Annotated in this window: 57 protein-coding genes and 1 pseudogene (1 of these 58 running past the window's edge); 29 read left to right on the top strand and 29 right to left on the bottom strand. The window is 40.4% G+C overall.

Annotation, left to right across the window (positions count from 1 at the left end; translation table 11 throughout):
• The 3 genes from fusA to rpsL all read right to left on the bottom strand — a co-directional run.
• A protein-coding gene (gene fusA, locus E0709_RS10450; protein WP_132302703.1) for an elongation factor G crosses the window boundary here: on the bottom strand, positions 1 to 396 show its 5' end (the start). Its footprint begins 1,707 nt before the window's first position; the window shows 396 of its 2,103 coding nt (coding positions 1–396); it begins with the start codon at positions 394 to 396; its stop codon lies beyond the left edge, outside the window.
• 111 nt (positions 397 to 507) lie between these two features.
• Positions 508 to 978 (bottom strand): 30S ribosomal protein S7, encoded by a 471-nt coding sequence (gene rpsG / locus E0709_RS10445; RefSeq protein WP_132302704.1) that lies wholly within the window; start codon positions 976 to 978, stop codon positions 508 to 510.
• A 136-nt stretch (positions 979 to 1,114) separates the two neighbouring features.
• Positions 1,115 to 1,489, bottom strand: a complete 375-nt coding sequence (gene rpsL, locus E0709_RS10440; protein ID WP_013745731.1) for a 30S ribosomal protein S12 — start codon at positions 1,487 to 1,489, stop codon at positions 1,115 to 1,117.
• A gap of 264 nt (positions 1,490 to 1,753) precedes the next feature.
• On the opposite strand from rpsL, the gene E0709_RS10435 reads away from it, so the two are divergent.
• Positions 1,754 to 2,008, top strand: a complete 255-nt coding sequence (locus E0709_RS10435) for a DinI-like family protein (RefSeq protein WP_132302705.1) — start codon at positions 1,754 to 1,756, stop codon at positions 2,006 to 2,008.
• Between the two features lie 81 nt (positions 2,009 to 2,089).
• Here the strand turns inward: E0709_RS10435 and E0709_RS10430 are convergent, their stop codons facing one another.
• From E0709_RS10430 to E0709_RS10410, 5 genes and pseudogenes are all read right to left on the bottom strand, one after another.
• The gene (locus E0709_RS10430) at positions 2,090 to 2,386 is read right to left on the bottom strand and encodes a YfcZ/YiiS family protein (RefSeq protein WP_132302706.1); all 297 of its coding nucleotides are present in this window, start codon (positions 2,384 to 2,386) and stop codon (positions 2,090 to 2,092) included.
• Positions 2,387 to 2,533: 147 nt separating this feature from the next.
• On the bottom strand, positions 2,534 to 4,201 hold the full coding sequence (locus E0709_RS10425; protein ID WP_132302707.1) for a fructose-specific PTS transporter subunit EIIC: 1,668 nt from the start codon (positions 4,199 to 4,201) through the stop codon (positions 2,534 to 2,536).
• 3 nt (positions 4,202 to 4,204) lie between these two features.
• Positions 4,205 to 5,149, bottom strand: coding sequence for a 1-phosphofructokinase (gene fruK, locus E0709_RS10420; protein ID WP_132302708.1), 945 nt, complete (start codon positions 5,147 to 5,149; stop codon positions 4,205 to 4,207).
• A gap of 5 nt (positions 5,150 to 5,154) precedes the next feature.
• Positions 5,155 to 6,273, bottom strand: a pseudogene (fruB, locus tag E0709_RS10415) (fused PTS fructose transporter subunit IIA/HPr protein); the annotation flags it as partial.
• Between the two features lie 57 nt (positions 6,274 to 6,330).
• On the bottom strand, positions 6,331 to 6,843 hold the full coding sequence (locus tag E0709_RS10410; RefSeq protein ID WP_132302710.1) for a hypothetical protein: 513 nt from the start codon (positions 6,841 to 6,843) through the stop codon (positions 6,331 to 6,333).
• A gap of 181 nt (positions 6,844 to 7,024) precedes the next feature.
• Between E0709_RS10410 and ftsB the strand changes: the two genes are divergently transcribed.
• From ftsB to E0709_RS10335, 15 genes are all read left to right on the top strand, one after another.
• Positions 7,025 to 7,303 (top strand): cell division protein FtsB, encoded by a 279-nt coding sequence (gene ftsB / locus E0709_RS10405; protein WP_132302711.1) that lies wholly within the window; start codon positions 7,025 to 7,027, stop codon positions 7,301 to 7,303.
• Between the two features lie 9 nt (positions 7,304 to 7,312).
• A complete protein-coding gene (ispD, locus tag E0709_RS10400) occupies positions 7,313 to 8,056 on the top strand; it encodes a 2-C-methyl-D-erythritol 4-phosphate cytidylyltransferase (RefSeq protein WP_132302712.1) in 744 nt (247 codons plus the stop codon).
• Positions 8,053 to 8,529 carry a 2-C-methyl-D-erythritol 2,4-cyclodiphosphate synthase gene (gene ispF / locus E0709_RS10395; protein WP_132302713.1) on the top strand — a complete coding sequence of 159 codons (477 nt, stop codon included), beginning with the start codon at positions 8,053 to 8,055 and terminating at the stop codon, positions 8,527 to 8,529. Before ispD ends, ispF begins: the two co-directional genes overlap by 4 nt.
• Entirely contained in the window at positions 8,529 to 9,554 is a 1,026-nt protein-coding gene (gene truD, locus E0709_RS10390; RefSeq protein WP_132302714.1) for a tRNA pseudouridine(13) synthase TruD, read from the top strand. Before ispF ends, truD begins: the two co-directional genes overlap by 1 nt.
• On the top strand, positions 9,551 to 10,291 hold the full coding sequence (surE, locus tag E0709_RS10385; RefSeq protein WP_132302715.1) for a 5'/3'-nucleotidase SurE: 741 nt from the start codon (positions 9,551 to 9,553) through the stop codon (positions 10,289 to 10,291). Before truD ends, surE begins: the two co-directional genes overlap by 4 nt.
• A gap of 38 nt (positions 10,292 to 10,329) precedes the next feature.
• Complete coding sequence (locus E0709_RS10380; RefSeq protein WP_132302716.1) at positions 10,330 to 10,905, top strand: YqaA family protein; 576 nt, start codon at positions 10,330 to 10,332, stop codon at positions 10,903 to 10,905.
• 4 nt (positions 10,906 to 10,909) lie between these two features.
• Positions 10,910 to 11,110, top strand: coding sequence for a hypothetical protein (locus E0709_RS10375; protein ID WP_132302717.1), 201 nt, complete (start codon positions 10,910 to 10,912; stop codon positions 11,108 to 11,110).
• Between the two features lie 15 nt (positions 11,111 to 11,125).
• Complete coding sequence (gene nlpD, locus E0709_RS10370) at positions 11,126 to 12,433, top strand: murein hydrolase activator NlpD (RefSeq protein ID WP_132302718.1); 1,308 nt, start codon at positions 11,126 to 11,128, stop codon at positions 12,431 to 12,433.
• A gap of 200 nt (positions 12,434 to 12,633) precedes the next feature.
• Complete coding sequence (gene napF / locus E0709_RS10365) at positions 12,634 to 13,158, top strand: ferredoxin-type protein NapF (RefSeq protein ID WP_132302719.1); 525 nt, start codon at positions 12,634 to 12,636, stop codon at positions 13,156 to 13,158.
• A 6-nt stretch (positions 13,159 to 13,164) separates the two neighbouring features.
• Positions 13,165 to 13,428: a chaperone NapD gene (locus E0709_RS10360; protein ID WP_132302720.1), complete on the top strand. Its 264-nt coding sequence runs from the start codon at positions 13,165 to 13,167 to the stop codon at positions 13,426 to 13,428.
• A 52-nt stretch (positions 13,429 to 13,480) separates the two neighbouring features.
• The gene (napA, locus tag E0709_RS10355) at positions 13,481 to 15,964 is read left to right on the top strand and encodes a nitrate reductase catalytic subunit NapA (protein ID WP_132302721.1); all 2,484 of its coding nucleotides are present in this window, start codon (positions 13,481 to 13,483) and stop codon (positions 15,962 to 15,964) included.
• A gap of 157 nt (positions 15,965 to 16,121) precedes the next feature.
• Positions 16,122 to 17,024, top strand: a complete 903-nt coding sequence (napG, locus tag E0709_RS10350; RefSeq protein ID WP_132302722.1) for a ferredoxin-type protein NapG — start codon at positions 16,122 to 16,124, stop codon at positions 17,022 to 17,024.
• Positions 17,024 to 17,917 (top strand): quinol dehydrogenase ferredoxin subunit NapH, encoded by an 894-nt coding sequence (gene napH, locus E0709_RS10345; RefSeq protein WP_132302723.1) that lies wholly within the window; start codon positions 17,024 to 17,026, stop codon positions 17,915 to 17,917. Before napG ends, napH begins: the two co-directional genes overlap by 1 nt.
• Positions 17,918 to 17,953: 36 nt before the next feature.
• Positions 17,954 to 18,421 (top strand): nitrate reductase cytochrome c-type subunit, encoded by a 468-nt coding sequence (locus E0709_RS10340; protein WP_132302724.1) that lies wholly within the window; start codon positions 17,954 to 17,956, stop codon positions 18,419 to 18,421.
• 9 nt (positions 18,422 to 18,430) lie between these two features.
• Complete coding sequence (locus E0709_RS10335; protein ID WP_132302725.1) at positions 18,431 to 19,030, top strand: NapC/NirT family cytochrome c; 600 nt, start codon at positions 18,431 to 18,433, stop codon at positions 19,028 to 19,030.
• Positions 19,031 to 19,097: 67 nt separating this feature from the next.
• Here the strand turns inward: E0709_RS10335 and aspA are convergent, their stop codons facing one another.
• Positions 19,098 to 20,525: an aspartate ammonia-lyase gene (gene aspA / locus E0709_RS10330; RefSeq protein WP_132302726.1), complete on the bottom strand. Its 1,428-nt coding sequence runs from the start codon at positions 20,523 to 20,525 to the stop codon at positions 19,098 to 19,100.
• 249 nt (positions 20,526 to 20,774) lie between these two features.
• On the opposite strand from aspA, the gene E0709_RS10325 reads away from it, so the two are divergent.
• Positions 20,775 to 22,097 carry an anaerobic C4-dicarboxylate transporter gene (locus E0709_RS10325; protein WP_132302727.1) on the top strand — a complete coding sequence of 441 codons (1,323 nt, stop codon included), beginning with the start codon at positions 20,775 to 20,777 and terminating at the stop codon, positions 22,095 to 22,097.
• A gap of 79 nt (positions 22,098 to 22,176) precedes the next feature.
• Here E0709_RS10325 and E0709_RS10320 read toward each other — a convergent pair whose 3' ends face one another.
• Positions 22,177 to 24,990, bottom strand: coding sequence for a S8 family peptidase (locus E0709_RS10320; protein WP_132302728.1), 2,814 nt, complete (start codon positions 24,988 to 24,990; stop codon positions 22,177 to 22,179).
• 383 nt (positions 24,991 to 25,373) lie between these two features.
• Between E0709_RS10320 and E0709_RS10315 the strand changes: the two genes are divergently transcribed.
• From E0709_RS10315 to E0709_RS10300, 4 genes are read left to right on the top strand one after another with little or no spacing between them, the layout of a single operon-like run.
• Positions 25,374 to 26,402 (top strand): ABC transporter substrate-binding protein, encoded by a 1,029-nt coding sequence (locus E0709_RS10315; RefSeq protein ID WP_165867240.1) that lies wholly within the window; start codon positions 25,374 to 25,376, stop codon positions 26,400 to 26,402.
• Between the two features lie 9 nt (positions 26,403 to 26,411).
• Complete coding sequence (locus E0709_RS10310) at positions 26,412 to 27,410, top strand: FecCD family ABC transporter permease (RefSeq protein ID WP_207905259.1); 999 nt, start codon at positions 26,412 to 26,414, stop codon at positions 27,408 to 27,410.
• Positions 27,407 to 28,159, top strand: a complete 753-nt coding sequence (locus E0709_RS10305; RefSeq protein WP_132302730.1) for an ABC transporter ATP-binding protein — start codon at positions 27,407 to 27,409, stop codon at positions 28,157 to 28,159. Before E0709_RS10310 ends, E0709_RS10305 begins: the two co-directional genes overlap by 4 nt.
• Positions 28,159 to 28,980, top strand: a complete 822-nt coding sequence (locus E0709_RS10300; protein WP_132302731.1) for a class I SAM-dependent methyltransferase — start codon at positions 28,159 to 28,161, stop codon at positions 28,978 to 28,980. Before E0709_RS10305 ends, E0709_RS10300 begins: the two co-directional genes overlap by 1 nt.
• 33 nt (positions 28,981 to 29,013) lie before the next feature.
• Here the strand turns inward: E0709_RS10300 and oppF are convergent, their stop codons facing one another.
• The 10 genes from oppF to E0709_RS10250 all read right to left on the bottom strand — a co-directional run bounded on the left by oppF (position 29,014) and on the right by E0709_RS10250 (position 39,916).
• Positions 29,014 to 30,009: a murein tripeptide/oligopeptide ABC transporter ATP binding protein OppF gene (oppF, locus tag E0709_RS10295; protein WP_132302732.1), complete on the bottom strand. Its 996-nt coding sequence runs from the start codon at positions 30,007 to 30,009 to the stop codon at positions 29,014 to 29,016.
• Positions 30,006 to 30,977, bottom strand: coding sequence for an ABC transporter ATP-binding protein (gene oppD, locus E0709_RS10290; RefSeq protein ID WP_132302733.1), 972 nt, complete (start codon positions 30,975 to 30,977; stop codon positions 30,006 to 30,008). The genes oppF and oppD overlap by 4 nt, the downstream gene beginning before the upstream one ends.
• 3 nt (positions 30,978 to 30,980) lie before the next feature.
• Entirely contained in the window at positions 30,981 to 31,889 is a 909-nt protein-coding gene (gene oppC / locus E0709_RS10285; protein WP_391540686.1) for an oligopeptide ABC transporter permease OppC, read from the bottom strand.
• 18 nt (positions 31,890 to 31,907) lie between these two features.
• A complete protein-coding gene (gene oppB / locus E0709_RS10280) occupies positions 31,908 to 32,828 on the bottom strand; it encodes an oligopeptide ABC transporter permease OppB (protein ID WP_132302735.1) in 921 nt (306 codons plus the stop codon).
• A 142-nt stretch (positions 32,829 to 32,970) separates the two neighbouring features.
• The gene (locus tag E0709_RS10275) at positions 32,971 to 34,608 is read right to left on the bottom strand and encodes an ABC transporter substrate-binding protein (RefSeq protein WP_132302736.1); all 1,638 of its coding nucleotides are present in this window, start codon (positions 34,606 to 34,608) and stop codon (positions 32,971 to 32,973) included.
• A gap of 239 nt (positions 34,609 to 34,847) precedes the next feature.
• Positions 34,848 to 36,149 (bottom strand): sodium ion-translocating decarboxylase subunit beta, encoded by a 1,302-nt coding sequence (locus E0709_RS10270; RefSeq protein WP_132302737.1) that lies wholly within the window; start codon positions 36,147 to 36,149, stop codon positions 34,848 to 34,850.
• Between the two features lie 12 nt (positions 36,150 to 36,161).
• Positions 36,162 to 37,985 (bottom strand): sodium-extruding oxaloacetate decarboxylase subunit alpha, encoded by a 1,824-nt coding sequence (oadA, locus tag E0709_RS10265; protein ID WP_132302738.1) that lies wholly within the window; start codon positions 37,983 to 37,985, stop codon positions 36,162 to 36,164.
• An 18-nt stretch (positions 37,986 to 38,003) separates the two neighbouring features.
• On the bottom strand, positions 38,004 to 38,276 hold the full coding sequence (locus E0709_RS10260) for an oxaloacetate decarboxylase subunit gamma (protein ID WP_132302739.1): 273 nt from the start codon (positions 38,274 to 38,276) through the stop codon (positions 38,004 to 38,006).
• 147 nt (positions 38,277 to 38,423) lie between these two features.
• On the bottom strand, positions 38,424 to 39,263 hold the full coding sequence (locus E0709_RS10255) for a DUF5718 family protein (RefSeq protein WP_132302740.1): 840 nt from the start codon (positions 39,261 to 39,263) through the stop codon (positions 38,424 to 38,426).
• A gap of 23 nt (positions 39,264 to 39,286) precedes the next feature.
• The gene (locus tag E0709_RS10250; RefSeq protein WP_132302741.1) at positions 39,287 to 39,916 is read right to left on the bottom strand and encodes a MarC family protein; all 630 of its coding nucleotides are present in this window, start codon (positions 39,914 to 39,916) and stop codon (positions 39,287 to 39,289) included.
• Between the two features lie 58 nt (positions 39,917 to 39,974).
• On the opposite strand from E0709_RS10250, the gene E0709_RS10245 reads away from it, so the two are divergent.
• The 6 genes from E0709_RS10245 to E0709_RS10220 all read left to right on the top strand — a co-directional run bounded on the left by E0709_RS10245 (position 39,975) and on the right by E0709_RS10220 (position 47,199).
• The gene (locus tag E0709_RS10245) at positions 39,975 to 41,885 is read left to right on the top strand and encodes an ABC transporter ATP-binding protein (protein ID WP_132302742.1); all 1,911 of its coding nucleotides are present in this window, start codon (positions 39,975 to 39,977) and stop codon (positions 41,883 to 41,885) included.
• 107 nt (positions 41,886 to 41,992) lie between these two features.
• On the top strand, positions 41,993 to 42,427 hold the full coding sequence (gene rraB / locus E0709_RS10240) for a ribonuclease E inhibitor RraB (RefSeq protein ID WP_391540618.1): 435 nt from the start codon (positions 41,993 to 41,995) through the stop codon (positions 42,425 to 42,427).
• Positions 42,414 to 43,106: an SIMPL domain-containing protein gene (locus E0709_RS10235; protein WP_165867241.1), complete on the top strand. Its 693-nt coding sequence runs from the start codon at positions 42,414 to 42,416 to the stop codon at positions 43,104 to 43,106. Before rraB ends, E0709_RS10235 begins: the two co-directional genes overlap by 14 nt.
• A 58-nt stretch (positions 43,107 to 43,164) precedes the next feature.
• Positions 43,165 to 43,773, top strand: a complete 609-nt coding sequence (gene slyD, locus E0709_RS10230) for a peptidylprolyl isomerase (RefSeq protein WP_132302744.1) — start codon at positions 43,165 to 43,167, stop codon at positions 43,771 to 43,773.
• Between the two features lie 153 nt (positions 43,774 to 43,926).
• Entirely contained in the window at positions 43,927 to 45,261 is a 1,335-nt protein-coding gene (gene rimO, locus E0709_RS10225) for a 30S ribosomal protein S12 methylthiotransferase RimO (RefSeq protein WP_132302745.1), read from the top strand.
• 9 nt (positions 45,262 to 45,270) lie between these two features.
• Complete coding sequence (locus E0709_RS10220) at positions 45,271 to 47,199, top strand: UDP-glucose:protein N-beta-glucosyltransferase (RefSeq protein ID WP_132302746.1); 1,929 nt, start codon at positions 45,271 to 45,273, stop codon at positions 47,197 to 47,199.
• Positions 47,200 to 47,255: 56 nt separating this feature from the next.
• Here E0709_RS10220 and ilvY read toward each other — a convergent pair whose 3' ends face one another.
• Positions 47,256 to 48,131 (bottom strand): HTH-type transcriptional activator IlvY, encoded by an 876-nt coding sequence (gene ilvY / locus E0709_RS10215; protein ID WP_132302747.1) that lies wholly within the window; start codon positions 48,129 to 48,131, stop codon positions 47,256 to 47,258.
• A gap of 447 nt (positions 48,132 to 48,578) precedes the next feature.
• Here ilvY and E0709_RS12330 point away from each other — a divergent pair, with 447 nt between their 5' ends.
• Together E0709_RS12330 and ilvC are read left to right on the top strand one after the other, a co-directional pair.
• The gene (locus E0709_RS12330) at positions 48,579 to 48,725 is read left to right on the top strand and encodes a hypothetical protein (RefSeq protein ID WP_165867242.1); all 147 of its coding nucleotides are present in this window, start codon (positions 48,579 to 48,581) and stop codon (positions 48,723 to 48,725) included.
• A gap of 80 nt (positions 48,726 to 48,805) precedes the next feature.
• Complete coding sequence (gene ilvC, locus E0709_RS10205) at positions 48,806 to 50,287, top strand: ketol-acid reductoisomerase (protein WP_132302748.1); 1,482 nt, start codon at positions 48,806 to 48,808, stop codon at positions 50,285 to 50,287.
• A gap of 57 nt (positions 50,288 to 50,344) precedes the next feature.
• On the opposite strand, the gene E0709_RS10200 is transcribed toward ilvC, so the two are convergent.
• The 8 genes from E0709_RS10200 to E0709_RS10165 form a co-directional block, all read right to left on the bottom strand.
• Positions 50,345 to 50,611: a hypothetical protein gene (locus E0709_RS10200; RefSeq protein ID WP_132302749.1), complete on the bottom strand. Its 267-nt coding sequence runs from the start codon at positions 50,609 to 50,611 to the stop codon at positions 50,345 to 50,347.
• A gap of 92 nt (positions 50,612 to 50,703) precedes the next feature.
• Positions 50,704 to 52,158, bottom strand: a complete 1,455-nt coding sequence (gene gnd, locus E0709_RS10195; protein WP_132302750.1) for a decarboxylating NADP(+)-dependent phosphogluconate dehydrogenase — start codon at positions 52,156 to 52,158, stop codon at positions 50,704 to 50,706.
• Complete coding sequence (locus E0709_RS10190) at positions 52,148 to 52,906, bottom strand: hypothetical protein (RefSeq protein ID WP_132302751.1); 759 nt, start codon at positions 52,904 to 52,906, stop codon at positions 52,148 to 52,150. Before E0709_RS10190 ends, gnd begins: the two co-directional genes overlap by 11 nt.
• Positions 52,907 to 52,979: 73 nt before the next feature.
• Positions 52,980 to 53,678 (bottom strand): aspartate/glutamate racemase family protein, encoded by a 699-nt coding sequence (locus E0709_RS10185; RefSeq protein WP_132302752.1) that lies wholly within the window; start codon positions 53,676 to 53,678, stop codon positions 52,980 to 52,982.
• A gap of 18 nt (positions 53,679 to 53,696) precedes the next feature.
• Entirely contained in the window at positions 53,697 to 54,395 is a 699-nt protein-coding gene (gene pgl / locus E0709_RS10180; protein ID WP_132302753.1) for a 6-phosphogluconolactonase, read from the bottom strand.
• Between the two features lie 111 nt (positions 54,396 to 54,506).
• Positions 54,507 to 55,994, bottom strand: coding sequence for a glucose-6-phosphate dehydrogenase (gene zwf / locus E0709_RS10175; protein WP_132302754.1), 1,488 nt, complete (start codon positions 55,992 to 55,994; stop codon positions 54,507 to 54,509).
• A 76-nt stretch (positions 55,995 to 56,070) separates the two neighbouring features.
• The gene (cysQ, locus tag E0709_RS10170) at positions 56,071 to 56,883 is read right to left on the bottom strand and encodes a 3'(2'),5'-bisphosphate nucleotidase CysQ (protein ID WP_132302755.1); all 813 of its coding nucleotides are present in this window, start codon (positions 56,881 to 56,883) and stop codon (positions 56,071 to 56,073) included.
• A 153-nt stretch (positions 56,884 to 57,036) separates the two neighbouring features.
• Positions 57,037 to 57,447 (bottom strand): hypothetical protein, encoded by a 411-nt coding sequence (locus E0709_RS10165; protein WP_132302756.1) that lies wholly within the window; start codon positions 57,445 to 57,447, stop codon positions 57,037 to 57,039.
• Between the last annotated feature and the right edge of the window lie 224 nt (positions 57,448 to 57,671).

Here is a 57,671-nt window from a genome sequence, read left to right as displayed (position 1 = left end):
TTTGTTAGCCTGACGCCATACGGTTTCAGATTGTGGTTGAACACCACCCACCGCACAGTACACCATTACCGCACCATCAAGTACACGCATTGAACGTTCTACTTCGATAGTGAAGTCAACGTGTCCCGGAGTGTCGATTACGTTGATACGGTGTTGTGGATATTGTTGTGACATACCAGACCAGAATGCGGTAGTTGCTGCAGAAGTGATGGTGATACCACGCTCTTGTTCTTGTTCCATCCAGTCCATTGTAGCGGCACCATCGTGTACTTCACCGATTTTGTGACTTACACCAGTATAGAACAAAATACGCTCAGTAGTAGTTGTTTTACCCGCATCGATGTGCGCACTGATACCGATATTACGGTAAAGTGATATAGGGGTTGTACGAGCCATTATTATTACCTTGTTTTGGTTTTCTATTAAATTCTTTATATGGGTAAGGCTCTATCGAATTTACCCGTGAGTAAATTGCCGATAAAGCCTTGAATCAAAATCGTGATTTGATTACCAACGATAGTGAGCAAACGCTTTGTTTGCTTCAGCCATACGATGAACATCTTCACGTTTTTTCACGGCTGAACCTTTGTTATCAGCCGCATCAGAAAGTTCGTTGGCTAAACGTAATGCCATGGATTTATCACCACGTTTACGTGCTGCTTCAACGATCCAACGCATACCTAAAGCGTTACGACGAGTTGGACGAACTTCTACTGGTACTTGGTAAGTGGAACCACCCACACGGCGTGATTTTACTTCCACCGTTGGACGAACATTTTCTAACGCCACTTCAAAGGCTTCAAGCGCTTCTTTGCCAGAGCGTTGTGCTAAGGTTTCTAACGCATCATAAACGATAGATTCAGCGATAGATTTTTTACCATCTACCATTAATACATTAATAAATTTCGCAAGTAATTCTGAACCGAATTTCGGATCTGGCAGAATTTTGCGAGGTTCAATACGACGACGACGTGGCATTGCAATTTCTCCGTTGTTTTATCTTCAGGATACCCAAAACTCATCTTTTGCGACGATTTACTGCTTTCGCATCTTGACTGGAGTTTATGGTTTAAATAATTAATTTAGACGTTTGGCCTTACTTAACGGAGAACCATTAAGCTTTAGGACGTTTAACGCCGTATTTAGAACGACCTTGTTTACGATCTTTTACGCCTGCACAGTCTAATGCACCGCGTACAGTGTGATAACGCACACCTGGTAAATCTTTCACACGACCACCACGGATTAACACAACACTGTGTTCTTGAAGGTTATGACCTTCACCGCCGATATAAGAAGTTACTTCGTAACCATTAGTTAAACGAATACGGCATACTTTACGTAATGCTGAGTTCGGTTTTTTAGGTGTAGTAGTGTACACACGAGTACAAACGCCACGTTTTTGTGGACAAGCTTCTAGTGCTGGTACATTACTTTTAACAACCTTTTTCACACGCGGTTTGCGTACTAGCTGGTTGATAGTTGCCATTAATAAGCTCCAGTTTAATTAAATTCAAAATGAATATGTTTAGTTAAATGCTATTCCCCTTAGGTTTGCCCATTGGGAAATAGACGATAGATTCTAATCCCGAAAAAGATCCCTGTCAAGAATTAACCGACGCATCCATAAAATTCAACGAAAAACCCGTTTAGAAAATTATTTCTAAAACTTAGACTGATAATATTTACACTGATATTTATTTCAGTTATTATAGCTGTATATAAACACAAATAAACTATATAAGGAAACACTATGAAACAGCTCGACATTCGTTTCGTCAAAGAACGAGACAATAAAAAACTTGAATACCAAATGGCATTAATCGAACGTTTACAACAGGTTTTACCTAAACGTATCGCAGAAAAATTTGCAGATGTAAATGTACGTATCCGTTTTTCCAGTTCCGCGGGAGCGGATATTTCAGGCTTTAGAGATTCTGATGAAAAAGAACGTTTTACCGAATATTTAGAAGAATTATGGATGGATGACTCTATTTTAGAAATATAAAAGAGAAAACCGCGGTGAAAATATTATTATTTTTCACCGCACGTTAGCAAAGCACAACAGGAACAAAGAGCAACAGAGAAATTAGATCGCTCTTGTCCCTAATTGAAAGATCACGACTTCCGCTTGACAACTAAAAGCAAAATTAGCGGTTAATTGGAATCCACCATCCACGGGTGAAATATTGCTTTCAATTTGGCAAGGCTCATCTTCACTTTCTGTGTCACGTGCTTTTTGCACTAATTTTTCGAGTGCTTTTTCTGCTTCTAGTTGCGTTGGATAAATTTTATCAAACGCCGTTGAACGTTCACTGTTATCAATAATCGAACCTACGTCAAAGGTGTTACATCCGACGCATTCAATGGGTTTATCTGATTTCATTATGGTTATTCCTATTTTTTAAATTAAAACTTAAGTTACTTTAATACTAAATTACGTTCGGATCAACTTTTTCCGCTTAAAGGCAATTAAAAACCCTTGCAGTAGCAAGGGTTTATGTTAAAAATATGTTATCCCTAACCGCGATAACTATTTCACCAATTTCGGCTTAATGACAGAATACAATAATCCGGTCACGACTGATCCTACGGCAATCGCTCCGATATACATCAATGGTTGTGACACTAACGGCACAACAAACACGCCACCATGCGGAGCAGGTAAGCTAATACCTAAACTCATGGAAATTGCCCCCGCAGTCGCTCCACCAATCACGCTAGATAAAATCACACGTAATGGATCTGCCGCCACAAATGGCAATGCGCCTTCAGAAATAAAGCAAAGCCCTAACACAAAACCCGCATTACCAGCATTGCGTTGCGCTTCATCAAATTTGTTACGCGCAATCCACGTGGCAATTGCCATACCAATCGGCGGTACCATACCAGCGGCCATCACGGCTGCCATCGGTGTAGTGATACCTGATGTGATTAAGCCAGTACCAAATACATAAGCGGCTTTATTGACTGGCCCCCCCATATCAATACACATCATACCGCCAAGCAATGCACCAAATAAAATCGCATTGGTTGAACCCAAACCTGCTAACCAACTTTCTAACCATTTCATGGCAAAAGCCACTGGTGGATTTAAATAATGAATCAACAACCAACCCACAATAGCGGTACCAAATAAAGGCAAAATTAAAATCGGTTTTAACGCACTCATACTGGCTGGTAATTTGATAAATTGATTTAATCCTTTCACCACATAACCAGCAAGGAAACCAGCGATAATTCCACCTAGAATCCCAGCACCGGCACTGGCAGCAAGCGAACCACCGACTAAACCGACTGCCAATCCGGGACGGTCGGCAATGGAATACGCCACATAACCGGCGAACACGGCAATCATCAAGCCAAATGCCGCACCACCCAATGTCATCATATCGTGACCGAAAGTACCTGCATTTTCTTCATTACCTACATAAATACCACCAAGGGCAAAAGCAATAGCAATCAATAAACCACCCGCGACAACTATCGGTAACATGTGTGATACACCTGTCATTAAGTGTTTATAAATCCCTTTGCGTTCAGTTTTGCTCGTTTCGCTTTTTTCACTACTGTTGTTCGGTTGATATACCTTGGCTTCCACAAAGGCTTTGTCAAATTCTTGTGCCGTTTTCTTTAACGCTAAACCTGTTGATGTACGATACATCGGCTTGCCTTGAAACTTATCCAAGTTCACATCAATATCTGCTGCCACAAACACTAAATCAGCTTGAGCCACTTCTTCATCGGTAATAGGATTGCCAGCACCGACCTGTCCACGAGTTTCCACTCGCACATTCCAACCCATTTTTTTACCATAGGCTTCAATGGCTTCGGCAGACATAAAGGTATGTGCTACGCCTGTTGGACAAGCGGTAACCGCCACGATATTACGCCCAGAAATTGCCCCATTTTGCACTGCAGGTTGTACTGGTGCAACATAATCCACCGCATTATTTTGTACCTGTTCTAAGGCTGACTCAGGGGATTGGAAAGCGGTTTCTAAATCGACTAATGCCACTTTTTTACCTGAAAGTGCGGTTAAATTTGGCAACGTTTTACCAACCACTAATGCCACATCAGCTTGCTCAGCAAGTTCTACTAGCTCAACACTTTTTGTTTGAGCCACTTGAGTTAAACGTTGGCGAATTAAAAACGTTTTCGCTTGACCAACGTTGTCAGAAAATGTAATAAAAATACGCATAACTTATCCTTTAATAACCGTTATTTTAACTTGTTGCAAAATAGCGTCTAATAATTTGCGATCACTCACGCCCACATTGCTTTGCGACACAGCAAAGGCAGATACCGCACTGGCAAACGCCAAAGTATCCGCTTGTGAAAGCTGATGCACCGTCCCATAAATTAGACCTGCAACCATAGAATCACCAGCCCCAACGGTGCTCACCACATTTTCACAACGTGGCGGTTCAGCACGCACAATAGCTTGCTCACTTAACCAAACAGAACCTTTTGATCCCATAGAAATCACTACATTAGCGATACCTTGAGTTTGCAATTTTTGAGCTGCTTGAATAATTTCATCAACAGAATTTAACGAATGCCCGATCCAAGCTTCTAATTCACGATGGTTCGGTTTGACTAACCACGGATTCGCTTTTAAGCCTGCAGTTAAAGCCTCATTAGAACTATCCAACACGACTTTCACGCCTACCTGAGCTAACTTGCTTAACCAATCAGAAAATTGTTCAGGACTCACCCCGCGTGGCAAACTGCCACACACCGCCACAATGTCGAATTGCCGGCAATAATCTAATGATGAAATGACAAAGGTTTGCCAATCTTGCGGTTGCACTTGATAGCCTAAGAAATTCAGGTCTGTCACATCCGCTTCGGTTTCGGTGATTTTGACATTAATTCGAGTTTTACCCGCAATACGCTGAAAGCGATCTTCCAAACCTAAGGAGTTGAATAAATGTTCAAAATCACCCACATTATCTTCACCTAAAAAACCACCTACGGCGACTTTCACGCCTAAATCATTGAGCACTTTGGCGACATTAATGCCCTTGCCAGCAGGAAATAGCCCGAGGGTTTCCACTTGGTTGACTTCGCCCAGTTCAATACGAGCCAAACGCCCAACTAAATCATAGGCAGTATTGAGCGTAATCGTTGCTACTTTTTTTGTCATCATTACTCCCCTAGCCCAGCAGCAATGGCAGCACCTATGCCATCAATAGCTTGTTGAGCTTGTTCGCCAGTCGCCACAAAACGTAAACGATGCCCTTTGACTGCGCCTAAAGACACAATTTTCATCGCACTTTTGGCACTCACTAACGCACCACCGCGATCTAAGTTTTGCACTAGCACCGTCGCATTATATTTTTTCACTTCATTCACTAACACAGCTCCCGGACGAGCATGTACGCCATGTTCATTTTTAATTGTGAAAATGCCTTCCACTTCTTGTTCACTAGTGGTTTGCATTGATGACGCTGGTGTATTAACCTCTATAGCTTCGCCGTTTAATGCTGAGACTATTTGCGTGACAGAACCTTGCAACAAATATTGTTGTACTTGTGGTTCAAGCAAGCGAACCAACACATTATTTACGCCATCATCTTTACGAGAAACAGTGACCACGGCGCATGCATTATTTTTTGTTCGGCTCACAGCTAATCCATTTTTCAGATTACCCACCGCACTATCTGTCAACCATAAACCTTGCCCCAACGGCAACGCCGGTGAACTAATCACATCAGAAACAAAGGATTTTTCCACCGCACCTTGGCTTTCTAATTTGCCGGCATTAATAGCAGTCAACGTCAACAGATTATCGCTTTCCACATCAAGCACAATCGTTTCAGCAGAAGCCACTAAATTTTGCCCTTCACCTAATAATAATGCCCGGAACCGGCAAACATCAGATTCTTTCGCTAATTTTGCAGCGGTGTCTTCATCGCCTAAAATTTGCGTTAATTGACGTAACAAGGCTAAGTGTTCATCAGATCTCGCAGCAATCGCAATGACGACATAAGCAATATTCCCTTCGCCCCACTCAATACCTTGTGGAAATTGAAACACTGCTACACCCGTTTCTTTGACTAAAGAGCGAGTATCTAGTGTACCGTGGGGAATCGCAATCCCATTTCCTAAAAAAGTAGATGTTTGCTGTTCACGAGCTAGCATTCCTTGTACATAACCAGATTCAACCAAGCCAGCTTTGTTCAATGCATCGGCTGCCATCTCAATGGCTTGTTGTTTATTCTCCGCTGTTTGAGCGAGATGAATAGCATTTTCGGGTAAATTAAACATTCGGCAATTTTCCTTCTGAAAAAAAAGGTTAGACCCTAAAGAGCCTAACCTATCACTTTATCTACAAATACCTAGCAATTCTTCACTACCTTTGCTTAAGTATTCATCATTTTCTGATTTGGCACGATCTTTTTGCAAATCACGCATCGCATCATAAATCCCTTGTGTCATACTCAGACGATCAATTTTCGTCCAACAATCCGCACTTAAACGGCTAAAATTATTTTGCAAATCTGCCGCAAACACCACACCACTATAATAAGCATGTACATTACTATCAATGCCTGAAGCTAATTTTGCTCTAATCTGATCAATAGAGACTAAAATTCGTCCGAGATACCAATCATTCACCCCACTAGTAAACGAATTGACATCATAATCAGCTCGCACTGAACCTTTATAGGTTTGCACTGTGGCAGAGTACGCCACCGCATAGGATTTCTGATCAATTTGCTCCTTATCCAAATTAATCACATTTTTCTCACTACCCATAAATGGAATATAAGATGTCACTGATGAGCAAGCGGACAAACACGCCAATACTAACATCAATGATAGTTTTTTTAACATAGCATCTCCTTGAATAAATCTAATCTTGCCATATTATACCGCTTGTTTGCAATATGACCAGCAAAAAGAACAAAATTTGTAATATCCGTGATGTGCCCTAAAAAAGCCACTTTTATGTTTGTTTTATCGCTATTTTTACCCTAAACTATGGGGATAAATTTATCCTTTAAATTAAAATATTATGCGAGTATTAATTATCCTACTTAGCGCGGTACTACTATTATTTCAATATGGTTTTTGGTTTGGTAAAAATGGCTATCTTGATTACCAACAAACGTCAGATGAAATTGCACTGAAAAAAGAAGAAAATGCTAAACTGTCGCAGCGTAATCAGCTCATTTATGCGGAAATCAAAGATCTAAAAGATGGGGTAAATGCGATTCAGGAACGCGCAAGATTGCAATATGAAATGGTGAAGCCCAACGAAACCTTTTATCGAATTGTGAAAGAAAATAAATAAGGTTTGTTGATGATAAAAAATCCTTCAAAAAACACCGCACTTTCTCTCGTTGCTCATCGTCGAATTGTCGCTGTAGTACCGGCAGCTGGCGTGGGATCCCGTATGCAAGCAGATAAACCAAAACAATATTTGCAAATTCAAGGCAAAACTATTTTAGAGCATAGTTTGAATGTGTTACTAACCCACCCAGCAAATATTGAACAAATTATTTTAGCCGTGGCACCCAATGATCCTTATTTAAAGGATTTCTCGTTTTTAAATCACCCAACAATTTGTGTCATTCACGGCGGAAAAACAAGAGCCGATAGTGTGCTAAATGGTCTAAAACACATTCAACCCGATAAAAATACTTGGGTGTTAGTACATGATGCCGCTCGCCCTTGCTTAACCCATACTGATATTGATAAATTATTTGCGATTCAAGATCCTAATGGTGCTATTTTGGCGACACCCGCCATTGATACCATTAAACGAGCCACAGAAAATCAGCAAATTCAACAAACTGAAGATCGCAATCATATTTGGCTCGCACAAACACCGCAGTTTTTCCCGTTGGATTTATTGCGAGATGCTTTACAAACAGCGTTACAACAAGGACTAGCCGTTACTGATGAAGCATCTGCGATGGAACTCGCCGGATTTCAACCGCACTTGGTTTCGGGTCGAACCGATAATATCAAAGTCACTCGCCCACAAGATTTGGCGTTGGCAGCATTTTATTTATCTCAACAAAACAACAAGGAAACATTATGATCCGAATTGGACACGGTTTTGATGTACATGCTTTTGGACAAGATCGTCGATTAATTATTGGCGGTGTTGAAGTGCCCTATCAGACGGGATTTATCGCTCACAGTGATGGCGATGTGGCATTGCATGCCTTAACCGATGCTTTGCTTGGCGCGGTGGCATTGGGAGATATTGGCAAATTATTTCCCGATACCGATATGCAATTTAAAGATATTGATAGTCGCATTTTGTTGCGTGAAGCCTTTACTCAGGTGCAGCAAAAAGGGTATAAAATCGGTAATATAGATGTCACTATTATTGCTCAAGCACCGAAAATGCGTCCGTATATTGATGCGATGCGAGAGGTCATTGCAACGGATTTACAATGTCATCTTGGACAAGTGAATGTCAAAGCTACTACCACCGAAAAACTGGGATTTACTGGACGTGGCGAAGGCATTGCCACTGAAGCCGTTGTATTGCTGGTAAAAGCCTAATGCTAGATTTAGCCTATTTACAAACTCCGCCAAAACAAACCGCACTTTTAAAGGCAGAATGTGCCGATTTTGTGGTAAAAGAACGGTTAGGTTATGAAATGTCGGGGAACGGTGAATTTGTAGCGATCAAGGTTCGCAAAATCAATGCTAATACCCTTTTTGTGGGCGAAAAGTTAGCGGCGTTTTGTGGTGTATCGACTCGCCAGATAAGTTATGCCGGCTTGAAAGATCGCCACGCGGTGACAGAACAATGGTTCAGCATTCAACTCCCCGGCAAACCTACACCAGATTTTAGCCAATTTCAGTTAAATGGTGTAGAAATTCTGGATGTCACGCGCCATAATCGCAAAATTCGTATCGGTAGTTTAGACGGCAATGATTTTGAGATTTTATTGCGTAATGCGGTGGAAACCGATGAATTAAAAATGCGGTTAAAAAATTTGCAGAATGTTGGCTTTCCTAATTATTTTATGGAACAACGTTTTGGACGAGATGGTCATAATTTAACTCAAGCCATAGCTTGGGCAAAAGGTGAAATTCAGATTAGAGATCGTAAAAAACGTAGTTTTTATTTATCCGCTGCTCGCAGTGAAATCTTTAATCTCGTGGTATCAAAACGGATTGAAATGGGGTTAGCTCACCAAATTTTAGCACAAGACATTGTGCAGTTAAGCGGTTCACATAGTTGGTTTGTCGCAGATGAAAAAGAAGATTTAGCTGCCTTACAAGTGCGGTTGGAAAATCGGGATATTTCGCTGACAGCACCATTAATAGGTGAAACTATACAATCAGCTTGTGAATTAGAAAATGCAGTGCTAGCAGAACATCTAGCATTACAAAAATTAATCCAACAAGAACACTTAAAACCGGCACGCAGACCGTTATTAATGCAACCACAAAATTTTTCTTGGCAATTTGTGGATAGCGGGTTAAAACTCGTCTTTTATTTACCGGCTGGCAGTTATGCCACTGCTTTGGTTCGAGAATTAGTATTAATTAAAGAAGAAAATAGGAATACAGCATGAACATTTTATTATCCAATGATGACGGTTATCATGCCGAAGGGATTCAAATTTTAGCAGCGCATTTACGCCAGTTCGCGAATGTGATTGTGGTTGCGCCTGACCGCAATCGCAGTGCCGCATCAAACTCATTAACCTTGGTTGAACCGTTACGTCCACGTAAATTAGACAACGGTGATTATTGCATTAATGGCACACCGGCAGATTGCGTACATCTTGCTTTGAACGGCTTTTTATCTGGTAAAATTGATTTAGTGGTATCGGGCATTAATGCGGGAGCAAATTTAGGTGATGATACGCTTTATTCTGGTACGGTGGCAGCGGCCATGGAAGGGCGCCATTTGGGCTTACCGGCGGTAGCCGTATCTTTAGATGGTCGTCAACATTATGAAACAGCGGCAAAAGTCGTCTGTGATCTCGTGCCACGCTTACACGGTGAATTATTAAATCGGCGTGAAATGATTAATATTAATGTACCTGATTTACCTTATAATGAAATCAAAGGGTTACAAGTTTGTCGGCTGGGACACCGTGCTTCTGCGGCAGAAATTATTAAACAACAAGATCCACGTAATGAAGTGATTTATTGGATCGGTCCAGCAGGGTTGCCGGATGAAGCCGGCAACGGAACTGATTTTTATGCGCTACAAAATGGTTATGTGGCAATTACCCCGATTCAACCAGATTTGACCGCACATCATTCAATCGTTGCTTTACAAAACTGGTTAGACAAGGAATAATAACAACTTTGCTTATTGCATAAAAACAGGATATAAATTTGAACATTTTCGGTGCAATGTATGATAAAACCATGCAATGGTCAAGACATCGTTTTGCGGTATTTTGGCTTTGTTTGGTAAGCTTTATTGAAGCTATTTTTTTCCCCGTTCCGCCAGATGTTATGCTGATTCCGATGTCTATGGCAAAACCAAAGGACGCATTAAAATTAGCATTTTACACCGCACTTGCGTCTGTTATGGGTGGTATGATTGGTTATGGCTTAGGCTATTATGCTTTTGACTTTGTACAAGGATATATTATTAAATTAGGCTATCAACCCTATTGGGATACGGCGATTTCGTGGTTTGAAAAATGGGGGATTTTGGTGGTGTTTGTCGCTGGATTTTCACCAATTCCCTATAAAATTTTTACCATTGCGGCAGGCGTCATGCAAATGGCATTTTTACCATTTATTGCAACCGCTTTTATTTCTCGTTTAGCACGTTTTGTGTTAGTCGCCAAACTAGCTGCATGGGGCGGTGAAAAATTTGCGGCGAAATTACGGAAATCTATTGAGTTAATTGGTTGGTCCGTCGTTGTCCTTGCTGTTATGGCTTATTTAATTTTGAGATAAACATATGATAAAAAAATTTATTTTTGGATTAGCAATAATCTGTTGTGTCGTGGCTTGTGCTTCAAAATCCGCACAACCAAAACCAAAAGATCCAAATGAATTACCAAACGGCATTATGCAACCAGTAGCCGGAACTGGCGCTGTAGAAGGAGGCGGTTTTATGCCCGAAATTCAACCCAGCCAAATGCCATCAAACATGAAATAATGAAGAGATTTGACTATGAATAAAACATTTTTATTACTCCCTTTAACTGCTTTCGTATTAACCGCTTGTTCAGGTTCTAATCACGCCCCAGTTGTAAGTGCGGATAGTTCACTGACACCGGGTGTTATGCAACCCGTAGGAACCAATACCAATAGCACTTGGGAACCACAGGTTCAACCGAGTAATATGCCAGTTGGTATGAATAATCAAGTAGCCCCCCAAACCGTGGCAAATCAAGCGGGATCTTATGCCAGCACGACGAATACTACTGCTGCCACGGAGGTGACGACAACAAATACTGCACCATCACTACAACAAGTGCAACAATCTGCACAGCCAGTAACAACAACTAACACAGTGTGCCAACCCGTGCAAGTACAAGTGACCAAACCGGCTGCCAGTAACCAAAGTCAAAGCGTAGAAATTCCTCGTAACAGTCAAACCAACGCACCTGATTACAGCAAAATCGATAAAGGTTTCTATAAAGGGACTAGCTATACAGTAAGAAAAGGCGATACGATGTTTTTAATTGCCTATATTGCGGGGATTGATGTCAAAGAACTGGCTAGCTTAAATGGCATGAGTGAACCCTATAAATTAAGCATTGGACAAACCTTAAAAACATCTAATGGTTCAACGACCACCACCACAACAGAAACTAAACAAGAATGTAAAGAAGTGAGCGTCACTACACAACCCGCAGTGACTTATACTGCGGCTGCAAATGGTACGCAATATGGTTCTGACGGTACAGTAACTGGTCCAATCAAAGCAACTACTGGTTCTGCTGAACAAACAGTTGCCGGTCCAATTAAAGCCACCGCAGCAACCAATGCACCTATCACGACAACCACAACTACAGGCGTTGTTGCTGGTGCTGCCACAGCGGGAACTGTCACTGCAACTGCCGTATCAAGCTCAAGTAATAGTTATTCAGCCGTGCCGCAATCCAATATCGCTTGGCAATGGCCGACCACGGGGAAAGTGGTACAAGGATTCTCAAATTCTGACGGTGGCAATAAAGGGGTGGATATTAGCGGTTCGAAAGGTCAAGCTGTTTATGCCGCCGCCGCTGGACGCGTAGTTTATGCGGGTAATGCGTTGCGTGGTTATGGTAACTTAATTATTATTAAACATAATGATGATTTCTTAAGTGCTTATGCACATAACGACAGCATTTCTGTCAGCGATCAACAGCAAGTTAAAGCGGGGCAACAAATTGCCAAAATGGGAAGCTCGGGTACCAATAGTGTGAAACTTCACTTTGAAATTCGCTATAAAGGTAAATCTGTGGATCCAACTCGTTATTTACCGAAACGTTAAAAATAGCCATTTTATCACCGCACTTTTCTGTCAAACCGTCTGTCTTATTCAGACGGTTTTATTATTTGTTCACTTTTTTTTGATCCTTATCAATAAAAACTCCGAAATTTCTCATAAATACCTCCTTAGGGTAATAATAAAATTCGCCCAAACATTTCATAATTAATCACTATTTAAGCTAAGTATATAAAGAGATTTTTTTGCAACACAGCCAACCGTCTTTACCACGCCGCGCATTTTTACAGGGACGATTTTTGCATAGTTTGAAAACGGAACAGGAAAAAATGCAAGGCTATCAAGCGATTCGCCCACCTTGGGTGAATTTAGATGAGTTTGTAGAAAAATGTACAGCGTGCGATAAATGTATCACAGCTTGTGAAACCCAGATTATCATCAAAGGTAAAGGTGGTTTTCCTGAAATTGATTTTGCACGTGGCGAATGTACCTTTTGCCAACACTGTATGGAAAGTTGTCCGGAAGATGTCTTTCGTGCAACTGATGAAACTCCTTGGTTACATAAAGTTGAAATACAACATAACTGTTTATTAACTCACAACATTGAATGTCGTTCCTGTGGCGACAGTTGCGACAGCCGAGCTATTCGTTTTCGCCCAAAACTCGGTGGCATTGTGGAATTAATTTTAGCATTAGAAAGTTGTAATGGTTGTGGGGCTTGTTTAGCAGTTTGTCCGACACAAGCCATTCATATTTTAAATATAGCATAAGAAAAAATGGATAATCTAAACCCAAGTGAAAATTGGTATGTGTGCAGCCTTGTGGTGCAAGCGAAACCGACAAAATTAGAACAGGTGAAAGCTGACATATTGGCGATTCCACATACAGAAATTCACGCTGAAAAACGGGAAGAAGGCAAGTTAGTGGTGACGATTGAGAGCGATCGTCAATTAACCTTAGCGGATCGTATAGATGAAGTAAAAGAGATTAATGGTGTGATTGTGGTCTCTCTGATTGCCAATTATCTTGATGAGCAATAACTTTTTAACTGATTATTTTTATTAAAAACATAGCAAAACGTGGGACAAGACTATGGAACTCAATCGTAGAGATTTTATGAAAGCGAATGCCGCACTGGCAGCCGCCACCGCGGCGGGAATGACCATTCCTGTGACAAATGTATATGCCGATGATACGGGGATTAAATGGGATAAAGCCCCTTGCCGTTTTTGTGGTACTGGCTGTAGTGTGTTGGTCGGCACCAAAGATGGGCGCGTAGTCGCGACACAGGGCGATCCTGATGCGGAAGTCAACCGTGGCTTGAACTGTATTAAAGGTTATTTCCTGACCAAAATTATGTACGGTGCAGACCGTGTACAAACCCCCTTATTACGCATGAAAGACGGTAAATTCCACAAAGAAGGGGATTTCACCCCAGTGTCTTGGGATCAAGCATTCACCGTGATGGCGGAAAAAATCAAACAGATCCTGAAGAAAAAAGAACCGAATTCCGTGGGTATGTTTTCATCAGGACAAACCACCATTTTTGAAGGCTATGCCAAAGTAAAATTATGGAAAGCGGGCTTACGTTCTAATACCATTGATCCCAATGCACGTCACTGTATGGCATCGGCCGCCGTCGCCTTTATGCGGACTTTTGGTATGGACGAGCCGATGGGCTGTTATAACGATATTGAAAAAACCGATGCCTTTGTGCTGTGGGGATCGAATATGGCAGAAATGCACCCGATTTTATGGAGCCGTATTTCTGATCGCCGTTTATCCAATGAAAATGTCAAAGTGGCAGTACTTTCGACTTATGAACACCGTTCTTTTGAATTAGCGGATATTCCGGTGATTTTTACACCGCACTCTGACTTGGCAATTTTGAATTATATCGCCAATTACATTATTCAACATGATAAAGTGAATTGGGATTTCGTCAATAAGCATACCAAATTTAAACGTGGCGAAACCGATATTGGCTATGGTTTACGCCCCGAACACCCATTACAACAAGCGGCAAAAAACGTGAAAACCGCAGGTACCATGCACGATTCTTCTTTTGATGAATTTAAGCAAATTGTTGCGCCTTATACCTTAGAAAAAGCCCACGAAATTTCAGGTGTACCGAAAGATCAGCTTGAAACCCTTGCCAAAATGTATGCGGATCCTGAACAGAACATGGTGTCATTTTGGACCATGGGCTTTAACCAACATGTGCGTGGTGTGTGGGTCAACCATATGATCTATAACGTGCATTTATTAACCGGCAAAATCTCGAAACCCGGTTGTGGACCATTTTCCTTAACAGGTCAACCGTCCGCCTGTGGCACAGCTCGTGAAGTAGGTACGTTCATCCACCGCTTGCCAGCAGATATGGTCGTTACCAATCCAAAACATGTTGAAATTGCAGAAAAAATATGGAAATTACCGAAAGGTACCATTCCGACTAAATTGGGCTATTCAGCCGTCATGCAAAGTCGTATGCTGAAAGACGGTAAGCTCAATTTCTTGTGGCAACTTTGCACTAACAATATGCAAGGTGGTCCCAATATTAATGATGAAATTTTCCCGGGTTGGCGTCATCCTGAAAACTTTATTGTAGTGTCCGATCCTTATCCATCGGTGTCTGCGGTAGCGGCAGATTTAATTTTACCAACCTGTATGTGGGTGGAAAAAGAAGGCGCTTACGGCAATGCGGAACGCCGTACCCAATTTTGGTATCAACAGGTAAAAGGACCGGGAGAATCTAAATCCGATCTATGGCAAATTGTGGAATTCTCTAAATATTTCAAAACCGATGAAGTGTGGAGCGAAGAACTATTAGCCCAAATGCCGGAGTATCGTGGCAAAACCCTGTATGAAGTATTGTATTTAAATGGTGAAATCAATAAATTCGACATACCAAAAGATATTCCCGGTTATCTCAATGATGAAGCGGATAGATTCGGTTTCTACTTACAAAAAGGGTTGTTTGAAGAATATGCGGGTTTTGGACGTGGTCATGGTCATGACTTAGCCAACTTTGACACTTATCATCAGGTGCGAGGTTTACGTTGGCCTGTAGTAGAGGGAAAAGAAACCCTATGGCGTTATCGTGAGGGCTATGATCCTTATGTGAAAGCCGGTGAAGATGTGGCGTTTTATGGCTATCCAGATAAAAAAGCGATTATTTTAGGCGTCCCTTATGAGCCACCAGCAGAAAGTCCTGACGATGAATATGATTTATGGCTTTGTACCGGACGGGTGTTGGAGCATTGGCACACTGGCACCATGACTCGCCGTGTTCCAGAACTTCATCGTGCGTTTCCGAATAATTTAGTTTGGATGCACCCTGATGATGCGAAAAAACGGGGATTACGTCATGGTGACAAAGTCAAATTAATCACTCGTCGCGGAGAAATGCTTTCTCACCTTGACACAAGGGGACGTAATAAAGCACCGAAAGGCTTGATTTTTACCACGTTCTTTGATGCGGGTCAGCTTGCCAATAAATTAACCTTAGATGCCACCGATCCGATTTCAGGCGAAACTGATTACAAGAAATGTGCGGTAAAAGTGGTTAAGGCTTAAAGGAATACCCTTATCCCTTAAGTTATCTAAAGAGTGAGTTATTTTTTTGGAGGAAAGTGCGGGGAAAATTACAAAATTTTTGATTTTTTCACCGCACTTCAAAATCTTTTCTCCCTTTAGGATCAGGACTAGGGCTAGGGTAAAACGGGATACATTTATGCAAAATCCAAACCGCCGTCAATTTCTCAAAAACGCCACTCGAACCGCCGCTGGTTTGTGTGGTGTTGGGGTGATTCTAGGTTTACAACAGCATCAAGCTAATGCCAAGCAAGGTGTCGCATTACGCCCACCGGGTGCGTTAAATGAAGATGATTTCTTAGCGGCTTGCACGCGTTGCGGACAATGTGTGCAGGCTTGCCCTTATGATATGTTGCACCTTGCCTCTCTGTTATCGCCAATGGAGGCAGGTACGCCCTATTTTATCGCGCGTGATAAACCCTGTGAAATGTGCCCTGACATTCCTTGTATGAACGCTTGTCCATCGGGGGCGTTAAGCGAATCCTTACAGGATATTAATGATGCCAAAATGGGCTTAGCGGTTTTGCTTGATCATGAAACTTGCTTGAACTGGCAAGGCTTGCGTTGTGATGTGTGTTATCGTGTTTGTCCGTTGATTGACAAAGCGATCACCTTGGAAAAAGTACATAACGACCGTACTCAAATTCACGCTAAATTGATCCCAACGGTCCATTCCGATGCTTGCACAGGCTGTGGCAAATGTGAACAGGCTTGCGTATTGGAAGAAGCCGCCATTAAAGTGTTACCGATGGATCTCGCCAAAGGGATGTTAGGTCGCCACTATCGTTTAGGTTGGCAAGAAAAGCAAAATGCCGGTAAAGCCTTATTGGAAGAAAAACACCCTGACGGTTTACGTCCTGCTCTTGATGCGCGAATGCCGGAAGGTCAATCAGAGCCGACTTATCAATTTATGCAGGTGAAACCGGATAGCAAAGTGGCAACACCAAATCGAGCTACCTATGATTATCAACCAAGTTCTACTACGGTGCCTGAAGCAGAACACTTCCCGAATTTGGATTTAAATACGAAAGGGGTGAAATAATGGCGACGGTGAAATTTACTCCCAATAAACCCAAAAATGCCGGCTTAGAAGCTCGTCAAAAATTAGGCTGGTGGCGAGCTTATCGCTTTTTATTATTAAGACGGTTAAGCCAGTTAAGCATTATTCTGCTGTTTTTAACGGGTCCATTATGGAAGGTGTGGATTTTAAAAGGGAACTATAGTGCGAGTGTGTTATTTGACCGTATTCCATTAACCGATCCTTTAATTACCATGGAAAGCCTTGCTACAGGTTATTTACCTGAATGGACGACGATTTTGGGGGCATTCATTATTGTAGTATTTTATGCCCTGATCGCCAGTAAAGCCTTTTGTAGTTGGGTTTGTCCAATGAATATGGTGACAGATTTATCCGCGTGGCTACGCCGAAAATTGGGTATTCGGCAAAGTGCCAAACTGCCACGTCAATTACGCTATGGCATGTTGCTGATGATTTTAGTCGGAAGTGCAATCAGTGGCACATTGTTGTGGGAATGGATTAATCCTGTGGCGGCATTAGGTCGAGCATTTGTGTTCGGCTTGGGAGCAACCCTATGGTTGGTCGCGATTATCTTTTTGTTTGATTTATTTGTCGTCGAACATGGTTGGTGCGGACATCTTTGCCCAATCGGGGCATTGTATGGCTTAATTGGTGCCAAAAGTATGATCAAAGTCAATGTGGTCGATCGCTCGCGCTGTGATCGCTGTATGGACTGTTATAACGTTTGTCCGGAACCCCAAGTCTTACGTTTGCCACTACATGGTTCGGTGCAAGATAGCCCGATTATTTTAGATAAAGACTGTATCAGTTGCGGACGTTGTATTGACGTTTGTGCAGAACAGGTTTTTGCTTTTGGTTCTCGTTTTGAGAAACAGATTACCATTAAAAATATTTAACCCTTTTGACTACTTGAATTACGGAGTGAACTCAATATGAGAAAATATCTCACTTTTATTTTAACCGCACTTTCTGCGTTTGCTAGCGCCGATGTGCAAAATAACATTGATTCTAATAACATGAGTTCTAATCATATAGGTTCTATCGACCAATTAGAACAGATTCCCGAAAAGGTTGCCCCCGCCTATACTAATCCATTAAAAGATGCCGGTAATATTCCTACTACGTTTCTATTTCAACCGCCACTTGTGCCGCATAGTATTCGTGGTTTACAAGTGACCAAAAACGCAAACCAATGTTTAGCTTGCCATTCTCCAGAATTCTCACCGACGACAGGTGCTCCGAGAGTCCCAGAAAGTCACTTTCAAGATCGTGATGGTAACCCAACCGGTGAAACATCACCGCGCCGTTATTTTTGTTTGCAATGTCATGTACAACAAACCGAAGTCAATCCAATTATTCAAAATAAATTTGACACTATACGTCAAAACCAAGGGAAATAAGGGGGAAATATGTTGAGCCTGATTAAGAAAATTCGCCAATATTTATGTCGCCCAAGTAATATGGCCGTTGGCACGGTCATCATATTAACCGCTATTGCCACCTTATTTCTTTGGGGAGGCTTTAATAAAGGGATGGAATCCACCAATACCGAACAATTCTGTTCCGATTGCCACATGAATGATGTGGTGCCTGAATACCATGCATCGGTACATTATTCCAATCGTTCTGGGGTAAAAGCGGTGTGTTCCGATTGCCATGTGCCACACGAGTTTGGACCAAAAATGTTCCGCAAAATGCAAGCTAGTACGGAAGTATTAGCCCATATTACGGGTAAAGTCGATACTAAAGAAAAATTTGAAGCCCATCGTTTAGAAATGGCGGAACGTGAATGGGCGAGAATGAAAGCTAATAATTCGCAAGAATGTCGAAACTGTCATAATTTCGATGATATGGATTTCACCCAACAAAAAGCCGTCGCACAACAAATGCACACGATGGCACAAGAACAAAGCAAAACCTGTATTGATTGCCACAAAGGCATTGCACATCAATTACCACAAATGAAAGATGTCCAGAAAAGTTTTGTACCGCAAGACATGTTGAAATAAAAACGAAAAAAATCACCGCACTTTTAGTTAACGCCATAAAAGTGCGGTGAATATTTTGTTTTTTTAACTATTCATCATCAACAAAGCGAGTGGCTTTATAGGTCGGGTTCATCAGATTTTCCACCGACAGAATATCATCTAATTGGGCCTCAGTCAGTAACCCTTTTTCCAATACCACGTCTCGCACACTTCGACCTGTGGTTGCACAGATTTTACCCACAATATCGCCATTGTGATGACCAATAAACGGATTGAGATAAGTGACAATACCAATTGAATTAAAGACGAAGTTTTCGCAAATTTCTTTGTTGACCGTAATGCCATCAATACATTTATCGCGTAAATTCACGCAAGCATTTTCTAAAATCTCAATAGATTCAAACATGGCTTGACCGATCACCGGTTCCATCACGTTTAATTGTAATTGACCTGCTTCTGCCGCAAAGGTAATTGTCGTATCGTTACCAATTACTTTAAAGCAAACTTGATTCACCACTTCTGGCACCACAGGATTGACTTTGGCTGGCATAATGGATGAACCGGCTTGCAATTCTGGCAGGTTGATTTCATTTAACCCTGCCCGTGGACCAGATGAAAGCAAACGTAAATCATTACAAACTTTGGATAATTTCACCGCAGTTCGTTTTAATGCACCATGTACCATGACATAAGCACCGCAGTCTGAAGTGGCTTCAATCAAGTTTTCAGCCAGTACACAAGGTAATTGGGTAACTTCGGCTAAATACTTCACGGCTAATTCGGAATAACCTTCTGGAGTATTTAATCCTGTTCCAATCGCGGTAGCGCCCAAATTTACTTCAAGCAAGAATTTGGCGGTATTGGTTAAATTACGCACTTCTTCTTCCAATAATACTGCAAAGGCTTTAAATTCTTGCCCTACTGTCATCGGTACGGCATCTTGTAATTGGGTACGCCCCATTTTTAATACTTTAGCAAACTCTTCCGCTTTGTTTTCAAAGCCTTTTTGTAAATAATGGATACGATCAATTAACGTGAGAATACTGTTATACACCGCAATACGGAACCCTGTTGGATAAGCATCATTAGTGGATTGACTAGCATTCACATGATCCATCGGGTTAACAATATCATATTGCCCTTTTTGATGACCTAACAATTCCAATGCAAGATTCGCTACAACTTCGTTAGTATTCATATTCACCGAAGTTCCTGCACCGCCTTGATACACATCAGACGGGAATTGATCCATACAACGCCCTTTAACTAAAATCTCATCACAGGCTCGTACAATCGCATCAGCAATTTTTTTTGGAATCGCCCCCAATTCACCATTTGCTAATGCCGTCGCTTTTTTTACCATCACCATACCACGTACAAATTCTGGCACATCAGAAATCGTATTTCTGGAAATATTAAAATTTTCGACCGCTCTTAAGGTATGTATTCCCCAATAAACATCATTAGAGACTTCTCTTTCGCCTAATAAATCAACTTCAATACGAGTGTTGCTCATTATTTCCTCCTCTTGGTTGTTGCTTTGGTTGTTAATTTAGAATAATAACTTTTGTGCCGTAATCATGATAACTCATTTTAATCAGAAAAAATTTGATCGAGATCACATAATGGGAAATGGATGTAATATATAATTTTATCCGTCGAATTAAAAAATTTTAGGTGTAAATAACTGGTTGTTTAGGGTTTTATTAGTTATTCTTACTCAAAAGATAATGTTATTTTTCGTTATAATTATGGAGAAAAGACTATGGAAATGATGTTTTTAATACAATTTGCTATTGTCCTATTATGTATATTAATAGGGGCTCGGGTCGGTGGTATTGGTTTAGGGGTGTTTGGTGGTTTAGGCTTGGCCATTTTATCCTTTGGTTTTGGGTTAAAACCAGCAGGCTTACCTATTGATGTGATGTTTATGATCATGGCGGTCGTAGCGGCAGCAGCAGCAATGCAAGCCGCGGGTGGTTTAGATTATATGATCAAAATCGCAACTAATATTTTACGTCGTAATCCTAAATATATTACCTTTATTGCTCCAGCGGTCACTTGGACATTCACCGTTTTAGCGGGAACAGGTCACGTAGCTTACTCTGTATTGCCCGTGATTGCCGAAGTGAGCCGGCATAATGGCATTCGCCCAGAACGTCCGCTTTCTATGGCAGTAATTGCATCACAATTTGCTATTGTTGCCAGCCCGATTGCCGCCGCTGTTGTTGCGGTAGTAGCTTTCCTTGAACCGCAAGGTATTAATCTCGGTAATGTATTAGGCGTAACGATTCCATCTACGCTTTTAGGTTTATTTTTGGCTTGTATTTTCGTGAATAAAATGGGTAAAGAATTAAAAGATGATCCCCATTATCAAAAATTACTGCAAAATCCTGAATATGTGAAAGCGAACAATGCCAATACTGATTTGACCCAAATAACATTAAAACCAACCGCCAAACCATCTGTAGCACTATTCTTATTCGGTGCATTATTAGTGGTGGTAATGGGTGCTATTCCATCCTTACGTCCTACCTTTGATGGTCAACCAATGGGTATGGCTCATACCATTGAAATTGTGATGTTATCTATTGGTGCATTAATCATCTTATTCTGCAAACCAGACGGCACTGAAATTACCAGAGGGTCTGTATTCCACGCCGGTATGCGCGCGGTCATTGCGATTTTCGGTATTGCTTGGTTAGGGGATACCTTAATGCAAGCCCATATGACCGAAGTAAAAGAAATGGTGTCTGGTTTAGTTGAAACCGCGCCGTGGACATTTGCTTTTGCTTTATTCATATTATCAGTATTAGTCAATAGCCAAGGTGCAACGGTGGCGACGTTGTTCCCATTGGCGATTGGCTTAGGTATTCCAGCCCCAATCTTAATTGGGGTATTTGTGGCAGTAAATGGTTATTTCTTTATTCCAAACTATGGTCCGATTATTGCTTCCATTGACTTTGATACCACCGGCACAACTCGAATCGGTAAATATATTTTCAACCATAGCTTTATGATCCCGGGCTTATTAAGTATGGTATTTAGTGTATGCTTTGGTTTATTATTTGCTAATTTATTTCTCTAATTTAGCCTAATTAAATGAATTTAGTCCAATCTTTCAATTGGGCTTTTTTTATGTTTTAATGACTTCTAACGATATATTCTTAAAAACTCAACCCAACTTTAACCTGCCAATCCGTCGTTTTGCCATTTTTAAATACCCGTCGATGAATATCGGTGGATAACAACCAGTTGCCTTTTTCCAGCATCATACCCAATCCAAACACCGCTATATTTTTGCTGAAAGTAGTTGATTCACTGTGAATAGCAATACCATTCAATCTGCTTTCTAAATAGCTTGGTTTACCGTTAAGATGACGAATATAACTTAAATCGAAATTCGGTGTGATTTTCCAATCACTAAGATCAAACGCTCTTTTTAAATGTAATCCACTTGATAAATTCACATCGGTTTTATGGAAAGAAGAGGTTGATGTGGCTAATTCGCCATTTTCGGTTAATTGCTGCATATTCAAACGAATCGCTTGCAATCCTGCACTCGGTTCTAAATACCAGTCATTTATTGCTAGGTTATACCCCGTCCGCAACTCGCTGCCAAACAACCAGCCTTTATTAGCACCTGAAGCAAGCGAAGCTGAATTGAATTGACGGTTTTGTTTGTAATCCAAACGAGCGATTTTTCCTGTAACATCCATAAACCAACCATTAGCTAATGGCATATAACGTAATGCCACATTGGCTTCAATTTGTTTAATCGTAGCAGATGCCTGATTTTTCGTGACATCGGATTTAGTACGAGTCAGATTACCCGTCAATATGCTTTTCTCCGCTTTATAAGCAAATCCCATGCCTGTATGCCGCGTTTTCACTTCCGTTTTTTGATCAAATTGATGATGATCGGATTTATATTTCTGTCCATCGCTTTCAACCCATACTCTGACACTGTCAGTTTTACTGTCGTGATAACGATATAAATGATTATCCGTTTCGGTTAGACCTATTGCTGCATTGTTGCGCAACAAATCAAGGCTATCAGCATAAATGGTATTGCCAATAGCGTAATGGAAATTCTGTAAATCATTATGTTCTATAGCACGTTGCAACCAATCATTATAAAGACCTTTTTTCCATGCTGTACTGCTGTCACGCAACGCATTCAATGCTTGCAAGCCGTTTTGTCCGTTATTATTTGCTTGTGGATCAGTAAATGGCTGATTCGGGTTGGCTTTTAATTCAATGCGATCATCTTTAAAATACAAATCCTGCCGTAATCCCTTAGCATTCAAGGTATCACTAGAAATTAATTGCTCAAAACCACCCATATAGGTTGCACCATTTTTCACCACTAATACATCGGCAATAATTTGCCCAGCTTGGGCATTTTGTTTGAGTGATTCTGTTACAGATAATACGCCATTTAAATTGACTACTGTGCCTTTTCCTTGCGCAGTAAACGCCTGTTGTGCGAATAATTCAAGTTGGCTACCTGTTTTCGCGTAAAAGGCTTGATTTACGGTTAATGCAGTGAGTGCCAAATTGCTCTCATTACGAATTTGATCCACCGAAGTCGTATTAGTTAAGGCTAATTTCCCCTCTTCCACACGGATCTCTTTTAAACGGTTGTTCTCTCCAGCCAAGGTTAAAGTCGCTGGTCCTTGTTTAGTTAAGCGATATTCGCCAGTCAAAGGGTTGTTCCAACGATCATCGCTGGATAGCGTATAGGTTTCGTTGTTTAACAGTTGCGATGGTCCATTTATTGCTTTTGATAAATTGATTAATCCCCAACCAAAAACATCATCTACGCCTTTTGCCCCTAAATCCGTGGCAGTAGTCAATAATGTATCTCTCATTTGTGTTGCGGTAAAATACTGAAAACGTTGTTTTAGCACAGCTAAAGATCCCGTTACGACAGGGGCAGCAAAGGATGTCCCTTGTTGTACTTGCAGCCCCGGTAATTTGATATTTTGCTCCGCTCCCTCGGTGACAAGCACAGATAACGTTCCCGGTGCGGCCACACACCAATTTTTACTTACCCCACAACGATTAGAATAGTCCGCTATATTTTCCCCATCATCTACCGCGATAACTGACAGATAATGTTTTTCCAATTCAGGAAGATAGCGAGGTAAAGCCGCCATAATACCAGGCTGTTGCTTACTCTCATTACCGGCTGCAAAAACAATAAGTGTGTCTTTTTTAACCGCATCTTTAATCGCATTAATTAATACGTTATCGGTGGCTTTCTCAATGCCTGATTTATATTTATCATCCATAACCCGAGCGGTGCCATCTACCGGATCTTCATTCCAGCTATTATTGATCACAAACACTTTGTTTGCCGTATGCTGAGCAAATGCAGTAGCAATAGTATTACGGTGGTCTTTTATTTCTGCTTCGTTACCCAGTAATAATTCAAGCGATTTATCATTATCTTTTGAATTATCTGAATCATCCGTATCATCATCTTGCGGCGTTTCTGTTGCTTCGGTAGTGGTCAGATAAACATCAGCATTTTTTGCAACACCCCCACGATATTGGAAAAATGAATTGGCACCAATAATGCCAGCCACTTGACCACCGTGCATTGAATAAACGGTTTTCTGTTCACCATTTTCATCTTCCGTTTCTAGCTCATAATGGTTAGCATCAAATATTTTTTTATTCCCGTCATTATCCGTAATTTCAAAGGTCAAAGAATGTAATTTTTGTTGATTAAACAACGGATGTTCATTCATAAAACCAGAATCAATCACACCGACTTTCACACCATCACCAGAATATTGTGCAGAAATCTGTTCGGTCAATCCTATTCCATCGTGCGGATTAACCATCTGTCCAGATTGGGGGGCTTGTTGTTGCTCGTCATTTTCGTCAATATCTTCAGCATAACCTTTTGATGTCATTACAATGCCAATAACAATGGCGAGCAAAGTTCTTTTCCATGGATAATTGCTCATATCAACTCCTTTTGATAGAATGAAAATTTAGGTTTATTAAATAAACTCTATATATTAAATACATAATAATGATTTATTAGGCATTCGACTATTTTTACCAAATAATGACATTATTTTCTTCATAACAAAATAATAATCAAATAAAAAACGTATTTTGGAGTGAAAATTGCAATTTTTTTGATTTAAAACAAATTTAAGCCATTAAGAGGAAATTTAATCCTTTTATTATTGAAACCAGAGTGCGGTGATTTTTTAAATCATTTTTTAGTCTAATAACCTGATGCCTGTTATATCCCTTTACATTAAGCCTTTTTATGGTTCTTATTGTATTCCCAACTAGCTTGCTATATAGTTTTATCTATAATAAATTCAAAGGATTCGCTATGTTTACTATCAACCAACATCGTCGCCGTTTTATTAAAACCCTATTTGTAGGATTCTCTTGTTTATCCTTACCCTCTATTGTTTTTTCCCAATCCACCCAATCGTTAATTATCCGTACGGGTATTTTGAATAAAATCCCACAACGGATTTTGAGTGCAGGTTTTGTGTCGGATTTATTATTAATCGCATTATGTCCTGAAAAAATGGTGGGGATTGCCACTGAATTAAAAACGGATAGCAAGAAATTTTTATCGGAACAAATCCAAAATTTACCCCATATTGGGCGAATTGCAGGACGAGCCTCTACTGCTCCTGTAGAAAAAATTGTCAACCTCAATGCCGATTTAATTGTAGATGCGGGTAACGTTAGTGAAACCTTTCTTTCCAGCGCTAAAAAAATTTCTAAACAAACTCAACTACCTTATTTTATTGTCTCGGGCAAATTGACAGATTCTGCTCAACAATTCACTCAATTAGGTGAATTATTGCAACAACCAACACGAGCCAAAGCCTTAGCAGATTTATCTGATGAGATTTTAACTAAAACCTACCAACTTTGCGCTACGGATAATCTCAATGTCTATTTAGCACGTGGCGCTGATGGTTTAGAAACGGCGTTAAAAGGCGCAATCCATACTGAAGTATTAGATTGGTTAGGTTTGCAGAATGTGGCAAATGGTGCAGGTGAAAAAAAATTAGCACGCGTATCTATGGAACAACTTTTACAATGGCAACCCGATTTAATTTTGACCCAAGATACTAATTTTTACCAACATAGCCAACAACATGCCTTATGGCAAAACCTAACTGCGGTGAAAAATCAGCGAGTTTTTTTAGCTCCCAGTTTGCCGTTTAATTGGTTAGATTCTCCGCCTGGGGTTAATCGTTTACTAGGTTGTGTGTGGTTAGCCTATAAATTAAAACCCACTGTTTTGTCACAGCAAAATGCCTATGACTTAGTGCAACGTTATTTCCGCCTATTTTACGGCTATGAAATTTCTTCCAATAATACATCACCGCACTTTTGAGGTAAATTAATGCCAATTTTCCGTTTAATGTTGCCTTTGGCATTGTTAATTATTAGTCTTGTGATTGCTGTCAGTTCAGGGCAATATTCGCTTTCTTTAACGGAAATTTGGCAATCTATCAGCCAATTCGGTAACGAACTTTCGCAACAAGGGCTTTCGCAACAAGACATCGTACTCTGGAATATTCGCTTACCCCGTATTGCCACCGCTATTTTAGTCGGTATCGCTTTATCGGTAGCGGGCGTAACCTATCAAGGTATGTTTAAAAATCCGTTGGTTTCGCCTGATATTTTAGGGGTCACTTCGGGAGCAGGTCTAGGGGCAGTGACGGCAATTTACTTTGATTTTCCCTTACCAATTATTCAGCTATTCGCCTTTGCTGGTGGATTGTTTGCGGTGGGATTGGTTTATTTCATCGCCAGTACAGTCCGCCGTCAAAATCCAATTCTGGCATTAGTGTTATCAGGTGTCGCCATTTCTGCTTTGCTGGGGGCAGGCATTTCGTTACTTAAAATTCTGGCTGATCCTTACAGCCAATTAAGCACCATTACATTTTGGCTATTAGGTGGATTAAATATGACTAGCTTTGACGATTTAAAACTGGTTGCTCCATTGGTGCTATTTGCCTTAATTCCGTTAATTCTATTACGTTGGCGAATGAATGTATTAAGCCTTGATGATGAAGAAGTCACAGCTCTTGGGGTGAATATTAAACGCACTCGGCTGATTTTTATTTTATGTGCGACGCTAATGACATCTGCCGTGGTGTCAGTAACAGGCATTATCGGCTGGGTCGGCTTAATTATTCCGCATATTGCTCGACTTTGGAGCGGAGCAGATTTCCGTTTGTTGTTACCAACTTGTATTTTATTGGGTTCAACCTTTTTGCTTATCACTGACACATTAGCACGTTGTTTATTTGCTATTGAAATCCCATTAGGCGTAATCACCGCCTTTGTCGGCGCACCGTTTTTTCTCAGCCTATTAATCAAAGGGGAACGCCAATGATCACTTTAAAAAACTTACGCATAGGCTATCAACAAACGGTCGCCGATAATCTGAATGTGACCTTTCCAACACAAAAAATTACCGCTTTGTTAGGAGCAAATGGTTGTGGCAAGACCACATTACTGAAAACCATGTTAGGCTTAATTAAACCCTTGCACGGTGAAATTCTGATTAAAAATACACCGCACTTTAATTGGACAGCAGCCCAACTTGCTCGTACAATAGGTTATGTACCGCAAGCTCAACAAGGTGTATTTTCCTTTACCGTGCGAGATGTAGTATTAATGGGGCGAACCGCTTATCTCGCATGGTACGCCACACCCAATCAGCAAGATAAACAGATCGCTCAACAAAGCCTTGAGCAATTAGGTGTCGCACATTTAGCAGATAAATCCTATATGACATTAAGTGGCGGTGAACGGCAATTAGTGTTAATCGCCAGAGCCTTGGCTCAACGACCACAATGTTTAATCATGGACGAACCCACATCTAATCTGGATTTCGGCAATCAAATTCGGGTGTTAGAACATATTCAACAATTACGCCAACAGGGTTTAACCGTGATGTTCACCACCCACCAACCCGAACAAGCGTTTCGTTATGCAGATCATTTGCTGTTGATGTATCAAGGTGAGATTATTAAACAAGGATCCCCCAAAGACGTTATGGACTTGGCTTCATTAGCTCAAATTTACGGCTTAAGTCCACAGATATTAGCAAAAAATCTCCACCTGTTAAAGGACGAATAATGCATTCCATTAATGATATAAATTTTTCTGAATTATATAAAAATCATATTCAAGTTGCCACCCGAGAACCAAAACAGCCACAGGATTGGGATCGTAAAGCAGAACAAATGCAAACCAGTCAATTTGATTTGAAAAATAACTATGTACAGGCTTTTCTAAGTCGCATGGATTTACGCGATGTAAATTCTGTACTTGATGTAGGTTGTGGTGGCGGTGCAATTGCACTGGCTTGTGCCCCTTATGTACAGCGCGTGTATGGGTTAGATTATAGTCAAGGCATGCTGAATTTGTTACAACTTCGCAGCCAACACTTAAATATTCATAATATTTTGCCGATTTTACGAGCATGGGATGATGATTGGTTCGATGTGCCAGAATGTGATGTTTGTGTTTCTTCGCGTTCTTCCATGGTTAATGATTTGCAGTCCGCGTTAGATAAACTCAATGCTAAAGCCCAAAAAGCAGTATATATGACCATGACGGTGGATAAAGATTTTATTGATCGAGATATATTACGTTTTATCGACCGAGATGGCGTGGGATTTCCCAATTATATTTATGCAGTCAATATGCTGTATCAGCAAGGCTACCAAGTGAAAGTCGATTTTTTAGAGAGTGGCTGCGGTTTAGTTGCACCACAACGCGAAAAAAGTGCGGTGATTTCCGAACAAGATTTTATACGCACCGTAAAATGGTCAATCGGCAGTAATTTAAGCGAAGTAGAAATGGCCAAATTAAAAGACTATTACCAACAACACCAAGGTAAGGTCAATGTTCGTCCTGCTATGAAAAAATGGGCGTTCTTAAGCTGGGAAAAATAGGAGCTAATTTATAGCTCCCATAAAAATAACGTGTTACCCAACACTATTCACCATTAAACAAGCCACTAAATGATTGCCACCGCCAACTAAACTCGGCACTGTCTTTGCACAACAATCTGCTACTTTCGGACAACGGGTACGGAACACACAACCTGATGGAGGATTAATCGGCGATGGTAAATCCCCCTCCAATAATTGAATGGTTTTATTGCGTTCTAATCTTGGATCAGGAATCGGCACGGCGGACATTAAGGCTTGCGTATAAGGGTGTTGAGTATGGTTAAACACCTGTTCATCCGTACCTAATTCCACGGCATTGCCTAAATACATCACCAACACCCGATCGGAAATATGTTTTACAATGGATAAATCATGAGCAATAAAAATCAGGCTTAATCCCATTTCCTTTTGTAATGATTTCAATAGGTTGACCACTTGTGCCTGAATTGATACATCTAATGCAGAAACGGGTTCATCACAAATAATAATTTTCGGTTCAATAATTAATGCGCGAGCAATGCCGATACGTTGACATTGACCGCCTGAGAATTCGTGCGGATAACGGTTGATCACATTTGGCAATAGCCCAACTTTGATCATCATGTCTTGCACTTTCTGCTTCACTTCCGCTTTGGATAAATGCGGTTGGTAAATTTCCAAGGGCTCGGCAATAATTTCACCGATATTCATCCGTGGATTAAGTGACGCCAGCGGATCTTGGAAGATCATTTGAATATCTTTACGGGTGTCTTTCCACTCTTTTTGTGATTGATGAGCGAGGTTTTTACCTAACCATAAAATTTCCCCCGCAGAGGCTTCCACCAAACCAATAATAGCTCGCGCAAGGGTAGATTTGCCACAACCTGATTCGCCCACTACGCCCAAAGTTTCGCCTTGATAAAGTTGGAACGACACATTATTTACTGCTTTCAGGGTTAACGGTTTGGCAAAAAACAGCGATTTTTTATTTTTAATTTTGAAATTCACCGACAGTTGATTCACTTCAAGAATAGGTCGTTTTAAGGTCATAGGACAAACTCCTTAGCATCAATCCAACAGTTGCGTAAGCGGTTATCCGTCCATTGGCTTAATTTCGGGGCGGTTAAACATTGCTCATGCACATATTGACAACGTGGCGAAAACGGACAACCTTGCGGTAAACGTAGCAAATTCGGCGGATTGCCGGCAATGGTTTTTAACTCGTGAGATTGGCTATCCAAACGGGGAATCGCTTCCATTAAACCCATAGAATAAGGATGTGTTGGCTGATAAAAAATTTGCTCCGCACTACCGTATTCCATAGTTCTGCCAGCATACATCACCAGCACTTTATCACAAATCCCCGCTACCACCCCGAGATCATGGGTAATCATAATAATCGCCGTGTTAAACTCACGTTTTAATTCGTTTAGCAAGGTCATAATTTGGGCTTGCACCGTCACATCTAACGCCGTGGTCGGTTCATCGGCAATCAATAATTTCGGACGGCATAGCAACGCCATGGCAATCATCACCCTTTGCCGCATACCGCCTGAAAATTCGTGCGGATACATCGCCATACGTTTTTTCGCTTCGGGCATTTTCACCGCGTCTAACATACGGATCGACTCAGAAAGTGCGGTGGATTTATCCATATTTTTATGAATCATCAGCACTTCCATTAACTGCTCGCCCACTTTCATATAAGGATTGAGCGAGGTCATGGGATCTTGGAAAATCATCGCAATATCTCTGGCACGAATTTTATTTAATTGACGTTCCGTCAAATTCAGCAATTCTTGACCATTAAACTTAGCGGATCCTGTGGTTTTGCCATTAGAAGCCAATAGTCCCATTAAGGCAAAAGCGGTTTGTGATTTACCGGAACCCGATTCGCCCACAATACCTAAGGTTTCGCCTTGTTCAAGGCTAAAATTCAGTTCATTCACTGCCGTGACGACACCGTCTGGCGTGGAAAATTTTACCGATAAATTTTGTACATCAAGCAAATTATTCATCGTTTATCTCTCCTTTGGATCCAAGGCATCACGCAATCCGTCACCGATAAAGTTAAAACAAAATAGCGTTAAACATAAAAAAGCCGCAGGGAAAATCAATAACCAAGGGGAACTTTCCATCTGTGCCGCCCCGTCATTTAACAACGCCCCCCAACTGCTCATCGGTTCTTGTGTGCCTAACCCTAAGAAACTTAAAAAAGATTCGAATAAAATCAACGACGGCACTTCTAAAGAGGCATACACCACCACGATACCCAATAAATTCGGGATAATATGACGGAAAATAATTTTTCGCCGTGACACGCCGCAAACCATCGCCGCTTCAATAAATTCCTTATTCTTTAAACTTAGGGTTTGACCTCGCACAATACGAGCGAGGTTAAGCCAAGAAATCATCCCGATCGCCACAAAAATTAATAAAATATTCTGTCCAAAGAACGTCACCAATAGAATCACAAAGAACATAAATGGAAATGAACTCAGTACCTCTAAGGCGCGCATCATCAACATATCCACGGTTTTACCAAAAAAGCCAGAAATAGCCCCGTAAACGGTACCGATCAATACGGCAATTAATGCTCCTAAAATACCCACCATTAGCGAAATACGTCCGCCCATAGCAATCCGTACTAACAAATCACGTCCTGAACCGTCCGTACCTAAATAATGTCCTGATTCAAAATCAGGGGCAGCACTCATCATATTCCAATCAGTTTCTTCAAAACTGAACGGCATTAACATCGGTGCAAAGGTAATAAACAGCACGATCAACACCAACATAAATAAGCTAAACATAGCGGCTTTATTAGCAATAAAACGACGTTTGGCATCTTGCCATAGACTACGACTTTCCAACGACAGCATATTTGATTGTTCAAGTAATTTTTGGGCTAATTGTTGATTTTGTTGCATTTTTAACATATCGCCCCCTTAACTACGCAATTTCGGATCAATAACCGCATATAAAATATCCACCACCGCATTAAAGAAAATGGTCAAGGTGCCGACTAAAATGGTTAAACTCAAGACTAAGGAATAATCACGGTTTAACGCACCATTCACAAATAACTGTCCAATACCCGGTAAACCAAATACTTGCTCAATCACCATAGAACCTGTGATAATCCCCACAAAGGCTGGACCTAAATAAGTCACGACTGGAATAATCGCAGGACGTAATGCATGTTTAAAAATAATCCGTCGCAATGGCAAGCCTTTAGCTTTGGCGGTACGAATAAACGGAGAATGTAGCACTTCAATCATCGAACCACGCATAATCCGCGCAATTCCAGCTACATAACCAATGGTTAACGCCACCACCGGTAACGCCATATAATAGGGTGTTCCTCCGTTCCAACCACCAGCTGGAAACCAGCCTAAATAAATTGAAAAAAATAGCACTAATAACGGTGCAATCACAAAGCTTGGAATAATCACCCCGGTCATGGCAAAACTCATCACCAAATAATCCCACCGAGTATTTTGGTTTAACGCCGCCACAATGCCAGCCAATAAACCTAAGGTGACAGCAAACACAAAGGCGGTTAACCCCAGTTTAATGGAAACGGGGAAAGCCGATGCAATTAAGGTGTTCACTGTTTGATCTTTATATTTAAAAGATGGACCAAAATCCCCGTGCGAAAGATTTTCCAAATACAAAAAATATTGCTTATGTAACGGCTCATTCAAATGATATTTGGCCTCAATATTCGCCATCACTTCGGGCGGATAGGCTTTTTCACTGGTAAACGGATTACCCGGTGCAAGTCGCATCAGGAAAAAAGATACCGTAATTAACAGAAACAACGTTGGTATTGCTTCAAGCAGTCTTCTAATAATAAATTTAAACATAACGACAGCCCACAAAGATTAATAAAAAATAAAAAATACAAAATATTCTGTAGCTAGACAGAATGTGAAATTATTCACTAGTAAAATATTCCCCAAGTTAGGGAAAGAAAATGTCCCCTGAAAAGGTTTCAGGGGAATAATTTTAGTGTTTAACAATATAAAGATTTCTTAACAACACTCTATCTTGTGGATCTTTACCCGAATAACCTTTGACAAAGGTTTTCACCAAGCGTGGATTCACATAGTTATAAATCGGTACAATAGCGGCTTCTTCGGCTAAAATCGCTTCGGCTTTCGCATAGGCTTCTGCACGCTGATTTTCATCTAATGCTGCACGAGATTCCATAACAGCGGCATCATACTTCTCACTGCGATAAAATGCGGTGTTATTACTTGAATTAGATAAGAAATAATTCACAAAGGTAGAGGCTTGGTTATAATCCGCATTCCAACCTGCTCGAGCAGCATCATAGGCTTTACTACGACGTGAAGCAATATAGGTTTTCCATTCTTGGTTTTCTAATTTCACATCAACGAGTCCTTGCGTATTGGCTTTCCAAATAGAAGCAGCAGCAATGGCAACTTTTTTATGGTTTTCATTAGTGTTATAAAGAATCGTAAATTTCAATGGATTGGATTTGCTAAAGCCTGCTTCTTCTAACAATTTCACCGCTTCGACATTACGCTCTGCCATGGGTTTGGTGGAATAGGCTGGCTGTTGGATTTTCTCTCCCTCGCTAATATAAGGTGGAGTAAATACATAAGTCGGGGTTTGCCCTTGTGCCATGACTTTATCAGTAATAATATTACGATCTAACGCCAAATTGAGTGCTTTACGTACTCGCACATCGTTAAACGGCGCTCGGCTGTTATTCAACTCATAGCTATAGGTTGCTAAAGTTCGGGTAATAAATAACTCATCTGGCAATTCTTTTTTCAACTTAGCAAATTGCTCGGTTGGCAAGGCATAGTTGGTTATCTGCAAATCCCCCGCACGATAACGCTGTACGTCCGTGGTTGGGTTTTCAATGCTCAACAGCGTAGCTTTGTCGATCACGGTTTCTTTATCGTTCCAATAATTCGGGTTACGTGCAAACACGATTTTTTCATTAATCACGTGATCCGTTAAAATATAAGCTCCATTACCGACTATATTTTCTTCTTTCACCCAGTTTTCACCAAATTTCTCAATCACTTTTTTAGGCACTGGCAACATAGATTGGTGAGAAGTTAAACCGACTAAATAAGGCACCGCATTGTCCAAAGACACTTCAAAGGTCAAATCATCAATGGCTTTCACGCCTAAGGTATCAGGAGATTTTTTGCCGTCAATAATATCTTGTGCATTCGCTACCTGCATATAGGTTAAAAAGCTCGCATAAGGTGAAGCGGTAGCTGGGGTGACTAAACGTTGCCAAGAAAACACAAAATCTTGTGCCGTCACAGGATCACCGTTAGACCATTTTGCATCCTTACGCAAATGGAACGTCCAAGTTTTATAATCATCGGAATGATCCCAAGATTCCGCCACACCTGGGATCGTATTACCCTCAGAATCGGCTGTCGTTAACCCCTCAAACAGCTGAAAAGCGACGCCTGATTCTGGTACACCTTCGGTTAAGTGCGGATCAAAACTTTGCGGTTCTGAGCCATTATTAATGGTAATTTCTTGTGCAGCGGCCAATTCCACGCCAGCTGGTACTTTTGCCGCATTGGCAGCAAAAGAAAAGGCTAACGCGACACCGCCAGCAAGTAAAGAAGATAATAATTTGTGTTGCATATAATCGACTCCTTGTTATTTTGTATTGTATTCCGTTCCTTTATGGCAGAAAAACAGCAGTTTGTAAAGCGTCTGGAATAAAATAATAAGATAAATTTGTTTTCTGATAAGAATTTTAGATTATTAATAGCCAATTTTAAGCGAAAAGAGAATAAATGGAACACCTAAAAAATGACACTACACTTTAGGCTTGCTCAGCTCACTTCCCAAAGTGCGGTGTATTTTTAACACATTTTTCCTTACATTGCCCCAACGTATTTTAACATGACACCTGCGGCAATGGCTGAACCAATTACGCCAGCCACGTTCGGTCCCATGGCGTGCATCAATAAGAAGTTTTGATGATCTGCTTCAAGCCCGACTTTGTTAGATACACGCGCCGCCATTGGTACGGCTGATACCCCTGCGGAACCAATCAACGGATTGATTTTATTTTTGCTGAATTTATTCATCAATTTTGCCATTAATACGCCACTGCCTGTACCGATACTAAAAGCAATCACACCTAACAGTAAAATACCAAGTGTTTGCGGTTGCAAGAACTTATCCGCCACCAGTTTTGCACCCACAGATAAACCTAGCACGATAGTCACGATATTAATTAAGGCATTTTGTGTGGTATCACTTAAACGCTCTACCACACCACTGACTTTCATTAAGTTACCAAAACAGAACATACCAAGTAATGGTGCCGCATCAGGTAATAATAATGCCACCAATAATAACAAGATAATTGGGAACATCACTTTTTCTCGATTACTCACCGTTCGTAGTTGGGTCATACGAATCTTACGCTCGGCTTCGGTAGTTAGTGCTTTCATAATTGGCGGTTGAATTAATGGGACTAATGCCATATAAGAATAGGCAGCCACTGCAATCGCACCCAATAATTCAGGTGCTAGTTTACTGGTTAAGTAAATGGCGGTTGGACCGTCTGCCCCCCCAATAATCCCGATAGAGGCAGCTTGTGGCAAGGTAAAATCAATTACCCCTAACCAATTCAAACCCAAGGCTCCCAATACGGTAGTGAAGATCCCGAATTGTGCCGCCGCACCAAGCAATAAGGTTCTTGGATTGGCAATTAACGGACCAAAATCCGTCATTGCTCCCACCCCCATAAAGATAACTAACGGTGCAACACCATAGCCAATCGCCACTTTATAGAACAAGGCTAAAATCCCAGCACTAAAACCGAGATCGCCGGCGGTCACTTCCAATTGGTCTTGTATTGATGCTGGCAAGTTCGCCAGTGCGGTTTTAATTGCCACAGGATCTGCCACTACACCGATTTTTCCTGCAATCACAGCAAGTTGTTCAGGTGTACCTGAATGTAACAAATTATCCAATGCCGTCATTGCCATGCCCGCTTCAGGAATATTCGACAACAAGCCACCAAAGCCAATCGGCAATAACAACAACGGTTCAAATTTTTTCACAATCGCCAGCCATAACAATAACAGGCTAACCAAAATCATCACCGCTTGCCCCCATTCAAGGTGCATAATGCCTGTGCCTTTCAGTAGAGCAATAATACTTTCCATACTGCCTCCAAATTAAGCAATGGTCATCACTGTGTCGCCCACAGCGACGGAATCACCCGCTTTCACACAAATACCACGCACAGTTCCGGCAAGGTTCGCCCGTACTTCGGTTTCCATTTTCATCGCTTCTAAAATAAACAATACATCACCCTCTGCGACAGTTTGTCCCTCGGTGGCGACTACTTTCCAGATATTGCCTGCCATTGGTGCGGTAACTGCGGTGCCAGTACCACTTGCAGCAGGTGCTGGAGCAGTTTGAGCCACAGGGGCTGCCACTGGAGCTGCTGTCGGTGCAATATGAGTTACATCGCCACCTTCAGACACTTTCACCACAAAGGCTTTACCCTCAAGTTCCACGGTGTAAACCGCTGAACCGCTTGCTGGTTTGGCTGGGGCTTTTTCTGCGGATTTTTGTACCGCAGCTTTTTCATCTTGAGCCGCAGGCGCTAACGTCGGTGCTGGCTCAAAGGCAGCAGGATTGCCACGATTTTCTAAGAATTTCCAACCAATTTGTGGGAATAACGCCACAATTAACGCATCATCTACCGCATTTTCAGCCAGTTTAATGCCTTTTTCTTGTGCGGTTTGTTTCACTTCTGCTTCAATTTTCGCCATTTCAGGGGCAATATGATCTGCTGGACGGTCAGTAATTGGTTTGCCACCATCAAGCACACGAGCTTGCAATTCTGCATTCACAGGGGCTGGGGTGCGACCATATTCGCCTTTTAAAATCCCTGCGGTTTCTTTGGCGATAGTTTTATAACGTTCGCCCATTAACACGTTGATAACGGATTGGGTACCCACGATTTGGGATGTCGGGGTCACTAACGGAATATAGCCTAAATCTTTACGCACGCGTGGAATTTCTTCCAACACTAAATCGAGTTTATCGCTGGCATTTTGTTGTTTAAGCTGTCCCTCAAGGTTAGTCAACATGCCACCCGGTACTTGTGCCACCAAAATACGACTATCCACACCACGCAACTGCCCTTCAAATTTGGTATATTTTTTCCGCACATTACGGAAATACGCCGCAATTTTTTCTAAGCGAGGAATATCTAATCCCGTATCAAATTCGGTGCCTTGCAAGGTCGCCACAATCGCTTCAGTAGCGGGATGTCCATACGTACCCGACATAGAAGAAATCGCCGTATCTACCCCATCGACACCGGCTTCAATGGCTTTTAACAATGCCATTTCTGACATACCTGTAGTGGCGTGGCAATGCAAATGTAACTGTACATCAAAACGTTTTTTGATTTCGCCCACTAATTCCGCTGCTGCCATTGGATTTAAAATCCCTGACATGTCTTTAATTACAAGACTATCTACTCCAATTTCTAATAATTGTTCGGTGGTGTCTAACCATGTTTGTAAAGTATGTACAGGGCTAGTGGTATAACTTAACGTACCTTGTGCGTGACCACCGTGTTTTTTCACTGCTTGCAATGCCGCTTGCATATTACGTGGATCGTTCATCGCATCAAACACACGGAATACCGTCATGCCGTTTGCCACACAACGCTCTACAAAACGATCCACCACATCATCGGCATAATGACGATAGCCTAATAAATTTTGTCCACGCAACAACATTTGCAACGGGGTTTTCGGACAGGCTTTTTTCAATTCACGTAACCGCACCCAAGGATCTTCGCCTAAAAAACGAATACAGCTATCAAAGGTCGCACCGCCCCAGGCTTCCAGTGACCAATAGCCAATATCATCTAATTCTGCTGCAATCGGCAACATATCATCTAAACGTAAACGGGTGGCAAATAAAGATTGATGGGCATCACGAAGTACTACATCTGTCACTTTAATTTTTTTAGTCATAATAAAATCCTTCTTTCATTAATTTGAATGTCTCGCACGATGATGTGCAATGGCTGCCACGATCACTGGACGTAAACGATCTAAATCGTTACTGACAGGCTGAAGTGCGGTTGAATTTGGAACATTTTTTGAAACCTTTTTAGGAACAACGACAGGTTCAGGAAAATATTGATTAATCAGTTTTGACATTAGTCCAATCGCCCCAATTAAAATGAGCAAAAAGACTAACACAAAACCCATACCTGAAAACATCAAGTTGATACCTTCACCAAAGAGTTCTGCTGGGGTCATATTAATAATCCTTATATTAGGTAGAACATTATTATCTTACGGCTTAATCAAAATAAAATCTTTGATAGAGATCACAAAACAAGCAACTTATTTTATCTTTATCTCACAAAAAATGATAATACACATCACCTTATTGAATATGAAAATTTAAACCACTTTTTGCACCAACGCCGAAATATCATCCGCAAAGCACGCTTGCTCTGCCATTTGTACAATTTGTGAATGAGAATATTTTTTACCGTTATATACTACCACCAAACTAGTATCACCTACTTGCAAGAAATTTTTTTCGCCAAATTCGGTGTAACGAGTAGCACCAATACTCATCACGGCTTTAGTCGGATAATTTGCCAGTTTCAACAAGTTGGCAATATTATTCATTGGGTCTTGATCGGGCTGATGATTCATTTTATCTACTATCCAACGCAATAATTTTTGATGAAAATAACTATAACCTACTGCCGGACTATCAATACCGTATTCGGTTAACTTGTCATCACGTTTATGAAAACAGGCTATCCGATAATCATCAATATTGCTCCCTGAATCAAAACTGTCTAAGGCAAGCCAGTTAGCTGACAAGCCTTTGGAATCCGCGCCCCAATTTTTCTTTTCACAAATTTTACGTGCATTTGGGCGACGAATAGAACAATCGTTATAGGCGGCAAAATAAGTGGGTAAAAGTGCGGTCACTTTTTGCGATGTTTTATCGTATTGAATCTCACAAATCAACGCAATCTCAGGTTCAATCTGTAAATTATCAGCGTTTTGTGGAAATTGTAAACGATCATGGGAAAGAGGATAAACGGACAAAAAGCGTTCATTTTCATTTAACTGTTGGCTAGGCACATAAAAGGGGAAAATCGCTTTCGGTTGCACAGCTTCTTCTGTTTTAACTTGAGCAAAATCAGCCGCCTCGCCAGCCTGTTCTAAATGACCAGCAAAATTACCCGCCACTCCTAAACCAATAAATGTTGTATTAAACATAATTTCTCCTGTTGATAAATTCATTAACTGATATTTATACCACCTGTGATAAAGAATTCTTGAATACCGACTAACACATTATTAACGGCTACCGCAGCTAAAATTAATCCCATGACTCGACTAATCACCGATGCCCCAGTATTACCAATCACATCTTGCACACGGTTCGCCACCAACAGCAATAGGTAAGTAATCAATAACACAGCAAGCATAATAAAAGTGGTGAGAACTTGTGCGGTAAAACTAAAACGGTGATTATCGGTCAACAACACAATCGCCATCATTGCTCCCGGTGAAGCAATGGACGGCACAGCTAAGGGATAAACCGCCAATTCGCTCAAGTTAGTGCTCATTTTCATTTCGTGTTCGGGTTTGCCCTCACCAAAAATCATAGTTAAGGCGAATAAAAATAGCACCAAACCGCCTGCGATTTGGAAAGCTGAAAGGGGAATTTGCATCGCTTCAAATAAGCCTTGAGCAGCAATTAAGAAAAACAACAAAATACCCGTTGCAATCAGTACCGCTTTTAACGCCACCTTACGACGATCTGCTAAAGATAAACGGCTAGTTTTAGTTAAATAAACCGGAATAGAACCGATGGGATCAATCACCGCCCAAAGTACTACAAATTGTACAATTAACGAATCAAACATTGCAAAACCTTTAAAAAACAGGAAAATAAGGAAACTTTAAAAAAATATACCATAAAAAATGATCATATTCTCAAATTTATCGTTAAAACGTGGACAAAATTTACTGCTTGAAAACGCCTCCGCGACCATTAACCCCAAACAAAAAGTTGGCTTAGTGGGAAAGAACGGCTGTGGTAAATCGTCATTGTTCGCTTTACTTAAAAAAGAAATGTCACCAGAAAGTGGAGATGTCAATTATCCAACCAATTGGGCGGTGTCTTGGGTCAATCAAGAAACGCCAGCGTTAGACATGTCTGCCTTAGATTATGTGATTGAAGGCGATCGCATTTATTGCCAATTACAAACCGAGTTAACACAAGCTAACCAACGCAATGACGGTCATGCCATTGCGCATATTCACGCCCAGTTAGATAATATTGATGCGTGGACCATTCAAGCGCGAGCATCCGCCTTATTGCATGGTTTAGGTTTTGCACAAGATGAATTACAACGTCCAGTAAGATCCTTTTCCGGCGGTTGGCGAATGCGGTTAAATTTGGCACAAGCCTTGTTATGTCCGTCCGATTTACTGTTGTTAGACGAACCCACCAACCACCTAGATTTAGATGCGGTAATTTGGCTAGAACGCTGGCTTACGCAATATCAAGGCACGTTATTGCTGATTTCCCACGATCGTGATTTTCTCGATCCCATCGTAAATAAAATTCTGCATATTGAACAGCGAAAACTAAACGAATATACCGGCGATTATTCCAGCTTTGAACAGCAACGAGCGGAAAAACTCTCACAACAAACCGCACTTTTCCGTCAACAACAGGATAAAATCGCCCATTTACAAAGTTATATCGACCGTTTCAAAGCCAAAGCGACTAAAGCCAAACAAGCGCAAAGTCGGATGAAAGCCCTTGAACGCATGGAAAAAATCGCCCCTGCTCATATTGATAATCCCTTTACCTTTCAATTTCGTGAACCACTGTCATTACCAAATCCGTTAGTGATGATTGAAAAAGCATCAGCAGGTTATGACGAAGTTGAAATTCTGCAAAAAATTAAACTCAACCTTGTCCCTGGTTCAAGAATTGGTTTACTTGGCAAAAATGGCGCAGGGAAATCTACCCTGATTAAATTATTGGCAGGTGAACTCACCGCGCTTTCAGGCAACGTGCAACTGGCAAAAGGCGTACAATTAGGCTATTTCGCTCAACATCAATTAGACACCTTGCGAGCGGAAGAATCCGCTCTGTGGCATTTACAAAAATTAGACGACAAACTCACCGAGCAAGACTGTCGCAATTATTTAGGCAGTTTCGCCTTTCACGGCGACAAAGTCAGCGACCCCGTCAACACCTTTTCAGGGGGCGAAAAAGCCCGTCTTGTGTTAGCGTTAATTGTGTGGCAACGCCCAAATTTGCTGTTATTAGATGAACCGACCAACCATTTAGATTTAGATATGCGACAAGCCTTAACGGAAGCCTTGGTGGATTATCAAGGCTCACTGGTTGTGGTGTCGCATGACCGCCATTTATTACGTAACACGGTGGAAGAATTTTATTTGGTGCATGATAAGCAAGTGGAAGAATTTAGCGGTGATTTGGACGATTACACCAAATGGCTGAATGAGATCAATGCACAAGAACGCAAAGAATTAAATAAAAGTGCGGTGCAAACCAGCGAAATTTCTGAAAATTCCCAACAAAACAGAAAAGACCAAAAACGCCGAGAAGCCGAACTACGTCAACAAACCGCTCCATTACGCAAAAAAATTAGCCAACTGGAAAGCCAAATGGAAAAATTGTCTGTACAGTTGGCTGACATTGAAAACCAACTTTCCGACAACGATCTGTATTCACCAGAAAATAAAGAAAAATTAACCACGGTTTTGGCGGAGCAGGTGAATGTGAAAAAGCAATTAGAAACGATTGAAATGGATTGGTTGGGTGTGCAAGAAAAATTGGAAAGTTATGGGTGATCCCCCGCACTCACGTACGGGGTTAAGCATAGTCACGCCACGCCGTGGCTTTGTTGTTATGGCTATGCTAAAATAATTCAACATTTATCCCCAATAAGGAAAATATTATGACCATACCAAACATCCCTCCCCAAGCAGAATCACAAGCAAAAACCCGTGAAATTATTGCGAATTTATTCAATGACGGCAGCGATCCCAACGCTCTTTATATTATTGAACACCACATTGCTCACTACGATTTTGACAAATTAGAGAAAATTGCAGTCGATGCATTCAAAGCGGGCTATGAAGTGTCGGAAGCGGAAGAATGGGAAGATGATAACGGTAAATTATTGTTCTGTTTTGATATTATTGCCGAAGTGGAATTAAAACCAGAAATCATTGATGCGCAACAAAAAGAAATAATGCCGTTGGTTGCAAAACACGGTGGGATTTATGACGGGTGGGGAACCTATTTTGAAGATCCGAATGGGTCAGATGATGAATATGGTGATGACGGTGAGTTCTTTGATGAGGAATTTGACGAAGATGATAAAGAATAAAATCTTATGGCTTGCCTTATTCGCTTTGCCTTTTATGGCTATAGCAAATGAATCTGCGGTATCCGATGGTAATATGGTGAATTTCAGTGTGCTGGCGGAGCAAGAAGTACCCTCAGATGTGTTGCAAGTTAAGCTTTTTTTGCAAGAAGAAAATGCAAATTTACAAACTTTGCATCAAGTAATTTCCGATAAATTAAATCAATCTATCAACAAAATTAAAACTCAATCCGCCGTAGTCATTAAGCACCACAATCGAAGCACAAGTTTACGTTACAACGATAAAGGGCAGAAAAATGGTTGGATAGAACGAGTGGATTTTGTTTTAGAAAGTCAGAATCAAGAGGTTTTATCACAATTAGTGGATGAACTATCGGATGTGTTGTCGATTGAAAACATTAATACAACGTTATCACCAGAAGCTAGAGAAAAATTGGAAGATGCATTATCTCAACAAGTTCTCCACAAATTTCAACAGAAAGCAGAGCTAATTCAAACATCTTTGTCATTCAAGCATTATCGTATTGTGTCGTTAAACTTACAGGCTCAAAATAACTCGGGTTACAATCAAGATAAAATGCTATATGCGGTAAAAATGACCGCAGATCAAGCGGTGCCATTAGAAACTGGACGTACAAAAATCAGCGTGCAAGCGACAGGTGCAATTCAGTTAATTGAATAATTAGCTATTTGTTATTATTTACTATAGAATAAAGCCCTTTTTTAGATTGGAGAGAAAAATGAAAGTAGCAAAAAATGTGGTGGTAAGCATTGCTTATCAAGTACGCACTGAAGACGGTGTATTAGTGGATGAAGCACCTGCAAATCAACCATTAGACTATTTACAAGGTCATAATAATTTAGTAATCGGTTTAGAAAATGCGTTAGAGGGCAAAGACGTTGGTGATAAATTTGAAGTACGTGTCAAACCTGAAGAAGGTTATGGCGAATACAATGAAAATATGGTGCAACGTGTACCAAAAGATGTATTCCAAGGCGTAGATGAATTAGCTGTCGGTATGCGTTTTATTGCCGATACCGATATGGGACCTTTACCTGTCGTGATTACCGAAGTGGGCGAAACTGATGTAGTGGTTGACGGCAATCACATGTTAGCGGGTCAAGAATTGCATTTCACGATGGAAGTGGTGGCAACGCGTGAAGCGACATTAGAGGAAATTGCGCACGGTCATATTCATTCAGAAGGCGGTTGTTGTGGTGGTCATCATCATGATTCCGATGAAGAAGGTCACGGCTGCGGTTGTGGCAGTCATCACCATCACCACCATCATGGTCATGAAGAAGAACACAGCCATGACGGTTGTGGATGTGGTCATCACCATCATTAATTTGAGAAGAATGCCGTACTTTGCTATCAAAGTGCGGTATTTTTTTCAAATATTTCATGAACTTTACGAAATATTTACGCTTATATTGTCGCCTTTCAATTAAAATTTTTGTACAATACGTCCAAATTTTTTTACCTTATTTTAAGATTATCTATGTTATCAAAAACACCCAATATTGGCTTTGTTAGCCTTGGTTGTCCGAAAAATTTAGTCGATTCCGAGCGAATTCTTACCGAGTTACGTACTGACGGTTACAATATTATCCCTACTTATGAAAATGCTGATTTAGTGATTGTTAATACCTGCGGATTTATTGATAGTGCCGTGCAAGAGTCATTGGAAGCTATCGGTGAAGCGTTAGAAGCTAATGGTCGCGTGTTAGTAACGGGTTGCTTAGGGGCGAAAGAAGATAAAATTCGTGAAGTTCACCCCAAAGTGCTAGAAATTACTGGACCACATAGCTATGAAGCGGTGATGGAAAATGTGCATAAATATGTACCAAAACCTGAATATAATCCTTATGTCAGCCTTGTGCCAAGTCAAGGCGTGAAACTCACCCCGAAACATTATGCGTATTTGAAAATTTCTGAAGGTTGCGATCATAAATGTACTTTCTGTATTATTCCGTCTATGCGTGGGGATTTGGATAGCCGCCCAATTACCCAAATCTTAGATGAAGCCAAACGTTTAGTGGATTCAGGGGTAAAAGAATTGTTGGTGGTGTCACAGGATACTTCGGCTTATTCTCTCGATCAAAGCAAAGAAAAGCAAAATAAAACCGTATTCTGGAACGGCATGCCAATTAAAAATAATCTGATCACGCTTTGCCAGATGTTAGCCAGTTTGAAAGTGTGGGTGCGTTTACATTATGTGTATCCTTATCCGCACGTAGATGAATTAATTCCTTTAATGGCAGCGGGCAAAATTCTGCCGTATTTGGATATTCCATTACAACATGCCAGTCCAAAAATTCTTAAATTAATGAAACGCCCTGGTTCGGTGGAGCGTATTTTACAACGTATCAAGAAATGGCGTGAAATCTGCCCTGAATTGACATTACGTTCTACTTTTATTGTAGGTTTCCCAGGGGAAACCGAAGAAGATTTCCAGCTCTTGTTGGATTTTCTAACCGAAGCTCAACTTGATCGAGTCGGTTGCTTTAAATTTAGCCCTGTAGATGGGGCAACCGCAACAGATATGCCAAATCAAGTACCAGAAGAAATAAAAGAACAACGATTCCAACATTTTATGGAATTACAGCAACAAATTTCAGCCCAACGATTACAGCAAAAAATAGGGAAAACATTAGCGGTCATTGTGGATGAAATAGATGAAGACGGGATTATCGGCCGTTCCATGGCTGATGCACCTGAAATTGACGGGGTGGTTTATGTGGATAATGTCAGCCAAAGTGCGGTGCAAATTGGTGATATTATTTCAGTAACGATTAGTCACGCAGATGAATATGATTTATGGGGAACTTGTTAGGGGAAGTATATGCCAGAAAATACAGCAGAAATTAAACCGAATGTTGAACAATTTGAACAAGCTGTTGCAGAGAAAAAATATGAATTAGCTTGTAATATATTACTTTCTATTTTAAATAAATTAGATAGTAATTTTGGAAGTATTCAAGATATCGAGTTTGATCTGCCAAAACAATTATCAGAGAATGAATTAACACAAGATCGTATTGTCTATTTTTGTACACGGATGGCGAATGCCATAACACAATTATTTATAGATAAAGCCTTAATGATTTCTGATTCAGGTGCCTTAAAATTCTTTTGTTATCAACGCTGGATTAATCTCATTTTTGCCTCATCTCCTTATATCAATGCAGATCATATTTTGCAAAGTTATAACTTAAATCCAGATAAATCTTCTTCTAATATAGAGCTAGAGGCTAAAAAAGAAACCTGGATTAAATTTTGTATCATGTATCTACCAGAATCAAATTTAACGATTAACTTAGATGCTCTATGGCAACTGGATCGTGATTTATGTGCATCACTTTGTTTTGCGTTACAATCGCCACGTTTTATTGGAACACCCGCGGCATTTAGCAAACGTAGCACTATATTACAATGGTTCCCTGAACATTTAGCACAGTTGTCAAATTTGAATAATTTACCGAGTAGCATCTCCCATGATGTTTATATGCACTGTAGTTATGACATTGCAGCTAACAAGCATTGGGTCAAAAATGCCTTAAATACAGTAATACGTAAGCATTTATTAGAAAGTGGTTGGCAAGATCGTGATGTTAGTAATATTGGTTATCGAGATGGAAAACCCGTAATGGTCGTGTTACTTGAACATTTCCATTCCGCTCACTCTATTTACCGTACACATTCTACGTCAATGCGTGCCGCTCGTGAATTATTTTACCTTATTGGGGTTGGAAATGATGCAGTGGATCAGCTAGGACGAGATGTCTTTGATGAATTCCATATCGCACAAGACAACAATATTTTCGAAAAACTCAATTTTCTCAAAAAGATCTGTCAAGATAATGGTGCTGCGGTGTTATATATGCCAAGTATTGGTATGGATTTATTACCTATTTTTGCCAGCAATACTCGTCTTGCCCCAATTCAAGCTATCGCGCTTGGACATCCGGCGACCACTCACTCGCCTTTTATTGAATATGTCGTAGTAGAAGATGATTATGTGGGTTCAGAACAATGCTTTAGCGAGAAATTGTTACGCTTACCCAAAGATGCCTTGCCGTATGTGCCGTCTGCCTTAGCGCCGCAAAAAGTAGAATATAAATTACGCGAAAATCCAGAAGTAGTAAATATCGGTATTGCTTCAACGACAATGAAATTAAATCCGTATTTCCTTGAAGCATTAAAAGCCATTCGTGATCGTGCTAAAGTCAAGGTGCATTTTCACTTTGCACTAGGACAGTCAACAGGTATTACCCATCCCTATGTAGTCCGTTTTATTAAAAGCTACTTGGGAAATTCTGCCACTGCTCACGAACACACACCATATCATCAATATCTCAGCATTTTGCATAATTGCGATATGATGGTGAACCCATTCCCATTTGGCAATACGAACGGCATTATCGATATGGTCACCTTAGGGCTAGTCGGTATTTGTAAAACCGGTCCTGAAGTGCATGAACATATTGATGAGGGTTTATTTAAACGTTTAGGCTTACCTGAATGGTTAATTGCCAATACGGTTGATGAATATGTTGAACGTGCTATCCGTCTGGCTGAAAATCATCAAGAACGTTTAGAATTACGCCGTCATATTATTGAAAATAACGGATTACAAAAATTATTTACGGGTGATCCTAGCCCAATGGGTAAAGAATTCTTAGCTCGCTTAACAGAATGGGCAAAAACCAATAAAGTAAAATTGACATTGTCTAAAACAAAAAAAGCGACCGATAAAAAAGCAAAACAATAGGCTGACAAATGAAAAAGTACGGTAAGAAAATATGATATTTTTTACCGCACTTTTTTCTACAAAATAGACCAAAAGGCTTTCACTAAAGGTGATGCCAACGATCTTTTTTGTACACAAATGCCTAATTCAAAGGGTTCTATCGGAATATCTAAATTTAATGATGATACCTGCGTATTCATAGGGCTATTTTTAATCACCACATCAGGTAGTAATGCCAATCCACAACCTAATGCCACCATGGACATGATCCCTTCATGACCACTTACTGTCGCATAAATTTTGGGATGTTTAATTTTCTTTTGCTGTAACCACTGCTCGATACGTTGGCGAGCAGGTCCTTCAACGGGAAGAATAAAAGGAATCTGTTGCCAATCAACGGGATCTTGTTGTAATAATTGGGTCGCTGAACAAGCCACTCTTGGGGCAATTAAAGAAAGCGAAATATCGTCAATATGTTGGAATTCTATAGAATGAGGCAAATTCAACGGACGACCTGCCAATGCTAAATCAGCCTGTTGTTCCACCACCATTTTCACTGCAAGTGCAGGATCGCCTGTGGTTAATTGAATTTCCACTTTAGGATAACGAGAACGGAATTTTTCCAGCACTGGTGGTAAATGAGAATAAGCCGCCGTAACAGAACAGAACAATTTCAACTCGCCATATAACTCTTGTGAATCTGATTGTAGTTGCTGACGGAACTGTTGCCAATTATTCCAATGCTGTTGAGCAAATACGAGAAATTTGGTACCCGTTTCGGTGAGAACAACTTGACGATTATCGCGTAAAAATAAGGGTTGTCCGATTTCTTCTTCCATGCGTTGAATTTGGCGTGAAAGCGTCGAGGGGGACATGTGATTTTGGGTGGCAGTTTTGCTGAAGTTTTGTGTTTGGGTGAGGTGGAGGAAGATTTTTAGGTCAGTGAAGTTCATATTTTTTCTCTTAAATTATTATTTTATTACAATCGGGTTTCGCCGATGGCGACTTACTTTTTCTTTGCTCGTGCAAAGCAAAAGTAAGCAAAAAGAAAGCACGCCCCAACTTTGCCTTATTTCCTGAAAATACTTTAATTTGCTTAACGGAAAATGGCTGAACTCGCTTCGCTCAGACAGACGCCATTTTCCTACAAATTAAAGTATTTTCAGGCGGCAAACATGGGGACCCCATTGGTGAAGTAATAAAATGCTGTGCAAGCTACGGAGTAGCGTTACCATATTTAACCTAGTACGCCAGTGCTAGGAATTCTCAAATTTTTCACCGCACTTTTACTTACGCTCGGTCAAAATCTGAGCCCCGTCTGAACCGCCTTTGTGGCTTGGCATTTTTAGCTAAATTTTGCATGTCTGAACGAAGCGAGTTCAAAATTTAGCGTAAAGAAAATGCCAAACGAGCAAAGAAAAGCGGTGAAGTCTGGGTGTGCTTTTCTTTGCGTACTTTCTTTTGCACAAGCAAAAGAAAGTACGGTCGCCCATCGGGCGAAACCCGATCTTAATAATTGCAAAAAACGCAATACCAAATACCAATAATATCAATTTACGCAACATAAAAAAAGCCTATAATAACCATATCCAAACAAAACCTTAATTTATTCACAAGGAAAACAAAAATGTCTAACTATTTCAATACATTAAATTTACGTCAAAAACTCGATCAACTCGGTCGTTGTCGCTTTATGGATCGTGATGAATTTGCCGATGGTTGTAACTTCTTAAAAGGCAAAAAAGTGGTGATTATCGGCTGTGGTGCGCAAGGCTTAAACCAAGGTTTAAATATGCGTGATTCTGGCTTAGATGTGAGCTATGCGTTACGTCCAGAAGCGATTGCAGAAAAACGTGCCTCATTCCAACGTGCTAGCGAAAATGGTTTTAAAGTTGGCACTTACCAAGAACTCATTCCAACTGCGGATTTAGTCATCAACTTAACCCCAGACAAACAACACTCAAAAGTGGTAGCGGATGTCATGCCGTTAATCAAAAATGGTGCTGCATTTGGTTATTCGCATGGTTTCAATATCGTTGAAGTAGGTGAACAAATTCGTAAAGACATCACCGTCGTCATGGTTGCACCAAAATGCCCAGGAACGGAAGTTCGTGAAGAATATAAACGTGGTTTTGGTGTGCCAACCTTAATCGCTGTTCACCCTGAAAATGATCCGAAAGGTGAAGGCATGGCAATCGCTAAAGCATGGGCAAGTGCTACAGGGGGCGACCGTGCAGGTGTATTAGAATCTTCATTCGTAGCAGAAGTAAAATCTGACTTAATGGGCGAACAAACCATTCTTTGCGGTATGTTACAAGCAGGATCTATCGTCTGCTACGACAAATTAGTGGCTGACGGCAAAGACCCCGCTTACGCCGGTAAATTAATTCAATACGGCTGGGAAACGATTACTGAAGCATTAAAACAAGGTGGCATTACGCTCATGTTAGATCGCTTATCTAACAGTGCCAAATTGCGTGCCTTTGAATTATCTGAACAAATCAAAGAAGAATTAACGTTCTTATTTGAAAAACACATGGACGATATTATCAGTGGCGAATTTTCATCAACTATGATGGCAGACTGGGCAAACGATGATGTAAATCTATTAACATGGCGTGAAGAAACTGGCAAAACCGCTTTTGAAAATGCACCAAAAGCAGATGGTATTAAAATTTCTGAACAAGAATATTTTGACAATGGTGTGTTAATGGTAGCTATGGTAAAAGCCGGCGTTGAGCTTGCGTTTGACACTATGGTAGCAAGTGGTATCTATGAAGAATCCGCTTACTACGAATCTTTACACGAATTACCATTAATTGCCAACACCATTGCTCGTAAACGTTTATATGAAATGAACGTGGTAATTTCTGATACAGCAGAATATGGTAACTATCTATTCTCCCACGTAGCCACACCAATTTTAGCGGAAAAAATTATTCCAACCTTACAAAAAGGTGACTTAGGTGAACCAGCACCAACGGTTGAAATTGATAACGTGTTATTACGTGATGTGAATGATGCGATTCGTAATCACCCGATTGAATTAATCGGTCAAGAATTACGTGGTTATATGACAGATATGAAACGTATTTCATCTCAGGCTTAATTGACATGAATGAGAAAAGTGCGGTAGAAAATACCGCACTTTTTGTTTATATAACAACTAATTAGCTGGTTTTGAAGCTGGTTTACTCGCTGGTTTTGAAGCTGGTTTACTCGCTGGTTTTTCAAAACCTTTTTCTTTCATACAAGCTGCAAATTTACTACGGTCTGCATTTTGCCCCACAGATTCACGGCAAGATTTCATTGCTGTTTCAAGTTGTGGATTGTGTGGACGTTCGCCATGTGGACCTTGCGGACGTTGGTTTGATTCTGATGTACAAGCCGTTAATAAAACAGCTAAGAATGATACGCCGAGTAGTTTTTTCATAATAAAGTTTCCTTAATTTAACATATCAAAAAGACGGACAAAATGTCCGCCTTAGTTAGAATATAAAATAGGCAAATAGTTCCCTATTTGGATTAAACGTCATAAGTGGTCGATGCAGTATTGCCACCACGTCCTGTCCAGTTGGTATGGAAATGCTCGCCACGTGGTTTGTCGGTACGCTCATAAGTATGCGCGCCGAAATAGTCACGTTGGGCTTGTAGCAAGTTCGCTGGTAAATTAGCGGACGTATAACCATCTAAGAAAGTAATCGCACTTGCCATACAAGGCATTGGAATCCCTACTTCGATAGATTTAGCCACCACTTTACGCCAGTCGCTCAAACAGCTTTCTAAGATACCTTTGAAATACGGATCAGCACCTAAGAACACTAAATCCGGATTGGTTTCATAGGCATCACGGATATTGCCTAAGAAACGGCTGCGAATAATACAACCTTCACGCCATAATAACGCTGTTGCACCGTAATTAATATTCCACTCAAAATTCTCTGACGCTTCACGAATCAGCATAAAGCCTTGAGCATAAGAGATGATTTTGGATGCCAGTAAGGCACGGCGAACCGCTTCAATCCAGACTTTTTTATCGCCTTCGACTGGAGTGATGGTTTTATTGAATAATTTAGACGTGGCAACACGTTGATCTTTGAAAGAAGACACGCAACGTGCAAACACGGATTCGGTGATTAAGGTTAATGGAATACCGAAATCAAGGGCGTTAATCCCCGTCCATTTACCCGTACCTTTTTGTCCTGCGGTATCTAAGATTTTCTCCACTAATGGCGAGCCGTCTGTATCTTTGTAACCGAGAATATCGGTGGTAATATCAATGAGATAGCTATCTAATTCGGTTTTTTTCCACTCTGCAAAAATCGCCTGCATTTCTTCGTGATTTAAGCCTAAACCGTCTTTTAAGAATTGGTAGGCTTCACAAATCAACTGCATATCACCATATTCAATACCGTTATGTACCATTTTCACGAAATGACCTGAACCGTCTTTGCCTACCCAGTCACAGCAAGGCTCACCTTTGTCAGTCTTCGCTGAAATCGCTTGGAAAATCGGTTTGACATATTGCCATGCTTCGGCGTTCCCACCGGGCATAATGGACGGCCCATGTCTTGCCCCTTCTTCACCGCCCGATACACCAGAACCAATAAAGCGAATGCCTTTTTCCGCCAAGGCTTTCACACGGCGGTTGGTATCAGGGTAATTTGAGTTACCGCCGTCAATGATAATATCGCCTTGCTCTAAGTGCGGTAATAAGGCGTCAATAAATTGATCCACTACATCACCCGCACGCACCATTAACATCACTTTGCGTGGTTTTTCTAATTTGGCGGCTAAATCTTCAAGGGAATATGCCCCGATAATGTTAGTGCCTTTCGCTGCACCTTGTAAGAACTCATCAACTTTGCTGGTGGTACGGTTATACGCCACCACTTTAAAGCCGTTGTCGTTCATATTTAAAATCAAATTTTGTCCCATTACCGCTAAACCGATAACGCCGATGTCGCCTTTAACTGACATTTTTTTCTCCTGTTAATTTAGAATTTGTCAACTCACTCACATTTCTTTTTAATAATGTGCGTAATGTTCGTAATGCTTTACAAGGTTCTTCACGTCTTGCTGACGGATGAACTGTTCTATAGCAAATAATTTTAGGGTTATCTGAAAAATAAAATCGTTCTAGATATTTTTTATCTAAACTTTCATCAATCCGCTTACCTGAAGGTTTTAAATTTTCAAAATATTTTCGGCGTGTTTGCACACCTTGATTACCTGATGCAAAAATAACAATATTTGGTTTTAAAATCTCAATTTGTGCTTTAATTAATTCCACAGAGAGAATCTCTATTTCATTAAATAAGATACTGTCTTTTAACTTTGTTGGACATCCTTTTTTATAATCACAAGCAAAAATATTTGCCCATAGAAAACAAGCTATTGGATTATCTTTTTCTAACTGTTTCACATAATTAAAAAAACCATGTCCCCTTTTTAGCTTGGGATTTTCAAACCAATTTTTACTTTTTGCTATACTTTTCTTGATCGTTTCAAAATTATATTCATTAATATCATCACCTATTTTCCACCCACGGGTTTCTCGCCCAATAAATAAAACAATCACTTTTTCATCAGAATAATTCTCAGGTACAAAGCCTAAATGAAGATGTGATAAATCGTTTTCCGCTAACAATCTCTTCACAGAATCATTATTCATCAAAATATCTTGGTATCGTTTAATTAATGCGGAATAGGCATCAGCATAATTCATTCTTTGCATAACATAGGCACATTCAAAACAAGGCAAACACGATTTAAAAAAGTCACATCACGGTCTAATTTGCTCATAATTCATCACCCAGAATAAACCCAACTGCCATTTCACTATGTAACTGAGCAGTATCAAATAACGTCAATACCGTATCATTTTGCTGAACCAATAAGCCTATTTCAGTACAACCCAAAATCACCCCCTCAGCTCCCTGTTGAGCAAGTTCTGCAATGGTCTGCAAATAAAATTGTTTTGATGTTGGCAGAATTTTCCCTACGCATAATTCTGCAAAAATAATGCGGTGAATTTCTTGCTGATTTTTTGCATCAGGCACCAGCATTTCTATACCACGCTGGGTTAATCCATTACGATAAAATTCATCTTGCATGGTAAAAGCGGTACCTAATACCGCAATCTTATATAAGCCTTTTGTCTTAATCACATTGGCAGTCGCATCTAAAATATGCAAAAACGGGACATTAATTTGTTCCATAATTTGGGGTGCCACTTTGTGCATTGTGTTGGTTGCCAATAAAACGGCATCTGCCCCCATCTGCTCTAATTTTTGTCCTGCTTGAGCTAAAATTTCCCCTGCTTTTTGCCAATCGCCTGATTTTTGGCATTGTACAATTTGCTCAAATTCTACACTCACCATTAATAGCGGAGCAGAATGATTTCCACCTAGCTTTTGATTCACTAGACGATTAATTTGCTGATAGTAGGTTATTGTACTTTCAGGACTCATTCCGCCGATAATACCAAGTGTTTTCATTCTGTTAGTCCTTAACGCTTACAGTAATTTCGCTGCTCCACGATCCAAAATCCACTCCGTTACTCCATTGGAACTTTGAATTTTCGCCGCAGGATAAGGCAGTTGGTCGGCGGAGTGCGTAGCAATTTCTTTGAGAATGTCCGCTTTGGCTTCGCCTGTGACTAAATAGCTAATACGTTTCGCTTGGCTCAACAATTTCGCCGTTTTAGAAATTCGTAACTGTCCGCTTTCTGGGTGTTTGGCAATCACCACTAAATTAGGATCATTAAAATCGGTTTGATATGGAAATAATGATGCGGTGTGTCCATCATTCCCCATGCCTAAAATGATCCAATCAAATTCACCGTTCGGAATTTCAGTTTGAATCTCTTGTTCAAAACGACTAAGTTCAGCTTGGGGATCATTTTCACCCTGAATGCGGTGGATATTTTCCGCTGGGATTTGAATATGATCAAATAGCAATTTTTGCACTTCACCGTAATTACTTTCAGGATCGGTTGGGACAACCATACGTTCATCGCCCCACCAAAAATGCAGATTTTGCCATTGAATTTCTGTGTTATAAGGAGCAGTAGCTAAGGTTTTAAATAGCAATTTAGGCGTACTCCCTCCGGATAGAGAAATATGCACAGGGTAACCTTTAAGACTATAAACTTTGAATTCTTGTGCAATTTTTTCTACTGCACTTTGAGCATTTTCAAAAATAATTGTGTTCATCTATTTTTCTCCTGTTTAACTCTTTTACATCAAAAAAGATCAATACATAAGTATTCTAAATGTATGGCTTAACTAAAAATTTCTTAATTTTTCACCGCACTTTTGCTTAAGCTAAATCTTTTTCTTCATCTGACCACTCGGTCTGCGCCATACTCGACCGGACTTAGCAATAAGCTTATCTGCTTCTTTTGGTCCCCAAGTTCCTGCCTCATATTCATACACTCGACCACGATTTTCTTTATAATTTAAAATAGGCTGTACAAATTTCCAACAAGCGTGTACCGCATCCGTACGAGCAAATAAGGTCGCATCGCCTTTCATAGCATCTAATAATAAACGTTCATAAGCGGTTAATAAACTTGATGCTCCACTTAGATCAGAGTAACGAAAATCCATCGAAACTTCTTTAGCTTCAAAGCCTGCTCCCGGTTTTTTTAACCCAAAACGCATGGAGATCCCTTCATCTGGTTGAATACGAATAATCAATTTATTCTCTGGGGCATTTTGGCTGAACACTGGATGTGGCGTAACCTTAAAATGAATCACGACTTCCGTTACTCGAGCTGGCAAACGCTTACCAGTACGTACATAAAACGGCACGTCAGCCCAACGCCAGTTATCAATTTTACAACGTAACGCCATAAAGGTCTCAGTATTTGAATCTTCCGGTACACCTTTTTCTTGTAAATAACTCTTAACATATTCTCCATCAATTTGAGCTTCGGTATATTGACCTAATACTAAATTGTTTTGAATATCTTCTTCACTTAACGGATGTAAACAATGTAATACTTTAGCCACTTCATCACGCATAGAATCGGCATTAATAATTGCCGGAGGCTCCATGGCAACCATAGCTAAAACTTGCAATAAATGGTTTTGGAACATATCGCGCATCGCACCTGAACCATCATAATAACCGCCACGTTCTTCTACACCAATAGATTCTGCTCCCGTAATTTCCACATAATCAATAAAATTACGGTTCCAGAGTGGCTCAAATAATCCATTAGAAAAACGTAAAACAAGCAGATTCTGTACGGTTTCTTTGCCTAAGTAATGGTCAATACGATAAATTTGATGTTCTTCAAAGAAACGATGAGTTTGAATATCTAATTCGTGAGCGGTTTTCAAATCATAACCAAAGGGTTTCTCCACGATAATGCGTTTCCAACCAAATTCTTCGGTATTTAAGCCGTGAGCAGCTAAACATTCAGGAATCACACCATAAAGGCTTGGTGGAGTGGAAAGATAATAAAGGGTATTACCACAAGTTTGATATTGATCGTGTAATTCATCAAGACGTGGCACTAATTTACCATAATCTTGAGCATCAGAAGTGTTCACAGATTGATAATATAAGTGTGAACAAAATTTATCTAACTTTTCTCCCGATGCTTTCTCATGTTTAATCAAAGCATTACGCATTTTATCACGAAAACTTTCATCATTTAAGTCTGAGCGAGCAACGCCTAGCACAGAAAAATTTTCAGTTAAACGTCCAATTTTATAGAGATTATAAAGGGCTGGAATTAATTTACGATGAGTCAAATCACCTGACGCACCAAAAATCACAATACAATTATTTTCTGCATTCATATTATTATATCCTAGTAAAATGATAAACTATCGCCATACTATGCACTATTCACATAGAATTTTCAAATAGCTATCACTAATTGAAGCAAAAGATTTTTTGCCAGTTTACTTCTCGATCCGCTGTCATTACAAAATGCGGATTAATAAAGGTTTCCTGTTGATTATAAGTTAAAGGTAAAAAATGGGGATCAAAAATATTCCCATTTAACTCACTGAGTAGAATTTCAGCAGTTGCCGTGTCCCATTCACTAGTATTGCCTAAACGCACATAACAGTCCGCTGTACCCTCTGCTACCAAGCCACCCTTTAAGCCACTAGAACCATACACAATAAATTCACAAGGAAAATTCTCGGGCAAGATACACCGTACTTTTTGCTTATGGCTTTCTGAACCCACGGCAATTTTAAGCGGTTTAGTGGCATCTATATGACGAGAGATTAAACGTTGATGATGATTATCTTCCATTTTATATGCCCCAAATCCCTGCATTGCATAATAGGTTTTTTGCAAGATCGGAGCGTGAATAACCCCTAAAATAGGCTGGTGCTGATGTATCAATGCAATAAGAATAGAAAATTGCCCTGTGCGATCAATAAATCTCTGCGTACCATCTAAAGGGTCGATAAGCCAATAAGTTTCCCATAATTGCCGTTCAGAAAGTGGAATATTACAATTTTCTTCAGAAAGTATTGGAATATCAGGGGTAAGAATGGCGAGTTTTTGAGTTAGAAATTGACTAATGGCTAAATCAACTTCTGTCACGGGGGTATTATCTGATTTTGTATGAATTTCAATAGATTCAGATTTTAGATAGAAATCTTCTAAGATTTTACCTGCTTCATTAGCAATATGTAGTACAGATTGAAGAAGTTGATCAGTAAGTTGCATAGAAAATCCTAGGTGGAATCAGAAGTGGATTTAGTGTAGCAAAATTTGAGAAAGTTGACGAATGATATTCGTTAAATAAAACGAAATACCTGTTTTGGATGATTATCCTAAAAACAGGTATTTTGTAAATTTTAGTATGTATTCTATTCAATTTTAATCACCATCTTCACAATTGATCGCTCGCCCCCTATAAATTGATGCTCCAAATCCAACATCTACTTTTTGAGTTCTAAAAACTTCTCTATTATAAAAAAATATCCAGTAAAGTTGATTTCCCACATAACCGCCATAAGAATTTTTAGCATTAACTAGAACGCAAGCAGAGTATCCATAGAATACATCATTAGGTGTAATATACTTTCCCTTCGAGTAAATAACATGTTCTTTACGAGGTTTAGTAAAATTAGAAAACTTTGCCGAATCAGGATCTTTTAATGTTGATTTAAGATATTCTGTAGCTTTTTTCTGATAATTTTTAGGTAGTATTCCATAGTCCGCATTAGGGCTTGGTAATGTCGATTTAAATTTTTCATTCTCCGCATCAATTCTTCTTGTCTCAATCATATCTGATGAAATATTGAAACAACCCACTAAACAAAATGATATTAGAGGTAAGTATTTGAATCGTATTCTCATAGATTTATTCTCAAAGTTATTTAGTTTGACATCCTCCCCGCCCTAAAGGATGGGGATTCCTACTAGCTCCCCCTTTCGGGGGCTACTCTCGGTGGGTTCTTGCTGCTGATCTCTAATGAGATTCACTTCACAAGCTCTACGGGTATGTCCTA

It is taken from the genome of Lonepinella koalarum (assembly GCF_004565475.1).
Taxonomy (GTDB): Bacteria; Pseudomonadota; Gammaproteobacteria; order Enterobacterales; family Pasteurellaceae; genus Lonepinella; species Lonepinella koalarum.
Note: the sequence above shows the minus strand (reverse complement) of the source record. Positions and strands in the feature narration are given on the sequence as shown.

Excerpts from the sequence above, each read along its gene's own strand:
- rpsG (WP_132302704.1), bottom strand. The coding sequence starts at position 978 with ATGCCACGTCGTCGTCGTATTGAACCTCGCAAAATTCTGCCAGATCCG.
- rpsL (WP_013745731.1), bottom strand. The coding sequence starts at position 1,489 with ATGGCAACTATCAACCAGCTAGTACGCAAACCGCGTGTGAAAAAGGTT.
- E0709_RS10435 (WP_132302705.1), top strand. The coding sequence starts at position 1,754 with ATGAAACAGCTCGACATTCGTTTCGTCAAAGAACGAGACAATAAAAAA.
- E0709_RS10430 (WP_132302706.1), bottom strand. The coding sequence starts at position 2,386 with ATGAAATCAGATAAACCCATTGAATGCGTCGGATGTAACACCTTTGAC.
- E0709_RS10425 (WP_132302707.1), bottom strand. The coding sequence starts at position 4,201 with ATGCGTATTTTTATTACATTTTCTGACAACGTTGGTCAAGCGAAAACG.
- fruK (WP_132302708.1), bottom strand. The coding sequence starts at position 5,149 with ATGACAAAAAAAGTAGCAACGATTACGCTCAATACTGCCTATGATTTA.
- E0709_RS10410 (WP_132302710.1), bottom strand. The coding sequence starts at position 6,843 with ATGTTAAAAAAACTATCATTGATGTTAGTATTGGCGTGTTTGTCCGCT.
- ftsB (WP_132302711.1), top strand. The coding sequence starts at position 7,025 with ATGCGAGTATTAATTATCCTACTTAGCGCGGTACTACTATTATTTCAA.
- ispD (WP_132302712.1), top strand. The coding sequence starts at position 7,313 with ATGATAAAAAATCCTTCAAAAAACACCGCACTTTCTCTCGTTGCTCAT.
- ispF (WP_132302713.1), top strand. The coding sequence starts at position 8,053 with ATGATCCGAATTGGACACGGTTTTGATGTACATGCTTTTGGACAAGAT.
- truD (WP_132302714.1), top strand. The coding sequence starts at position 8,529 with ATGCTAGATTTAGCCTATTTACAAACTCCGCCAAAACAAACCGCACTT.
- surE (WP_132302715.1), top strand. The coding sequence starts at position 9,551 with ATGAACATTTTATTATCCAATGATGACGGTTATCATGCCGAAGGGATT.
- E0709_RS10375 (WP_132302717.1), top strand. The coding sequence starts at position 10,910 with ATGATAAAAAAATTTATTTTTGGATTAGCAATAATCTGTTGTGTCGTG.
- nlpD (WP_132302718.1), top strand. The coding sequence starts at position 11,126 with ATGAATAAAACATTTTTATTACTCCCTTTAACTGCTTTCGTATTAACC.
- E0709_RS10360 (WP_132302720.1), top strand. The coding sequence starts at position 13,165 with ATGGATAATCTAAACCCAAGTGAAAATTGGTATGTGTGCAGCCTTGTG.
- napA (WP_132302721.1), top strand. The coding sequence starts at position 13,481 with ATGGAACTCAATCGTAGAGATTTTATGAAAGCGAATGCCGCACTGGCA.
- napG (WP_132302722.1), top strand. The coding sequence starts at position 16,122 with ATGCAAAATCCAAACCGCCGTCAATTTCTCAAAAACGCCACTCGAACC.
- napH (WP_132302723.1), top strand. The coding sequence starts at position 17,024 with ATGGCGACGGTGAAATTTACTCCCAATAAACCCAAAAATGCCGGCTTA.
- E0709_RS10340 (WP_132302724.1), top strand. The coding sequence starts at position 17,954 with ATGAGAAAATATCTCACTTTTATTTTAACCGCACTTTCTGCGTTTGCT.
- E0709_RS10335 (WP_132302725.1), top strand. The coding sequence starts at position 18,431 with ATGTTGAGCCTGATTAAGAAAATTCGCCAATATTTATGTCGCCCAAGT.
- aspA (WP_132302726.1), bottom strand. The coding sequence starts at position 20,525 with ATGAGCAACACTCGTATTGAAGTTGATTTATTAGGCGAAAGAGAAGTC.
- E0709_RS10325 (WP_132302727.1), top strand. The coding sequence starts at position 20,775 with ATGGAAATGATGTTTTTAATACAATTTGCTATTGTCCTATTATGTATA.
- E0709_RS10320 (WP_132302728.1), bottom strand. The coding sequence starts at position 24,990 with ATGAGCAATTATCCATGGAAAAGAACTTTGCTCGCCATTGTTATTGGC.
- E0709_RS10315 (WP_165867240.1), top strand. The coding sequence starts at position 25,374 with ATGTTTACTATCAACCAACATCGTCGCCGTTTTATTAAAACCCTATTT.
- E0709_RS10310 (WP_207905259.1), top strand. The coding sequence starts at position 26,412 with ATGCCAATTTTCCGTTTAATGTTGCCTTTGGCATTGTTAATTATTAGT.
- E0709_RS10305 (WP_132302730.1), top strand. The coding sequence starts at position 27,407 with ATGATCACTTTAAAAAACTTACGCATAGGCTATCAACAAACGGTCGCC.
- E0709_RS10300 (WP_132302731.1), top strand. The coding sequence starts at position 28,159 with ATGCATTCCATTAATGATATAAATTTTTCTGAATTATATAAAAATCAT.
- oppF (WP_132302732.1), bottom strand. The coding sequence starts at position 30,009 with ATGACCTTAAAACGACCTATTCTTGAAGTGAATCAACTGTCGGTGAAT.
- oppD (WP_132302733.1), bottom strand. The coding sequence starts at position 30,977 with ATGAATAATTTGCTTGATGTACAAAATTTATCGGTAAAATTTTCCACG.
- oppC (WP_391540686.1), bottom strand. The coding sequence starts at position 31,889 with ATGCAACAAAATCAACAATTAGCCCAAAAATTACTTGAACAATCAAAT.
- oppB (WP_132302735.1), bottom strand. The coding sequence starts at position 32,828 with ATGTTTAAATTTATTATTAGAAGACTGCTTGAAGCAATACCAACGTTG.
- E0709_RS10275 (WP_132302736.1), bottom strand. The coding sequence starts at position 34,608 with ATGCAACACAAATTATTATCTTCTTTACTTGCTGGCGGTGTCGCGTTA.
- E0709_RS10270 (WP_132302737.1), bottom strand. The coding sequence starts at position 36,149 with ATGGAAAGTATTATTGCTCTACTGAAAGGCACAGGCATTATGCACCTT.
- oadA (WP_132302738.1), bottom strand. The coding sequence starts at position 37,985 with ATGACTAAAAAAATTAAAGTGACAGATGTAGTACTTCGTGATGCCCAT.
- E0709_RS10260 (WP_132302739.1), bottom strand. The coding sequence starts at position 38,276 with ATGACCCCAGCAGAACTCTTTGGTGAAGGTATCAACTTGATGTTTTCA.
- E0709_RS10255 (WP_132302740.1), bottom strand. The coding sequence starts at position 39,263 with ATGTTTAATACAACATTTATTGGTTTAGGAGTGGCGGGTAATTTTGCT.
- E0709_RS10250 (WP_132302741.1), bottom strand. The coding sequence starts at position 39,916 with ATGTTTGATTCGTTAATTGTACAATTTGTAGTACTTTGGGCGGTGATT.
- E0709_RS10245 (WP_132302742.1), top strand. The coding sequence starts at position 39,975 with ATGATCATATTCTCAAATTTATCGTTAAAACGTGGACAAAATTTACTG.
- rraB (WP_391540618.1), top strand. The coding sequence starts at position 41,993 with ATGACCATACCAAACATCCCTCCCCAAGCAGAATCACAAGCAAAAACC.
- E0709_RS10235 (WP_165867241.1), top strand. The coding sequence starts at position 42,414 with ATGATAAAGAATAAAATCTTATGGCTTGCCTTATTCGCTTTGCCTTTT.
- slyD (WP_132302744.1), top strand. The coding sequence starts at position 43,165 with ATGAAAGTAGCAAAAAATGTGGTGGTAAGCATTGCTTATCAAGTACGC.
- rimO (WP_132302745.1), top strand. The coding sequence starts at position 43,927 with ATGTTATCAAAAACACCCAATATTGGCTTTGTTAGCCTTGGTTGTCCG.
- E0709_RS10220 (WP_132302746.1), top strand. The coding sequence starts at position 45,271 with ATGCCAGAAAATACAGCAGAAATTAAACCGAATGTTGAACAATTTGAA.
- ilvY (WP_132302747.1), bottom strand. The coding sequence starts at position 48,131 with ATGAACTTCACTGACCTAAAAATCTTCCTCCACCTCACCCAAACACAA.
- E0709_RS12330 (WP_165867242.1), top strand. The coding sequence starts at position 48,579 with ATGCCAAACGAGCAAAGAAAAGCGGTGAAGTCTGGGTGTGCTTTTCTT.
- ilvC (WP_132302748.1), top strand. The coding sequence starts at position 48,806 with ATGTCTAACTATTTCAATACATTAAATTTACGTCAAAAACTCGATCAA.
- E0709_RS10200 (WP_132302749.1), bottom strand. The coding sequence starts at position 50,611 with ATGAAAAAACTACTCGGCGTATCATTCTTAGCTGTTTTATTAACGGCT.
- gnd (WP_132302750.1), bottom strand. The coding sequence starts at position 52,158 with ATGTCAGTTAAAGGCGACATCGGCGTTATCGGTTTAGCGGTAATGGGA.
- E0709_RS10190 (WP_132302751.1), bottom strand. The coding sequence starts at position 52,906 with ATGAATTATGCTGATGCCTATTCCGCATTAATTAAACGATACCAAGAT.
- E0709_RS10185 (WP_132302752.1), bottom strand. The coding sequence starts at position 53,678 with ATGAAAACACTTGGTATTATCGGCGGAATGAGTCCTGAAAGTACAATA.
- pgl (WP_132302753.1), bottom strand. The coding sequence starts at position 54,395 with ATGAACACAATTATTTTTGAAAATGCTCAAAGTGCAGTAGAAAAAATT.
- zwf (WP_132302754.1), bottom strand. The coding sequence starts at position 55,994 with ATGAATGCAGAAAATAATTGTATTGTGATTTTTGGTGCGTCAGGTGAT.
- cysQ (WP_132302755.1), bottom strand. The coding sequence starts at position 56,883 with ATGCAACTTACTGATCAACTTCTTCAATCTGTACTACATATTGCTAAT.
- E0709_RS10165 (WP_132302756.1), bottom strand. The coding sequence starts at position 57,447 with ATGATTGAGACAAGAAGAATTGATGCGGAGAATGAAAAATTTAAATCG.